We start from the raw sequence: 57671 nt of genomic DNA on the forward strand, positions 1-57671 counted from the left end.
AATTAGAACTATTTATTGGAAAGCAGGTCAATATTCAAACTGAAAGTTTATACAGCCAAGAGCAGTTTGATGTGGTAATGATGTAATGAAATTTAAAGCGGCCTGTTTTTATTGTGTGCGAAAATTATGGCAAATAAGTGCTGTAATTTTAGTACTACTGGCCGTGATTGTTTCTATTTTAAAATACACCTTACCCTACGCGAACGATTATAAAGGAGATATAGAAAGCTACCTTGATGATAAGTTTGATATTAGTTTATCTATAGGTGCTATATCAGCAAGTTGGCAAGGCAGTGGTCCCGCTTTAGTACTCGAAGAATTATCATTTAAAGACAACCAAACAGCCCCTATCTCTTTAACCATAGCTAAAACCAGTTTAGAGCTAAACCTTTGGGAAAGTTTAAAGTCGCTGCAGTTTAAATCAAATTACTTTGTGATCAATGGGTTTCATACCAAGGTTAATGTCGCCAATTTATTTGCTGGTAATCAAGATGAAGTTTCATTTGAGCAAAAAGAATTAATAGAAGGACTGTTTTTAGGCGAAACCGGTCACTTTGCAATAGAAAACTCCAGCATCAGCTTTGTACTAGAAGATAACAAAGAACGTAAATTGTTATTAGAAAACATTGTATGGCAAAACCAGGATAAACAGCATCTTGGTAGTGGTAGTCTAGCGCTACCGGGTATTTCTGTGGGTAATTTTGATGCCCGTATTGCGCTCAAAGGTGAAACCTTAGAGCAAATGGTGGGCGATTTATATGTGCAGGCTAATCAGGTTGATGTGTCAAATTGGTTAGCCCAGTACATTAATACTCAAAAGCAGCAACTACATAGTGATTTAAATTTGCAAGCATGGCTTAGGCTAGAGCAAGGCTTAGTAAGTGACGTAAAAGTACAGTGGTTACCGAGTGCGGTAAATTGGCAACTCAATGAGCAAACACAAAAAGTCAGCCTAAGTGAAGGGGGATTTCATTTATACCCTGAGCAAAATAGCTGGCGGTTAAAAAGTACCGGCCTAGCGTTTAGTACCAACGAGATAACGTGGCCTAGCCTCGAATTTGAAGCTTTATTAGGCAAGCAGAATAAAATATGGCTACAACAACTCGATTTAGCCCTATTAAATGATTTAGCAGAATTAACTAATTTTACTGACTTAACCCCTTTCTTAGCTCGCCAACCCAGTGGTGAAATAAAAAACGCGTACCTAGAGTTTGCCGATGCAAAGCAATGGCAACTATGGTTTGAAGCCGATGAAATTAGCTGGCAAGAGAAAAACGCCGTACCCGCCGCTCAATCTTTAAGGGTTGATGGATTAGTTAATCAGCAATATGGGCGGATCACTATTTTTGGTGAAAACAGCCATTTAATTACAGGTGCTAGTTTTAGTAATAATATTGACTATAACCAGCTAAACATCGAATTAGATTTAGCTAAGCGCTCAGGCGATTGGCATATTAGCAGTGATAACCTGTGGCTTGATAACAATGAAGTGACCTTAAGCGCACAGATGCAATTAAGTTTAGGTAAAACGCCTCGCTTAGATTTATATGCCGAAGCATTTGCCCCCGATGCCAGTATTGCCGGTCATTATTTTCCCTTAACGTTAATGAGCCCTGAGTTAGTTAGTTATTTAAATGGCGCAATAAAATCAGGTGAAGTAACAAATGCTCAGGTGTTATTTTCTGGTCCATTATCAGGCTTTCCATTTGACGATGGTTCTGGGCAGTTTGATGTTTTAGCGCAAATAGATAATGCTACCTATCAATTCGATCCAGCTTGGCCAGCAGTCACAAATGCCAGTGTAAAGCTGCATTTTGCAAATCAGCGAATGGATATTTATAGCCAGCAAGGCCAACTGGTAAACCTTGACGTTGGCAGTAGTGTGCATGTGAGTATTGATGACTTAATGGGCGATGCGCCATTGGTGGTTAGTATTGATAAGCAAGCTGAGCTTGAAAAAATGCACGATTTTTTTGTCGCCACGCCTTTAGCAAATCCATTAGCTGATATTTTTAATGTTGTGCAAGGACAGGGGCTTGCCAGCGCAAACATTGAATTGCTAATCGGTTCACAATTTAAGGGCGGAGCGAGTGTAACTGGTAAGGTTAATTTACTCGACTCACCTCTTTATATTTCTGCTCCCGGTATTTCGCTTGAGCATTTAAAGGGTGAACTTAGCTTTAATAATCAACAAATAAACCTCACCGATGCTACGGCTACATGGCTTGGTATGCCATTAACGATTAACTACACTAGTGACGCAAACGCAGAGGATTATCGCGCTAATATAAATATAAATGCTCAGCTTGATGCACAAACACTCATAAACCATGGTCAAGGTATCTTAGATGGTTACTTAAGCGGGCAAAGTGACGTTGATATTGCTTTAGAGCTTAATTTTACCGAGCAAGGGTTTAACTATCGTGCCGAAGTTGAATCGCCACTTATTGGCTTAAATAGTTCCTTGCCAGGAGTATATACAAAAAGCAGTGAGCAAATTTGGCCTCTGAGTGCGGTTATTCAAGGTGATGATATCTCTAATCTGATCACTGCAAATATTAATGAGTTATTTTATTTCAATGCCATTCTAGACAATACTCAATCGCAGTTTACCAACGCTCATTTTATCATCGGTGAAAAAGACTTAGGGCTTAACTCACAAGATTTAGCAGTGAGTATTAATTTAGCGCAGAGTGAGTTATTACCTTGGATTGATTTAATTGATCAAATTATTAATGTGGCTAAAGCGCAGCCTGACAGTGCCTCGCCGGGCGTGATGCCGCCTTTACATGAAGTGGTTGCGAATATTAACTCTTTTAACGTGAGTGGCATGCAGTTTAATGATTTTGATATGCGTTTATCGCCCCTAAATAATAATTTGCAATTAAAGCTCAATGCCAAAGAGTTAAGAGCCGAAGTATTTATACCTAGCGGGCAATCAAGTCAGCCGATTCGAATTAATAGCGATTATTTAAGGCTTAATTTTTTAGATACAGAATCAGAGCAACCGAGCGAAAAATCAACCCCTGAACAACTTGCATGGCTTACAAAATTACCGGCTATTGAATTTGAATGTGCCGATTGTAAAGTAAGTCATTATCAGCTTGATAAGGTAAGCGCCTCATTGTTAGGCGATGGTAAAAAGCTGCTTATTTCTGAGCTAGTGGTTGATAAGGGCGACCATATATTACGGACTAAAGGGCAATGGCAGAATGGCCTAACGGCGATGAGCGGTGAACTTAAAAGTGATGATATTGGCGCCTTATTTAATGAGTTTGATATTACCACCACTATTAAAGACTCAAACGCCAATCTAAATTATCAGCTAAATTGGCAAGCGGCACCTTATGATTTAGACATTGCCAGTTTGGATGGCGAAATTAGCTGGGATTTAGGCGAAGGCCATTTAACTGAAATCAGTGATGGAGGTGCACGCGTATTCTCATTACTGAGCCTTGATTCATTAGTGCGTAAGCTAAAGCTTGATTTTAGAGATGTATTTTCTAAAGGTTTTTTTTATAACAGCATGCAAGGCACCATGCAGATAGATAAAGGCATTGCCTATACCCAAGATACTAAAATGGATGGGGTACCTGCCGATCTCTCTATAAAAGGGTATGCAAATTTAAATACTCTCGAAATTGACTACGACTTAGCCGTGGCACCACAAGTAACCTCGAGCATTCCGGTGATTGTGGCTTGGATGGTTAATCCAGTAACGGGGCTTGCAGCTTTAGCAATTGATAAAGTGATTCATTCTGCCCGAGTGATCTCAGAGATCAACTTTAAAGTAACAGGCAAAATGAACGATCCTCAGGTACAAGAGTTAGATCGTAAGAGTCGAGAGGTGACTTTACCGCAAGCAGCACAAAGTCAGCCACAAGCATCCTCAGAGTTAAAACTTAAAGATGCCGAGGTTAGCGCCACACAATGAATAAACAAGGTATAAATTCAGCTCCTAAGATTATTGCATTGCAAATGTGCTCAGGCTTAAATCCTGATGAGAATATTGCAAAATTAAAACAGGCATTGCAAAACTTACCGACAGCTCGCCCGCTGCTAGTGTGTCTACCAGAAGCGTTTTTAGTGTTTAGTAAACACGCTGGTGATACGTTGTTAGTGTCACAGCGTATTGAACAGTACAAACAGCAACTCAGTGAATTGTGCCGTAAACACAACATTTGGTTAAATGCTGGCACCATGCCAGAGCCCTATAACCAACATAAGTATTACGCTGCCTCACACTTGTTTAATAACCAAGGCGATATTGTTGCAAGCTATAACAAAATACACTTGTTTGATGTTGAGGTAGATGACCAGACCGGCAGCTACCGAGAATCCGATTTTACTCAAGCCGGCGATGAGGTTGTGGTTGTTGATTCGCCCTTTGGTAAAATTGGTTTAACAGTATGTTATGATTTGCGTTTTGCTGGTTTATTTAATGCCTTAGTTCGCAAAGGCGCCGAAATTATATTAGTACCCAGTGCGTTTACTGTTCCAACAGGTAAAGCGCATTGGCAGCCGCTACTTGCAGCACGTGCAATAGAAACGCAGTGCTATGTTATTGCTGCAGCGCAATATGGAGTGCATGAAAACAGTAGGCAAACTTATGGTCACAGCCTCATGTTATCGCCTTGGGGTGAAACATTAAGTGAAAAATCAACAGGGCTTGGTTTTATTAGTTGCACCGTAGATTTAAACCAGTTACACAAAATTAGACGAGATATGCCGCTGCAATCTCACCAACGATTTAGAGAGCCATTATTATGAATTCGGTTGAACAGCATTTATTACACGACAGCCAGCTAAATCGAGAAGAACTCGAAAAAACATTAGCTTATATTCACCAGCACAAAGTTGATTATGCCGATCTTTATTTTCAATCGAGCCATCATGAGTCTTGGGTATTAGAAGACGGCTTAGTGAAAGAAGGCTCTTATAACGTTGAGCGTGGCGTGGGGGTGCGGGCTGTAAGCGGTGAAAAAACCGGTTTTTCATATTCAGACGCAATTAATCTTGAAGCGTTAAACAAAGCAGCCACCGCTGCTCGTAGTATTGCCGATGCCGGTGAAGATAAAGCGGTTAAAGTATTTAGTGACGTGGCTGCAAAGCAGCAGTTTGCGCCGCATCAACCAATTTCTAGTATGAGCGATACCGATAAAGTTAATTTGTTACGTGAGCTTGAAAATTATATTCGCGAATTAGCCCCTGATGCTGAGCAAGTTATTAGCTCAATGTCTGCGGTATACGAAGAAGTATTAATTGCAGCCAGCGATGGCACCTTTGCTACCGATATTCGCCCACTGATCCGTTTAAACTGCTCTGTATTACTTGAAAAAAATGGTCGTCGTGAACGTGGCGGTGCTGGTGGCGGTGCGCGCCTAGATTATGGTTACTTTAAAGAGCTGGTAGATGGTAAGCCGCGTTGGATGGGTTTTGCAGAAGAAGCCGTTCGTCAAGCTAAAGTAAACTTAGAAGCTATTGATGCCCCAGCGGGTACTATGGAAGTGGTATTAGGTAATGGCTGGCCAGGCGTGTTGTTGCACGAGGCCGTAGGTCATGGCCTAGAGGGAGACTTTAACCGTAAAGGCGCGTCTGCGTTTAGCGGTAAAGTAGGTCAAAAAGTTGCTTCAGAGCTATGTACTGTGGTTGATGATGGTACTATGGCCGATCGCCGTGGTTCACTTAATGTCGATGATGAAGGTACGCCTGCAGCCTATAACGTACTTATCGAAAACGGTATTTTAAAAGGCTATATGCAAGATAAAATGAACGCGCGTTTAATGGGGGTAAACCCAACAGGTAATGCTCGTCGTGAATCATACGCGCATTTACCTATGCCACGTATGACCAACACTTACATGTTAGGCGGTGAGCATAGCCAAGCTGATATTATCAGCACGGTTAAAAAAGGCGTGTTTGCTCCCAATTTTGGTGGCGGCCAAGTGGATATCACCTCGGGTAAGTTTGTATTTAGTGCCTCAGAAGCGTATTTAATTGAAAATGGTAAAATCACCCAGCCAATTAAAGGTGCTACCTTAATTGGTAATGGCCCTGAGGTTATGCAACAAATTTCTATGGTAGGTAATGATTTAGCGCTTGATAAAGGTGTAGGTGTTTGTGGTAAAGACGGTCAAAGTGTACCAGTAGGCGTAGGCCAGCCAAGCCTGAAAATAGATAACCTAACAGTGGGTGGCACGGCTTAATTTTATTACTGCCAAATACAACAAATAAAACCTTGGAAGTGCATGCTTTCAAGGTTTTTTATTCTAAATTTCAGGTTTATTAGAATAGCTTGTTACATTTTTATTATTCACTTTACCTTTATCTCGCCCTAGAATAGGTACTTAGTTGAGTTTGGCTATCTTAGGAAAAATAATGTCTAGTCGTTACTTGTTTTTACTGTTTTTCATATTGCTATCAGGATGCTCTTCTTTGTCTCAGGATGAATGTATACAGGCCAATTGGACAAATTTAGGCTTTAGTCATGGTGAGCAAGGGTATACATTTGAACATGGCAGAGAAATCATATCTGCTTGTAGTGAATTTGGCATCACTGCAAAATTAGATGATTATCAAGCTGGTTACAAACAGGGGCTCGCAGCCTTTTGTGAGCCTGAAAATGGCTTTACCCTAGGTTTACGAGGCGATGCGTATAACGGGATTTGTAATGACACACAGTTTAGAAAAGCATGGCAAGAAGGTAATGAGCGTTATCAATTTGAAGCAAGGAAAGCCGAGATAGATGATCGACTTAATAATATTAATTGGCGGCTGCAATCTATTAGTGATGAATTAACGAGTGATAAACCGTCAAGTAGCCAAAGTAAAGAGTTACGCCGAGAGCGAGAACAGTTGGAGAGAGAGCGTCGTGATTTAAGAAAAGAAAAAGCACTTCTGCCATTACTCAACAAGCTTCCATCATGGCATTTTGAGTACGAACTATAATTTATAACGTGTTCTTTTAATGTGATTAATATGAAAGTAATGTCAATTTTAATAACATTTCTGATCCTCAGTGGGTGTGCGTCAAAAGAAATGCCAGAGGGTTATGGAGATGAAGTATTTGCAGAGCATGAGTGCTTAGGTGGTGAAGTTGAAACAGACTATAGCTACACAATTTTTAGTTCTGACGAAGATGAAAGCAATAAGAGCACGGTGAAGTCGACTTGTCATCCAGTGACGCAGTCTGAACTTGAACGAGATATAAGAACGGGTGGTTGATAGAACAAAATAAAAACCCACTATAGAGTGGGCTCTGTATTTTAAGAATTAAAGCTCAAAAGGAGCGACACCGACAGCTTGCATTGTGTAACCTACTTGGGCGATTTCGCCAGACCAAGTTTGCGTTTTAATAATACCCGTTACAACAATCGCATCGTATAAGCTACCGATAGGGACACCGCCTTTAATGGTCACATGAACCAGCTGATTTGGCGGCGGCGGGGGCACATGAATACAGGCACCAAAGTAAGGGACTAATAAAAACTCGGTGATAAGTTCGCTATCGCCTTCAAGAGGTACAACAAAACCAGGTAAGCTAACAGACTGCCCATCAAGTGCTTTAACAACTGGCGCGTCTAAATCAGGTTGCACCCAGTTTTGTTCACTGCCTTCGTGATTAGCTTGTGCTTGAGTATCTATTTGTACATGGCCCTCGGGTATGAGGTCTTCCCAAAAAATTTCCTTGGGTGGATTTGCAATGCTAGCAAAGCTAATTAGCACTGCACTTAATAGCATTAAAGAGTGTGTAGTTACTTTAAACAACGTCATGATCATCCTAAAGTTTATATTTTTATACTCATACCATCACTGAGAGAATAAAAGTAAGCGCGTGTAGCGGGGATCAAGCCAATAATAAATCCCGCAGCCATAATAACGCCAATCAAAGTGAGTTCATAGTCAGAGAACATGCTGATATTAATACTCACTCCAGCTTGGCTTTGTAAGTAACCCGCGGTCGTACCCATAAGCGCATAAAATAAAATACAGCCTACCAAGCAACCTAAAAAGGTGGTAAGCAGTGATTCCATACTGATCAGCGAAAATAATTGCCAAGGGCGGGCACCCACAGAACGCAGTATTGCCAGTTCTCTGCGGCGTTGATTAAGGTTAGCAAGTAATGTGGTTAACATACCGAGCAAGCTAATAATGACCACCACAAATGAAAATAACAGCAGTATTTTTTCTATTATTGCCAGCATTTCCCAGAGCTCTTTTAAAGTGACTGTGGGCATAATCGCTAATAGAGGCTCTTGTTTATATTGGTTAATGTTGCGCCTAATTTGTAGCGTATAAAGCGGTGAGTCGAAGCCCATTAAAAAGGCGGTAATTTGTTTTGGGTGCCCAATTAATGCATGGCTCGAGTGATCATGATGATCGTCATGATCATGATGGCCGCCACCATGGATCAGCTCAATTGCCGCCAGTGGCACATGCAAGGTTTTATCCACCGGGGTACCGGTAGGCTTTAAGATACCAACCACTTTAAAAGGGTTATCATCATGATGATGAAAGCTAGTATTGCCCATGCCATGAGAAATCACAATTTCATCACCAATTTTATAGGCCAGTTTACTTGCAACCTCACTACCTATAACAACTTCATTGATGCTAGAAAAAGCCTGTCCTTGTTCAAATGCTAAGGGCTGTTTTTTAGCAAATCGGTAGTGCTTAAAATAATCGAGTGTGGTGCCTAAGACAGCTTGACCTTTATGGCTATCGCCAAGGCTGATAGGAATGCTCCACTTAACCCCGCGCTGTTTTGTTATGTATTGATAGCTTTGCCAACTCACCCCATTGTTGGTATGGCCAATTCTAAACACCGAGGAGAGGAGTAATTGAATATCGCCAGTGCGTGCGCCAACAATTAAATCGGTACCCGAAATGGTATTACTAAAACTACTTTTAGCATCTACGCGAACTCGCTCAATACTGAGTAATAACATGACGCTAATCGCAATAGTGAGCAATGTGAGTAATACGCTGGCACGTCTATTGAGCAAACTTTTATAGGCAAGTTTAAATAAAATCATACATCACCCTGTAAACTTACTAAGTCGATTGTGCGGCTAAAGAGTGGCTTTAATGTTTCATCGTGACTGACAAAAACAAGCGTGCTGTTACTTTTTTTTGCTTGTTCAAATAGCAGCTTAATAAAGCTTTCACGATTTTGGGTATCAAGTGCTGAAGTAGGCTCATCGGCAATAATAAGTTCAGGGCTGCCTATAAATGCGCGTGCTGCAGCAACACGCTGTTGTTGCCCAATACTTAAAGTGGCAACATTTTGATTATGAAAGTGCGGCTCTAACCCCAGTGCATTGAGTAATCTGGCTGCTTCACTCTCTAAATTATCGGCTTGGCTGAGCATGTGTTGCTGACGCTTTTTCGAAAATTGGCACCCTAAACACACGTTTTCTAATGGGGTTAAATAAGGTAGTAAATTAAAGTTTTGGAAAATATAGCCAATATGATCCGCTCTAAATGCATCGCGCTGTGCGTTGGTGAGCGCACTTAGGTTTTGGTTTAAAACACAAAGTTGGCCGCTAGTGGTTACATTAATGCCTGCCAGTAGCGCTAGTAAGGTAGATTTACCACTACCGCTTGGACCATGTAAAAAAACATGTTCCCCGGCATTAATCGTAAGCTGCTTAATAGCGAGAGTCGGGGTGACTGCGCTTTTTTGCCATTTGAAAGAGACATTCTCAAGGTTGATCATAACGGCTTACCAACTCCAATAGTTAAGTCTTTTGCGCATTTTAAATTGTCTAATAAAATTAAGCGGTTTTGCTTTGAGCTTTTCATCACTATGCAACAGTTCATTGGTTGCGCAAAGTACTCGTTGGCTTGATTTACCATCTGTGTATGGGTGTAACTCTTGGCAAAAAGCTTCAATATTATCTACAAGTTCTTTTGGGTAAGTTAGTGCGTAGTCTATTGCGGCTTCAACGTTATTTTTATCCGTAATATCAAGTAAGTGTTTTTCAGGTGCTTTATTGCAAAACGTTACAACCGGTTTTCGTTGTACCAAAAACATCAGTAATATGGATGAAGTGTCGCACAGCATTACATCAGCAGATTGTAATAAAGGAATAACATTGTCTGTTTCAACAAAGGTTAGATTGTCATTACTTAACGCTTTGTATTTATCAACCCACTCTTGTGCCATTTTAGGATGAAACTGAACTAAGAGTCGCCATTTACCGCTTTCACTAAAGTGTTTTATTTGTTCATAAAGTTTAGGTGCAAGAGATAAGCGTTTTGAGAATGTAGAGCAGATCAATACTGTTGGGCGAGAGTCTGTTTCATCAATGTGGCTAGGCTTTGAGTTACCGTTAAAAAATTGATCTAGGGGAGGCCAACCTGTTTCTACTACCTTAAAATAACCCAATTTTTTTTGTAACGCCGTAAATGGAGCCGTTGTATTTGGGCCTTGTGTACAATATAAATCAAAGCAGCCCCGCACTTTAAAGTGATCGTTTTGGCCTTTTTTATTTAGCTTTCCAGCATCAAAGCCGTGAAAAACAGCCACTTTCTTTCCGGGAAAAAATGTAGGGATAGAGTTCGCTGGTGCAAAGGTTGCGTCAGGCGCCCATTGATTTATTTCATGAATAGAATTTAGTGTTTTTTCATCACTTTTCAAAAAGTCAGGATTAACATTATCACCTTCTAAAAACCATTTAACTTCCCCTCCTTGAGCTAATATTTCTGCTTGCAAAGGCCTTAAAATAGCATAGGAATAATTTTGAGAAATATACATTAAATATTTCTTATTCTTAGTGGCAGTTAAATAGTTCAAGCTAGCTCCTTAGGGCAAGTAATCATGCAAGTTTACCCCAATGCGCCAGCTAGATAAATATACTGAGATGATTTGTTTTTAGCCTAAGATTGAGCTTTGTGGTTGGCTAGATTATTATAGAGCGCCTAACCCCAATTCCATACTTTGCTCTTTGAGCATGCCAAACCCCGGAGATAGCATGACTAGCTATAAAGTTTTAGACGTAAACGATGACTTACCCATTCGTACCAAAGGTAAAGTACATAGTGGCAAAGTGCGTTCAGTTTATTGGTTAACCGATGCAGATAGCAAACGCTTAATAAATGAAAAAGGCTATAACGTTCCTGCCGATACTGAATTAGCCATTATGGTTATTTCAGACAGAATTTCTGCTTTTGATTGCATATGGCAGGGTGAAAATGGCCTAAATGGCGTTCCTGGTAAAGGGATTGCATTAAACTCAGTGGCTGCTCATTGGTTTAACATGTTTAATGAAGCCGGTTTGGCGGGTAATCATATTGTTGATATTCCTCATCCATACGTATGGATTGTTCGTAAAGCCAGTACGGTTAAAGTTGAAGCGATTGCTCGTCAATATATTACCGGCAGTATGTGGCGCGACTACGCCAAAGGCGAAAGACACTTTTGTGGTTTGCAGCTTCCCGAAGGCTTAAAAGCGAATCAAAAGCTTGAGCAAGTACTTATAACTCCCTCTACTAAAGGTATTATAGAAGGGGTTGCTGATATTCCTGCCGTTGATGATGTAAATATCACTCGTGAAAATATTACAAACAACTTAGATGTTTTTAATTTTAAATCGGCTGACGATGTCGCCAAATACGAAAAATTATTGGTAGAAGGGTTCGAGCTAATTAGTAATGAGTTAGCTAAGCTCGGGCAAATTTTCGTAGATACTAAATTTGAATTTGGTTACGTAGAAGATTTAAATGGTGCGCAGCAACTTATTTATATTGATGAAGTAGGGACACCCGATTCATCGCGTATTTGGGATGAAGCATGTTATAGAGATGGCAAGATTGTTGAAAACTCAAAGGAAGGTTTTCGTCAGCTGTTAATTAATAACGTACCAGAGAGTGATGTGTTATTAAATAAAGACCGTATGGCTGAGCGTGAGCAGTTAGCAAAAGATTATATTTTACCTGAGTCAGTAATGCTTGAAGTGTCTGACACTTATGTGGGCATCGCGAGCAAAATTATTGGTAAAGAGATTATTATACCTAATGATCCGCGCCAAGAAGTGATTGCTATTTTAGATGCTGATTACGGTTTAATCGTTAAATAACGTAGTAAGTAGACAGAAATAGCAAAGCTCATTTTAACTAATGAAAAAGTATTTATTTTAAGTTACTGAACTATAATTCTTGCAATTAGTGCTCGTCTCTAATTAACTTAACCTATGGTGAATTTTTGGGTGTGGTTATGTTAGAGCGAGCATGGCAAGTTATTGCAAAACGTCGTTATTTATTAGTACTGGGTGTATTGTTTAATGTATCGGCTTTTGGTAATAACATTAATTTGGTTATTAAAGATCAGCATGGCCAAGTATTGCCTAATGCTGTCGTAGAAATAAATCATTTACCTTCTTCAAAAACTTCGGGCAATTTACCCACAGCGGTAATGGATCAAGTTGATAAACAGTTTTCTCCAGAGTTGCTTATTGTGCACCAAGGTCAGTACGTCGACTTTCCAAATAGCGATAATATTCGCCACCATGTTTATTCTTTTTCAAAAGCTAAACCTTTTCAATTAAAGCTCTATTCTGGCCAGCCAGAAGAACCTATTAAGTTTGATAATCAAGGTGTTGTTGTTCTAGGCTGCAATATTCATGACTCCATGGTGGGCTATATATATGTCGCTAACAGTAGTCATGTGTATACCAGTAACGAGCAAGGCCTGATAAAGCTGCAAGTAGACACTTTTCCTGTGCAAGCCAGTGTTTGGCATTCACTGCAAACAGCTCCCTTGGATAATAAAAAACAGTTTAATATAGACTCAACCAGCCCGTTATCAATAACTATAAATACATCTACCCCTGCACCACGTAATACCTTTGGCAGTCAATTTAGGGAAGGCAATGGCCAATAATTTACGCAGTCGTATTACAACGCTTTGCGTTGGCTTGGTATTACTCACTACCTTGGTTAGTTTACTGAGCTTTTGGTGGTCTACCAGTAAATTTCAGGCAGAAAAAGTGCAACAAAATATAACGGTTGCGCAAAGCGTTTATAAACAATATTTAAAATCAAAAGAGAGCTTATTATTAACAGCCGCAAAGGTGTTAACCGCTGATTTTGGTTTTAAGCAAGCGGTTGCAACTCGTGATGCCGCCACTATTAGCAGTGTGCTATACAACCACAGTCAACGGATCAATGCGGATCTTATGCTGTTGCTCGATTTATCAGGGCGGTTAGTATCAGCTAATGTTAATGCACAAAATTTTGCCGATAATCTACAACCCTTGATGGATGAGTTATTAAATAACTCTGAGCAATCGAGCTTTGTAGTGTTAAATAACCAGCTGTACCAAGTGATTTTATTGCCAGTTAAAACTCCCAGAACCATAGCTTACAGTTTGGTCGGATTTAAAATAACATCTGCAGTGGCCTCTGAGCTAAAAAGCTTAACCGGAATGGAGGTTAGTTTTGTTGCGCAATTAGATGATTTTGCAACAAGCTCGCTAGTATCCCAACCAGATAACTTTCAACCAATAGCGTACTTTACCAATAAAACTACGGCTCGTTTTTTTGCCGAATACTTGGCCTATGAAAACGAACAAATAGCTTTACCCTCTTTACAATTGCATCCGATAACCTTACTGCTTAGCGCAGATTTAACCTCGAGTTATCGCGATATTGAGCAATTATTATTAACGCTGATCACACTCGCTGTTTTAACTATGTTATTTGGTGTGATCACCAGTAGTTTGTTAGCAAATAATTTAACGACTGGACTTTCACAGTTAGCGGTTATTGCCAGACAGTTTGCGAAAGGCGACTACCGTTTTAAATTTGAAGGTAAAAAGCAAAGCAGTGAAATAGAAACCCTCGTGAGCGCTTTTAATAACATGGGTAATGATATTAATAAGCGTGAGCAGCAAATAAGTTTTCAAGCACATCATGATACCTTAACGGGGTTTTATAACCGTTCTGCTATGTTAGATTTATTAGCAAAGCGGCTCACTAACGATGCGCGGTACACGCTTTTTGCTATTGATATAAAAGGCTTAAGGCATATAAACGATAAACTTGGCCCACAAGTAGGGGATGGATGTTTAATTGCAGTGGCAAACCGTATTCGTCAATTTTCTGATGAGCTAGGTGGTTTTCATGCTCGAATTGGTGGCGATGAATTCTTAACGGTTTACCCTTGTGCAGAGGTTGAGCAGGTAAAATGTGCAGTGGCTGATTTACTCAAGCAATTACAGCTAGCTTACAAGGTTAAAAATTTAAAAATAAGCTTACGTTTTAATGCTGGTATTGTGCAATACCCAGAGCAAGGGACTAAAGCAGACGATTTAATGCGACGTGTACTCATTGCTGTAGATGCAGCTACAACGAGTCAGCAAAGCTTACATTATTATCAAGACGGTGAAGATGAGGCGCATTTAGACCGTTTAATTATGCTTGATGAACTCAAACAAGCAATTGATGATGATAATGGGCAATTATTCATGACCTATCAGCCTAAGTTGAACATTAAAAGTCAGAAAATTGATAAGGTAGAGTCTCTTATTCGTTGGCAACGAAAAGATGGTGGCTGGGTGTCGCCTGAGGTCTTTATTGATTTAGCCGAGCAGTCAGGGTTAATAGTGGAGCTGACCGCTTGGGTCGTCGATACTGTGATTGCACAAATAGCCGATTGGTCAAAAAAAGATATTCATTTACAAGCCGCTATTAATGTTTCTGCCCAAGATATTGCTCATTCAGGTTTTCACGCTTCGTTGGTAGCCACCTTAAATAAATACCAAGTTAACCCAAGCTCTGTGACTATTGAATTGACAGAGCGAGATATGATTGAAAATGAGGCCCAAGGTATTAAAGCGTTAGAAGATTTAAAAAGCATTGGCGTTAAAATTTCATTGGACGATTATGGCGTAGGGCAAACATCACTAGGACGGTTAAAAATGCTACCTATTGATGAGCTTAAGCTAGATAAATGCTTTATTTTAACTCTGCACGAATCACAAAAAGATCAATACATAGTGCGCTCCTCAATCACATTGGGTCACCAATTAGGGTTTTCTGTTGTGGCTGAGGGTGTGGAAACCGCTGAATCTTTATCAATGCTTCACGAAATGCAATGCGATCATGCGCAAGGTTACTATTTAAGTCGCCCTTTAAAAGCGCAGCAATTAGAACAATGGTTAGAGGAATATCAGCGTGTACATTAAATTTTTACTGAGCATGACACTCTTACTTTGCAGTACGTTAACTGTAGCTGCAACGGGGAAGTTATTGGCAACACCTGGGGTGTCTCAAATTGAAGGCAGTGCAGGGGGAGGATTAGTTCCTTGGGCACAATTGGCAGGATATGCCAGTGAAGACGAATGGGCTGTTAATGGTTTTTGTAGTCGTGCTGATGTTACTGACTACCGTCTTGATGTCTGCGGCATGCAGCTAAACCTATTCAATCGAGTTGAGCTCAGTTATGCGGCGCAGCAGTTTGATGTGCCTGCGCTCAATACCGAAATAGAGCAGTCAATTACTGGAGCAAAAGTACGTTTATACGGTGATATTGTTTATAGTCAGTGGCCACAGCTAAGTGTGGGCGTACAGCATAAATCACTAGAGGATGGCACAGTAGCAAAGTTAGTTGGCGCAAAAAAAACCAGCGGTACAGATGTGTATATTGCAGCCAGTAAATTACATTTAGGTGCACTTGCTGGATATAACTGGTTTTGGAATGTGACTACTCGCTACAGTAAAGCCAATCAGCTAGGGCTGTTGGGATATGGTGGTGCTAATGAGGGCAGCCATATTTTGTTAGAAGCAAGTAGTGCGGTGTTTTTAAGCCGCGAATTAGCCGTTGGCATTGAGTATCGGCAAAAAGCCAATAACTTGGGACTAGGCGAGCAAGACTGGCGCGATTTATTTATAGCGTGGATACCTAATAAGCATATGAGTGTGACTGCGGCCTATTTAGATTTAGGGCGGATTGCTGGTGTTGATAATCAAACTGGCTGGTATTTATCGGTTACGGGGTATTGGTAATGAAACTGAGTGTATTTATTTTTTGTTGTTTAAACTTACTTGCAGGGTGTACAACCCAACCCAACACCTCTTTGTATCACCAGCTTGGCGAACAAGCTGGGCTTGAGAAACTAACTGATAGTTTTATTACACAAATAGGTAATGACAAACAAGTGTTTCATTACTTTGAGCACAGTAATATCAGTCATTTTCGACAAGGGTTTATTAGCCATTTATGTTCGCTGGTGGAGGGCCCTTGTGAATATAAAGGTGACTCTATGGTTGCTATTCATACAGGCATGAACATAAACGAAAAAGACTTCAATCACGTTGTCGATTTATTAATAAATGCAATGAACGAGCAAAATATCCCACATACAGTGCAAAATAAAATTTTAGCTAAAATGGCGCCATTGCGTGGCGAAATTATTAAGATTTAATTTTATAATCAAATGCATACATTTAAAAATATGCTTGGTATTACTCACTTGTAATTTTGGCAAGATCCGCAGTTTTATATCGTCTTTGCATATGAATACTCGATCTATGAATTAAATTTCTGATAAATGTACTGCGGTTTGAGTGCGAACCTGCATTAGCGCTTGTTATTTCACTAATAAAGCTTCGATCTTCGGCAACCGGGTAGGGTTTTATGCCAATCATACTTAGCCCTACTTCTGTGTGAAATTGCATATCGACATCTACGGGTCTAAAAAATGGTTTTCTTTGCAGTAGTTTTTTAGCCCCACTTAATGAAATGATGTAGCCTTGAGTGCCATTTGGTGCTTTTTTATAATTACCGACTGTTAGATTATTTTCTAATGGGGCACTGTCAATAAATGGAAAATTTCTGTTGTCAGATAATTTTATTAAATCCCAGTTTTTCAATTTAAGCGCCGCATCAACAACATCTTTAAGTGAAGCTTCAATGAAAAGGTCATCCTCTAATACAACACAAAAAGGCATGTTTTCATTAACCATTTTTTGCCAAAGGCGCATATGACTTACATAGCAACCAATTTCACCTGCAGATAGATTGCGATTGTAACGTTTTTTATTTTTTTTCGGGCAATACCACTTGAGGGTTTCTTCTTCACTAAGGTTTTTGCCAATGGTCGCTTCAAAACGTTCAGCATTTAAGTGTAGACTGGTAAGTCGCTTTAGGGTTGTTTCCCAACGGTCTTCGCAGCCTTGCATATTGATAATGTAAAAAGGGATTGGCATAATTTTATTTTACTTAGAAACCTCAAAGCAGCTATTTTAGCATTATTATAATTTGTAACCAGTCTAAATTCTGTTTATAAACAGGCTGTAATAATATATAGCTATTTCATTTCCTCAAATTTGGAAAGACGATGAAAAACATGGTCAGTGCACAATGGTTACATGCTCGCTTAGAGCAAGCTAACCTGGTTATTTTTGATGCGGGTATGTTACGTCCCTCAGCTGCGGGGGAGTACTCACCCGTTGCCATGCTTCCTAAAGCACAACGGTTTGATATCAAAAAAGAACTCGCAGATACCTCAAACCCATTGCCTAATACCTTGTGTAGTGCAGAACAATTTACTCAAGTGATGCAAAAAGCGGGAGTGAATCACGATTCACTTGTGGTGATTTATGAAGATGCAGGGTTATTCAGTGCAGCTAGAGCTTGGTGGATGTTTAAAGCCATGGGGTTTGATAACGTAAAAGTCCTCAGTGGCGGTTTAGCCAAGTGGCTTGAACTCGGGCTTCCGGTTGAATCAAACTATACACAAGCATCATTAAAAGGCGATTTTATTGCTCAATACCGGCCTGATTACTTTATTAATAAAAAACAGGTGCTAAGTGCTACTGAGGATGCCAATACAGTTATTTTAGATGCACGCGCTTATGAGCGCTTTACCGGCAAAAGTAGTGAGCCAAGAGCCGGAATGCGCAGCGGCCATATTATTAATAGCTATTCGCTACCTTTAACTAGTCTATTAGAAAATGGTGAAGCAAAATCACTCGACTTTATACAGGCAAAGTTTAGTGAATTAGTCGGTAATGCAACCCACTTACAATTTAGCTGTGGCTCTGGTGTTACTGCCTGTGCGCTTGCGCTGTTTGCCGATGAATGCGGCTATAGTAATTTAAGTGTGTACGATGGCTCGTGGAGTGAATGGGGCGCTGATAACTCACTGCCTATTGCTGTGTGTGGCTAATTTAGCTATAAGGGCAATTTTTACAACCATTTTTGCAGCAAGTACCACGCTTTAAAAAATACCACTTACTAAACACCATGTAACTATTTTGCATGGTGTAATCTAACCCTTCAATTAAATTATCATGGCTTCTAAATTGTTTAGCAAAAGCGATTTGAGCTTTTATTGGTTGGGTGTATATAGTCTCTAAATAGCTATTTATTTTAGCAAGAGAACATGATCGGCATAAGCAGCTGGTTGCTGTATCATCGAGTGGTAAAATAGCGGGTAACTGATAACACCAACATGCGGTTATATCATTAACATTACAGTTAAGCGTTGTATTACATTGGCTGCAGTTTATCTGGGTCATTTTAGGTCTTATTAACAGTAGAGCAGCAAGAATAACAAACATTATGAATATACAAAAAGCATTGGCTGAATTTATTACATTTGGGGAGCAAAGAGACGAAGCAATCTCAGTAATAGTGTCAAGCTCTGCGCACAATGCTAAGCCACTTTATAAGTTAACGACACCCGTATTGATTGATGTGCTTAAGCGCTGTGTAAGTAATGAAATAGATCTCGATGATCTCGCGCTTTGGGCCAACGTCATTGAATCAAGAGCAGATATAGATAGCGCTGAGCATGAAGGGGTTATTTATGCGCTGAGCAATAGCGAACAAATGGGCGAGTTTAGCCATACAAAGCTTGAACAATTATTAGCATTATTAAAGGACTAGATTTAGGCTAACTCAACTCTTTTAGATGCGAGCTTACTGCGGTTTTATGTAACGGATAAATAATACTAAGCCGCATTTAAGTTAAATCCGGCTTAGTATTTTCTGACAACTGACAACTTGTTTACTTATGATAGCTCAAGCAAGTTTCTACTTCGTCTTTAGAGCCTAAAATAACCGCAACACGCTGATGGATGGCATCAGGCTGAATATCCATAATACGCTCAGTGCCTGTTGAAGCAATACCACCTGCTTGCTCTACTAGCATTGCCATTGGGTTTGCTTCATAAAGTAAACGCAGTTTATTAGGCTTATTAGGATCTTTAGTATCAGTTGGGTAAGTAAATAAGCCACCACGGCTAAGTACACGGTGTACATCGCCAACCATTGCAGCAATCCAACGCATATTGAAGTTTTGAGCACGAGGGCCTGTATCTCCCGCAAGTAAATCATTAATGTAGTTTTGCATCGCCGGTTCCCAGTGGCGCTGGTTTGAGGCATTAATTGCAAATTCATTGGTTTTAGCAGGAATAGCGGCAAAATCTTGGGTAAGTAAAAAGCTACCTTGGGTTTTATCTAAGGTAAACATGCGTGTACCTTTACCCGTTGTTAGCGCAAGCATGGTCGATGGCCCATACAGTACGTAACCTGCAGCTACTTGTTGATGCCCAGGTTGCATAAAAATCTTTTCATCAGCAGCATCAGAGCCCACCGGCGCTTTCATAATAGAAAATATAGTGCCTACTAGCGAGTTAATATCGGTGTTTGACGAGCCATCAAGTGGATCAAATGCAACAATGTACTCGGCATCTGGGTTACCGGCAACAGTATAATCTTCTTCTTCAGAGGCGATCGCTTTAACTGTGCCTGACTCCAGCAATATATCTTTTAATAACTGATTAGACAGTACATCGAGTTTCTTTTGTGTTTCGCCTTGAATGTTTTCATCGAGGGTTGAGCCTAATACGCCCGATAATTCACCTTGACCGACGCGAAATGAAATTTCTTTACATGCCGCTAAAATAGTACGAATTAACGACAAAAGTTCTCTTGAACAGCCATCTTCTAGTAATACTGGTGGGAGTCTACGCATTCTTTTTTCCTGATAACGTGTTAAAACTAATCATAATGTGAGAGAGATTAGTTTAGAGCGCTGAAATTCGTCTTAAATAACTGTATTGTATAAATAACCCCCTATAATGGGATACCTACATCGCATTTAAAACGCTAATAACAAAGATAAGATTATGCAAAAAATATCACGATTAAGTTACATACTCTTTACTGTGTTGCTCTGTATGATAACTCAAGCGCACGCAGCAATTAAGTCTATTGACGAATTTACTGAAAAAATGAACCATTTCCCGGGTTATTTTTCTTTCTTTTACGATACGCAAAACGGCAATGTGTATTTAAAGGTTGATAAACTTGAACAACAATTTTTATTACAACACAGCTTACCTTATGGAGTAGGGTCTAACGATATTGGTTTAGATAGAGGCCAATTAGGCGGTACTTATTTGGTACAGTTTGAGCGCTTTGGCAATAAGGTTATGTTGCGCGCTGTAAATACTTACTACCGTGCAAACACAAGTAATCTAGCAGAGCAGCAAAGCGTTAAAGAAGCGTTTGCATCCAGTATTTTGGCGGGTTTTAAAGTTGTCGCGCAAGATGACAATGCTGCATTAATTGATTACACCCCCTATTTACTAAGCGATGTACATGGCGTAAGCCGTACTTTAGCTGCGCGCAAGCAAGGGCAGTTTAGCCTTGATGAGTCACGCAGTGCGGTATTTATAAATCGCTCAAAAGCATTTTTGAAAAATACTGAACTTGAAGCCATTCTCACCTTTAAAGGGTCTAAACCAGGTGAATATGTGCGCCAAGTGAGTGCTGATCCATACGCGCTAACCGTGCATATGCACCATTCATTAATCAAATTGCCTGATGACAATTACACGCCACGTAAATTCAGCCCGCAATCGGGTTATTGGAGTGTGGAGCATAAAAATTATGCAGCAGGGCTCGATGAGTCTATGTATGTGCGTTACATTCCACGCCATCGGTTAATAAAAAAAGATCCGAGTCTGGCTGTAAGTGAACCGGTCGAACCCATTGTGTATTACTTAGACCCTGGCGTACCTGAACCAGTAAAAACGGCTTTATTAGAAGGCGGGCAATGGTGGAATGACGCTTTTAATGCAGCAGGCTATAAAAATGCATTTGAAGTTAAAGTGCTACCAGATAATGCTGATCCTATGGATGTTCGCTACAACGTTATTCAATGGGTGCATCGCGCAACTCGTGGTTGGTCTTATGGCAGTTCAATTATAGACCCACGTACAGGCGAAATTATTAAAGGCCATGTCACACTAGGATCGCTACGAGTACGCCAAGATATTTTAATTGCTGAATCACTGGCAGCGCCTTATTTAAAAGGCAATGAAGTGGCAAGCACTTTACAGGCAATGGCACTTGATCGTATTCGTCAACTCAGTGCTCACGAAATTGGTCATACACTGGGTATTGCGCACAACTTTGCTGCGTCAGTAAATAATCGAGCTTCGGTGATGGATTATCCACATCCGTTATTGCGCTTTGCAGATAATGGTCAGTTAGACGTATCTCAAGGTTATGCTAAAGGCATGGGGGCATGGGATACCCAAGTGATCAAATATGGCTACAGCGATTTTACCGGACAAGATGAAAGCGCAGCACTCGCTGCTATTTTACAGCAAAATAAAGCGCAAGGTTTGGCGTTTATTTCTGACAGTGATGCCCGTGCCAAAGGTGGGGCGCACCCTACAGCGCACCTTTGGGATAACGGCAGTAATCCAAGTGAAGAATTACTTAGAGTGCTTGATGTACGAAAGCAGGCGCTTGGGCAGTTTGGTATTAATAATATAAAAACTGGGGTTGCGCTATCGCAATTGGAAGAAAAGCTAGTACCGCTTTATTTGTTCCACCGTTATCAAGTTGAAGCGGTTGCTAAGCTTATCGCGGGCGTTGATTATGACTATGAGATACGCAGTGATGCACCCGTTAAAGGCGCTCAAGTTGTAACTAAAGATGCTCAACAACAAGCGGTTAATGCCATTTTAGCGACCCTAAAAGCAAGCAACTTAACGATTCCAGAGTCGATACTTTCCTTAATCGTACCTAAAGCGTATGGCGAGTCTAAATCACGAGAAAGTATAGTGGGTCGTACCGGCTTAACTATGGATGCACTTGCATTGCCTGAAGTGGCAGCGCAGCATAGCTTATCGCTATTACTTAATGCTCAACGATTAAATCGTTTAGCGCAGCAGCAAGTGCGAGATAACCGCTTTTATGGCTTAGATGAGCTGCTTAAACAATTATATAAGCAGGTGTTTAATGTATCAGCGCCTGCCACCATGACAGGAAAAGTAACGCAACGAGTACAGTACTTAACGGCAAAAACTATGGCTGATCTTGTCGCTAGCCAAACACTAAGTCCAGAGGTGCAAGCGCAACTGCATTTTTACCTAAATAAACTAGCGGATGAGTTTAATCAACACTCTTTACTGAGCCATCCTGAAGTAGGTGACAGCGCATTTAAAGACTATTTAGCGGCGCAAATTAATCAGTTTTTAACAACAGGCCAGTGGCCTGATAACTTTAAAGCGTTACCCATACCACCAGGCTCACCTATTTAATAGTACAAGCCAGAGGATAAAGGCGCTGTATAAACGTTACGTTTCATGGTGCCTTGTTTTTAGGGTGTTACTTTTGCTTGCATAAAGTTGGTTTTTTGTTAATCTAGCCACCCCCTATTTTAGTCTTTTTGAGGTGTTTATGGCGTTTTTATCTCGTTCGATATTGGCGTTATCAATGGCACTTTTAAGCTGCAATGCAATCGCACAAAAGCAATGTGATGTTGAACTTCGTCATGGTTTAATTATTACCGATGATGTGATCCGTATTGTTGATAAAGGCCAAACTAGGGTGCAAATTAACAATAATAATCAACTGTTTATTCGAGGCTACTGGGTCGATTTAAGTACCGACGAAAGTAAAGTGCTAGAACAATTTAGCAATGGTATTCGTCAAACGGTTCCTGAGCTAGTCGATTTAGCGACTGACGGTGTAAACCTTGGGCTTAGTGCTATTGAGCATGTTGTTGAGGGCATGTCAGATAAAGAACCCGAAGTGCTAAAAACGCAATTACAATATGTAGAGCGTGCACTTATGGATAAGTTTAAGCGTGGCGACGACTTCTTTTTTATAGCCCCTCAATCGCTTTCCCAAATTGATGATTTTTTTACTAAAGAAATTAGCCAAAAAATACACTCTGCAGTACATGGCTCTTTGGGTGCTATTTTAATGTCGCTCGGGGATGCGTTTAAATCTCGAGAAGGCAATATAGAAGACCGCATGAACGACATGGGGCAACGCATGGATATCATTACCAAAGAAATCGATAAGTCGTTGCAGAAAAAAGCCCACCAATTAGAACTTAAAGCCTCTGAATATTGTGAATGCTTAAACTCTTTAGATATTACTGAGTCTCGTCTGCAAGCGATTGTACCCGGAATGACAGACTTTGATTTAGTACAAATTAAATCGTAAGAGCAGGTTTTAGACGCCAGGTTTCAGAAAGGGCTGCGGTCAGTTTGAAGCTGTTTTCCTAATACCTAAACAACCTTACAGTTTTATCTCTGCGGCAGTTAATGGGCGGTATTCACCTGCAGCCAAATCTTCACCTAACTTTATACCCGCAATTTGTTCACGATGTAATTCAACTACCTTGTTATCTACCGCTGCTAGCATACGTTTTACTTGGTGATACTTACCCTCAGAAATAGACAAGCGTAAACCATAATTCCCTAAGCGCTCAGCAATAGCAGGGCGAGTTAAATCTTTTTCATTGTGAAGCTGCACACCGTCGCGTAATTGCTGCAGTGCATCATCGGTAATCGGCTCTTGAGTTTCAACCAAGTAGGTTTTAAATTTATTCTTTTTAGGCGAGGTAATTTTGTGTGACCAGTCGCCATCGTTAGTAATAAGCACTAGGCCAGTGGTGTCTATGTCTAAACGCCCAGCAATGTGAAAATCGGCCATGTTTGGCTCATCAAGCAAATCAAATACGGTTTTGTGTAACTCATCCGAATTAGCGCACACATAACCTACCGGCTTATTGAGCATAAAGTAGCGTTTACCTAAAAAAACTAATGGCTCGTCATAAAACAGCACGTCATCTTGTTGGCTAACTTGAAAGTCGAATGCAGTGATCACCTCACCATTTACGGTTGCCGCCTGACTTTTTATTGCCGCACGGGCTTTTGAGCGTGGTAACTCTGCTAAATGGCTAATAAATTTATCTAAACGGCAAGGAAATTTCATGTTGTTCACATTTTTAGTCGGCTACAATGGCCGCGAGTATAGCGGATAGTGAAATACCATGACAGAGCCCAGCACAGAAATTTTAAGCCTGTACCACCGCAAAGTTTCATCAGGAGAGCTTGTTTTTGATGCGGCGCAGCACCAAGCCATGAGTGCGTTACAGTCTTTGAGTGAGCAATTAAATCAGCCAACAAGCTGGTGGCAAAAAGCACGGTTAATCAAAGGGGTATATTTATACGGTCCTGTTGGCCGAGGTAAATCTATGCTAATGGATTTATTTTATAAAAACTTACCCACAGAAAAAAAGCAGCGCCTGCATTTTCATCACTTTATTGAAAAAATTCATGCTCAATTGGCCAAGTTGCAAGGGGATAAAAATCCGCTGCAAATAATTGCTAAACAGTGGGCCAAAGAGATAAAGGTACTGTGCTTTGATGAGTTTTTTGTTAGTGATATTGGTGATGCCATGATCATGGCTCGGTTATTTAACGCTTTGTTTGAACAAGGCGTGGTACTAGTCGCAACCTCTAACGCAAAACCCGAGCAACTTTATTACAACGGTTTGCAACGCTCGCGATTTTTACCAACTATCGATTTAATAAATGCGCATTGTCATGTAATTAACGTAGCGGGGATGGAAGACCACCGCTTCAGGTACAGTAGAAGCAGTCGCCATTATTTTATTAACTTGCCCCACGCGGAATTTGAGGCTGGGTTTTTATCCGCATACCCTCAAGCAACGCGTGATAATACAATGACTGTGCATGGTCGAGCACTTCCCTATTTATTAAAAACTAACGATGCACTACTGATTGATTTTATGGCACTGTGCGCAGGTCCTCGCAGCGCCAATGACTATATGTTTTTAGCGGAACAATTTCCGGTGGTTTACATCGCTAACGTGCCAATAATGGGCAAAGAGGCAACCGGTAAGGTTATTGTGCATGGTATAGAAGATAGCTATCAGCGAGAAAAGCAGCAATTGGATGAGCATACTTTCGATGATGAAGCACGGCGTTTTATTGCCTTAGTCGATGAGTTTTACGATTGCCACAAATTACTGGTAATTAATGCCCAGGCCGACATAAACGAGTTATACCAAGGTAAAAAGTTAAGTTTTGAATATGCGCGAACCCAGTCACGGATTGTAGAAATGCAAAATTGGTAAGTACAACATTAAAACACCGCATTTAATTTAAATGCGGTGTTTTAATTTTAAGCTGATAACTTAAAGAAGCCTTTATGACTTATATCCATTTGGATTATTTGATTGCCAGCGCCAAGTATCTTGCATCATGACATCAATACCACGCTCAGCTTGCCAACCTAGTTCACTAAGGGCTTTTTCTGGCGCAGCATAACAGGCTGCAATATCACCTGGGCGACGAGGTGACACCGCATAAGGGATTGCTTGGTCGCTAGCCTTAATAAACGCATTGACCATTTGTAATACTGAATAGCCGTTACCTGTACCAAGGTTATAAACAAGCGCACCGGTTTCTGCGGCTATTTTATCAAGTGCTTTTAAATGCCCTAGGGCTAAATCTACAACGTGAATGTAATCACGAACGCCAGTACCATCAACCGTATCATAATCGTCGCCAAATACAGCAAGTTGCTTTAATTTGCCAACCGCAACTTGTGAAATGAAAGGCAATAAATTATTAGGAATACCATTAGGGTCTTCACCAATCAAACCAGACTCATGTGCACCGACAGGATTAAAGTAGCGCAAAATAGCAAACGCGAAGCGCTCATCTGATTTAGCGATATCTTGCAACATCATTTCAACCATTAGTTTAGACGTACCATATGGATTGGTTGTACCGCCAACGGGGAAGTCTTCGCGTATTGGTAAGCTTGCTGGGTCGCCGTATACAGTGGCGGATGAGCTAAATACCAGTTTGAATACACCTGCATCACGCATAGCATCAACCAGTGTTAGTGTACCTTGTACATTATTTTGATAATACTCAATGGGTTTTACGACCGATTCTCCCACGGCTTTTAGGCCAGCAAAATGAATCACACTTTCAATGGTATGCTTGGCAAATACCGAGTCTAAAAAGGGTTTATCTAAAATATCACCTTGATAAAAAGTAATTGCTTTGTCAGTTATTTTTTTCACTCTTTCAAGTGACTCTTCAGAGGAGTTACTTAAGTTATCAATCACGATAACGTCGCTGCCTTGCTGTAAAAGTTCTAAAACGGTGTGTGAGCCAATATAGCCTGCGCCACCGGTTACTAAAATTGCCATGAATGCTCCTTGGAAACCTCTGTTCAATTAAGTTAATTTCACCATAAATACTGAGCTTTTACATGTATTATTTTGTTTGTTTTGCAATCGTAACATCGCAAGCTGTACTTTTGATTACATTTTGTGCAATTTTAATAACACCGCAGTAGAAAGATTAAGTTATAGTTCATATGTAATTGCTAAAGTAAGGTATAGCAATTTGTAAAATATTTAGTTGATTATAATGATCAGCATACTCGTTGGAGAAACGTATGAACTCAGTTAAAAAAATAGCAATGTTGATATTTATTGCACTACCGAGTGTTGTTTGCGCGGGTGAGGCACAAGTTAAATGGCATGACTTTAATGATTATCGCGATGTACGCCCATCAAACCAAACTAAAGGCTCATACCATAAGCAAATTGCCAAAAATATTGATGAGCACTTTGCAAAGCTCAGTGAGCAGCTTCCTAAAAATTATAGTTTAAAAATTGAAGTAACCGATTTAGATTTAGCTGGTGACGTGCGCTATGGCGGTGTTAACGAAATTCGGGTGGTTAAACCCATTCACTTTCCACGGATTGAATTTAACTATGTGCTTAGTAATGAAAGTGGTGTTGTTGCACAAGAAGACAACGTGAGCTTAAAAGATATGGGCTTTATGGATAAAATTAAAATGGGTCGAGACGAAGCATTTTACTATGAAAAACGCTTATTAACAGAGTGGTTTGGTGAGCAAATTTTACCGCGTATCTAGCTAATAATGCAAAGCATCTACTTTGGTAGATGCTTTGCAAAGAAGTCGCTAATTTTTATTTAAAGGTCGCTAACAGCGTTAGTAAGTTTTGTAGTTTAATAACCGCTTGTTTTAGCTTTTCTTCATCAAAACCGTCGCTCGATAAGCTTTCTACATCAGCGGCAACGTCTAACACGTAAGGCTTAAAACGTTTAGCTTCGAAACTAAATCCAGCGTCCTCGGCAAATAAGGCTTTAAATTTTCCGTGACCTTGCTGTTGTAACTCATCGAGTTTTTTGTCAGCGTCAAGTGCCTGACGGTAAACAATTTTTAAGTTGGCGTTGAGTTGTTCAATTATAGAATCCATGGTTTTCCTAAAGCTTAGTGCAATGTTGCCGATAAATACTTAAGTGGGTTGGTAAAGTAATTTACCAATTCAGCGACTATAATACGTGTATTACAGTTAAAAGTCAGGTGTGAGTTATGAATATATCAGGTGGAAATCTACCTACAATGCCTGGTGCAGGCCAAGGCGCAGAAGTATTAACTGCTGCTTTATCTAAAAAGCAACAGCAAGCTGATGGTGCCGCTGCACTGGCACTTATTGAAGGTGCTACACAATCTTCAAGTGCGCAAACACCGGCTAAGTCGGTCACTGCAACACTTGGGAATAATGTAAACGTTTATGTTTAAACTAATTTGAGGTCGATAGGGGTTTTACTTTTTTGACCTCCTATTTCCCGAACTAGTTTAGGCACCAAAAATCCAGGCAGGGCTTTTAGTAGCTCGGCCTGAATTTTTATTGCTTGTTGTTCGTCAATATCAAAATGACTTGCGCCTTCTACCTTATCCAGTAAGTGTAAATAATAAGGCAGTACGTCCGCATCAAATAACGCTTCACTTAAGTTTATTTGCGCATCAACTGTATCGTTCACATCTTTTAAAATAACCGCCTGGTTTAACAGTAGCACATCTGCTTTTTTGAGCATGTTCATGGCGTTTTTAAAGTCATTATCTATTTCGTTTGCATGGTTAATATGATTAACGAATATAATTTTTAATGGTGACTTTGCAAATCTTTCACATAATTGTTCAGTAATACGTGCAGGAATAACCACAGGCAAGCGGCTGTGTATGCGCATGCGTTTAATTTGTGGTATTTGCTCAAGCTCATCTAAAAACCAGCTAATAGCATCGTCTTTGGCCATTAGTGGATCGCCACCACTTAAAATCACTTCGTTAATATTTTTATCCGATTTTATATAGCTCAATGCATCAATAAGACTACGTTTATTCAGTTGGTTTTCTTGATAAGGAAAATGGCGTCTAAAGCAGTAGCGGCAATTTACAGCACAACCGGTTTTAAACATGACTAAAACACGAGATTTATATTTATGTAACAGACCCGGTTGATTGTTATCTTGCTCAAGTAACGGGTCTTTATTAAACCCCGATTTAGTTAAAAACTCTTGATGGCGGGGCATAACTTGCAGCAATAAAGGGTCATTTGCATCGCCGTGACGAATTTTTTTTATAAAAGGCAATGGCACACGAACAGGGAACAAGCTACGAGCTTTTATGTCGTTTTCATGGACTTGGCTCGATAAACCAACCATTTCTAGCAACACTTTTGGGCAGGTAACTACATTTGCTAATTCTTTTTGCCAGTTTTTATGCAAATTTGCTTCATTTCTTTGTATCATTGGCACGTAGATTACTCGAAAAATATAAATAGAGGAAACGATGGCGAATTATAGCACCAACGAGTTCAAGGGCGGCCTAAAAATTATGATGGACGGCGAACCTTGCAGTATCTTAGAAAATGAAATGGTAAAACCGGGTAAAGGCCAAGCGTTTAACCGTGTTCGTATCCGTAAGCTTATCTCTGGCAAGGTACTTGAAAAAACCTTTAAATCGGGTGAATCGGTTGAAGGTGCTGATGTAATGGATACCGATTTAGCGTACCTATATACAGACGGTGAATTTTGGCATTTCATGAACAATGAAACATTTGAACAAATCGCTGCTGACGAAAAAGCACTGGGCGATGCTGGAAAATGGTTAGTTGAAAACGATGTATGTACTATTACATTATGGAACGGCAGCCCAATTGCTGTAACTCCACCAAACTTTGTTGAGCTTGAGATTACTGAAACTGATCCGGGCCTTAAAGGTGATACAGCAGGCACGGGTGGTAAACCAGCAACGCTTAGCACAGGTGCTGTAGTACGTGTTCCATTATTCGTACAAATTGGCGAAGTAATTAAAGTAGACACTCGCAATGGTGAATACGTAAGCCGTGTTAAGTAAGCTGTAACACGCCTTATTAATTAAATCCCGGCTTAAGCTGGGATTTTTTTTGGAGAAAATATGTCAGCAGATCTTTGGGCGCCGAGTGCCAGCATAGATACACTCAAGCAACGAGCAGCGATTATGCGCAGCATTCGTGAATTCTTTTATGCTCGTAATGTAATGGAAGTCGAAACACCAAGTTTAAGTGCTGCCAGTGTAACCGATGTGCATTTAGCCAGCTTTGATACTACATTTGTGGGCCCAGGTCATGCTGGTGGGCTTCCCCTGTTTTTGCAAACATCTCCAGAGTTTGCGATGAAACGCTTGTTAGCGGCCGGCTCAGGCGCTATTTTCCAGCTTTGTAAGGCATTTAGAAATGAAGAAGCGGGCAGTCATCACAACCCTGAATTTACAATGCTCGAATGGTATCGTCCTGGGTTTGACGAATTTGCTTTAATGGATGAAATAGATGAGTTGATGCAGCTTATTCTTGAGGTTGCGCCTGCAGAGCGGATTACCTACCAACACGCATTTAAACGCACGCTAGGGCTTGATCCATTAACTGCCTCTATCACGCAGCTACAACAACTCGCATGCGAACATGGCTTTGCTGATATTGCTAAAAACGAGACTCATAAAGATACCTTACTGCAATTATTATTTTGTATGAAAGTAGAGCCGACTATTGGTCAAGACATCCCCTGTTTTGTGTATCACTTTCCCGCATCGCAAGCGGCACTTGCACAAATCTGTGAGCACGATCAGCGAGTTGCAGGGCGCTTTGAGCTTTATTATAAAAATATGGAGTTAGCCAACGGCTTTAATGAACTCACCAATGCCAAAGAGCAAGCAAAAAGGTTTAACCAAGATAACGCCTACCGCGCTGCTAGTGGCTTAAAACAAGTACCTATGGATACGCGTTTAATTGCCGCATTAGAGCATGGTTTAGAGCAATGTGCGGGGGTTGCATTGGGAATTGATAGATTAGTGATGCTAGCAACCAATAAGCAAAAAATAAAAGAGGTGATTGCGTTTGATGTGGCCAGAGCTTAAAGCAGCTAATAGCTTAAAGCGGTCAGCTATCAGATAAAAAAACACCGCGTTTGCATTAAACGCGGTGTTTTTTATTCTCGAACTGACAACTGGTCGCAGTATTACAAATTAAGCGTAAACGTAACACCGGCTACGCGAGGCTCGCCTAATTGTGTGTAAGTTTGGGTTGCGTAACCATCTAACGGGTTGTTGCCAAATTCAAAACCGCGAGTTGGAACGGTTTCATCAAACACATTACGTGCCCATGCGCGTACAGCCCACATATCGGCTTCGTAACCAAGGCTCGCATTTACTAAGTTTGTGTTTGGAGCTTGTGCATTATGGCTATCGGAGAAGTAATAATCATCTTTACCTTCAACACCTAACATAGCATATAACTCATCAGTAACATTGTAGCGTGCACTAAATGCATATTGATATTTAGGCGCTTGTGCTTGCTCACGACCGTCTTGATTTAAACCAGATTTAGTAACAAAGTCATTAATTTTAGTGTCTAAGTATCCGGCACTTCCGGTAATAAATAAGTTTGGTGTTAGTTGATAGCTGCCTTCAATTTCAAGGCCATAGTTACTGCCAGAGCTGGCATTGGCGACATAACCGGTAAATTGTTGGTCTGATACTTGCCACGACTTTAATTGAATATTGTCACGGTGCATATAAAATGCAGCTAAACGCAGGGTAAACTTATCATCCAATGAGCTGCCTTTAACACCAAACTCACCACTCCATAAGTACTCTGGATCAAAGCTAGTATGCTGTTTGAAAAAATCAGCATCTAAACTTAACCCTTCATCCTTTGCTTTTGCTAGCGCTTCTGAATTAATCCCACCGGCTTTGTAACCGCGCGTGATACTGGTATAAATCATGGTGCGGTCAATAACTTGGTATTCAAGTGCAACCTTGCCACCGAGCATAATATCGTCAGTTTCTTCAATAAAACCGTTACTATCTGTGTAATCACCTTGATATTGCTCAACACGTAAACCGGTAATAAGCGTAGTTTTTGGGCCTATTGCTGTGGCTAATTGGCCATAAGCTGCCATGTTATTGGTTTCATAGGTTGAGGCAAATGGATTGGCTAACCATGTATATTGACGCTCAAGGTCAACATCGCGGTTTTGATAGTAAATACCCGCCACCCAATTACCTGTTTTGCCATTAAACTGCAGATCGAGCGCTTGATCATCACGATCGCGGCTATAAATATCTGTTGAACTATAACCATCTGGGTGCAGACCGGCAGCACATAATTGCGGCTTACTTGTATCGTTACATACCCAGTCTTCATCAAAACTATAAAAAAGCTCAGTATCAATGGCTGAAAGGTTTAAGCTCATATCAAAGGCGTCAAAACCGGTGTAAGTATTATTAAGGCCAACAGCATAGCTTTGTTGGTTATCTTCGCCCGGTTGATCAGCAAGACTGTTGCGGGAATTATCAAGGGTAAATGCATCATAACCGTTATTGATATCGATATAGTGCAGGTTTAGCTCTGAATTTAAATGAGCTGTGAGTTGGCTATTTAATTTAAAGCGGGCAACTTGTTCATCTTGGTTTTGTGTTTCATCATTTAAATAGAGGTTGTTTACGTAACCGTCAGATTTTCTGCGAAAGTAGCTAACGCGTGCACTGGTATCATCGGTTAAACCTGTGCTAGCAGCAACGCCTGCTTCATGGCTGTTATAAGTGCCAGCACCTAAATGTAATTTTAAACTAGGATCGCTGGTTGCATTAGCTGATTGCATTTGAATCATACCCGCCATGCCATCGGCGCCAAAACGTGTACCTTGTGGACCACGGTAAATTTCTACTTGGTCAATATCAAATAATAATGAGCTGCCACCAAGGCCAGAATAATTTATACCGTCAATCACTAAACCGACAGATGGGTTAATTGGGTCGACGAATTGTGAACGAAGTCCCACACCTCTAATTTGAATATAACGTCCGCGCGAGGCGCCTGAAGCAAAATTCACATTTGCAGCGCTTGCTAGCATTTCATCTAAATAAGTAGCCCCTCTGAGATTTACTTCATCCTCAGAAAATAAACTTGCGCTGGCACTTAACGTTTGAATGCTTTCTTTTTGAAAGTCACCAGTAACAATGATTTTCTCTAGGTCGGTGTCATCTGCATTGGCGTAGATTGGGGCACCGAATAGTGGTAATAACGTGGCTGTAATTAAAGACAAACGTAAATTCATTAGGTTACTTAACTCCATTTTAGGGACTTGTATGGTAGCAATTATTTCAACACTTGTGCTATAAACGCGGCAATTATACGTTAAATAATTTGGATTACTAATATGACCTTTAAAGTAGACTTTAAAGTGCGTGACTACGAGTGTGACCTACAAGGTATTGTAAATAATAGTGTTTATTTTAATTATCTGGAGCACGCTCGTCATGAGTTTTTATACGCACAGGGTGTTGATTTTGCACAACTTGCCAAAGATAAAATTAACTTAGTGGTACTTCGCAGTGAAATGGATTACAAGCAGTCTTTAAAGCCCGCGGATGAATTTTATGTAGCAGTAGAGCCTGTACGCATTAGTCGCCTTAAATTTGCGTTTAAACAAACGGTAGTTCGCAAATTAGACGAAAAAGTGATGCTCAATGCCTTAGTAATAGGTACGTCGGTTAACGAGAAAGGTCGTCCATTTTTACCACCACAGATAGATAACTTATTCCAAGCAATTGCTTAATTCCAAATAGCACTGCTTTTAAACTAGCTTAGAACAAAAATTTACATTTAAAACATGCATTTTTAACGGATAAACCTGACAAATATTGATACTATTACACTAATTAGACAATAAGTTAGTAATAACATGAAATTAGCAGCAATACCGATGCTTGTAATCGGTTTATGTGTTGGTTGCGCATCAACAGGGACAGTTACCACTGAGCAGCTAAAATATACACAATGGCAATTATCAAAGGTTGATGGTTTGGCCATTCCCGCATCTTTTAAAGCATCAATGAGCTTTATAGAAGCGCTACAAATAAATGGCTTTGCCGGATGCAATAAGTTTTTTGGTGAAGGTTCGCTTGAAGATAGCAGCTTGAGCGTAAGTAAATTAGGTATGACACGCAAATCATGCGGCCCTGAACTGGATGAGTTTGAACAGCAGTTCTTACAAGCGCTTAAGCAAGGTGCCGAGCTTAACCTGCAAGACCAAAAATTGGTGATGCAAGGCGAGCAAAAATTTGTGTTTATCCCTAAGTAAATTTTACACATTTTGAAAAACAGCCCCTTGCGGGGAATTTTCAACTGGCGTACACTCATAGCAGATTTGATTAAAACATTATCAAATCAACGAACAATTTAACTACTTGTCGGAGTGCCTAAGTTTTATTTAGGCTGAGATCGCGAAAGCGGGATCCGTGAACCTGATCAGGTTAATACCTGCGTAGGGAACAAGCTGCCTAAACGGGACGCTTGTGCGTCTTTTTTTATGCGTACAACAACATCAAACCCGTCAATTTAGGCTGCAAAGTGGCATAAAGCTACTTTACGATCTTTCTCTATTCCATCGGAATATCTGGCAAGACAACCCTTGAGCAATGAGGTAAGTCATGTCAAACACTACAAACAAATCGTCGCGCCGCGAAACCCGTGCTGCTGCATCTGACTATATTTATAACCTAACGGGTCAACCATTTCCAAGCTCTCATAAAGTGTATGTTGAAGGAAGCCAGCAAGGCGTGCGTGTTGGTATGCGCGAAATAACATTAAGCGATACATTCATAGGTGGCACAGATGAAAACCCTGTGTATGAGTCAAATGAGCCGCTGCGTGTTTACGATACATCAGGCCCGTATACCGATCCTAATTTTGAATTAGATGTACGTAAAGGGCTTGATAAATACCGTGAGCAGTGGATTGAAAGCCGTGGTGATACTGAAGTACTTGAGTCAGTTACCTCACAGTTTGCGCAGCAGCGTATGGCTGACGATGGGCTTGATCATATTCGCTTTGAGCATTTACCAAAAATTCGCCGTGCAAAAGCGGGTAAAAACGTAACGCAAATGCATTATGCCCGCCAAGGGATAGTTACCCCAGAAATGGAATATGTAGCGATACGTGAAAACATGGGGCGTGCGCAAATACGTGAAGAGTTACTAGCTGCGCAGCATAAAGGGGAGTCGTTTGGCGCGAGTATTCCTGAGTTTATTACTCCTGAATTTGTGCGTGCTGAAATAGCGCGTGGTCGCGCTATTTTACCTAACAATATTAATCACCCAGAAACCGAGCCTATGATTGTTGGTCGTAACTTTTTAGTTAAAGTTAACGCCAATATAGGTAATTCATCAGTGGGTTCATCTATTGAGGAAGAAGTTGAAAAAATGGTGTGGTCAACCCGTTGGGGCGCCGACACCGTAATGGATTTATCAACTGGGCGTTACATTCACGAAACCCGTGAATGGCTAGTGCGTAATTCGCCAGTCCCTATTGGTACCGTACCTATTTATCAAGCACTTGAAAAAGTAAACGGTGTAGCGGAAGACTTAACGTGGGAAATATTCCGCGATACTTTAATTGAACAAGCAGAGCAGGGAGTTGACTACTTTACTATTCATGCCGGCGTGCTTTTACGCTATGTCCCTATGACAGCAAAACGCGTAACCGGTATTGTGTCGCGTGGCGGCTCTATTATGGCCAAATGGTGTTTAGCGCACCATAAAGAGAACTTTTTATACACCCACTTTGAAGATATTTGTGAAATTTTAAAACAATACGATGTGTGTTTTTCATTAGGCGATGGCCTTCGCCCAGGCTCTATTGCTGATGCTAACGATGAAGCGCAATTTAGTGAGCTTCGTACCTTAGGCGAACTGACTAAAATAGCTTGGAAGCATGATGTACAAGTGTTCATAGAAGGCCCTGGGCATGTGCCTATGCATATGATCAAAGCCAATATGGAAGAGCAACTTAAACATTGTGACGAAGCGCCCTTTTATACCTTAGGCCCACTCACCACAGATATTGCACCAGGGTATGACCATATAACCTCAGGGATTGGGGCTGCGCAAATAGCTTGGTATGGCTGTGCCATGCTGTGTTATGTAACACCGAAAGAACATTTAGGTTTGCCAAATAAAGAAGACGTTAAAGAAGGCCTTATCACCTATAAAATTGCCGCTCATGCCGCCGATTTAGCCAAAGGTCACCCCGGTGCACAAGAGCGAGACAATGCTTTATCAAAAGCACGCTTTGAATTTAGGTGGCACGACCAATTCAACATTGGTTTAGACCCTGTTCGCGCTCGTGAATACCATGATGAAACACTGCCGCAAGAATCAGGAAAAGTAGCCCACTTTTGCTCCATGTGTGGTCCTAAATTTTGTTCGATGAAAATAACCCAAGAAGTACGTGACTACGCCAAAGATCTAGAAGCGCGCGGTATTGATCCTAATAACGTGGGTGATGCCATTGAAATCAAAATGGTTGATGTAGAGGCCGAGATGAAAGCTAAATCTGAAGAGTTTAAACAAACAGGCTCAGAGATTTACCATAAAGCAATATAAAATAGGTTGCGAGTTGCGAGCATCGAGTAGCGAAATGTTTATCTTAGCATCTTGTTGCTCGAAGCCAGAGACCCGCAGCTCGCAGCTAAATGTAGGAGTGTTTATGTTTTATAACATTGCTGTGGTGGGCTTTGGTTTAGCAGGGCGGTTGGCCGCGCTTGAGTTAAGTAAGCAACATCGTGTTACCGTATTTGAAGCCGATGATGAACATACTCAGAACAGTGCCGGTAAAGTGGCAGCAGCGATGCTAGCCCCCCTAGCTGAGTCTGTTATGTGCGAACGTGAATTGGCTTTAATGGGAGTAGATTCTATTACTCGATGGCCTGCTATTTTAGAACAACTAAATAGCGAGGTATTTTTTCAACAGCAAGGTACCCTAGTGGTTGCTCATCCGCAGGATAAAGGCGACTTACAAAGCTTTGCACAGCGAATCAAGCCGTTACTAAATTTTAGTGCTCAAGCAATTAATGCACAGCAAATTGAGCAACTAGAACCTGAACTGGCTGGTCGATTTAGCCAAGGCCTATTTTTGCCCGGTGAAGCGCAGATAGATAACCAAGCCTTTTACAACGCCAGTTTTAGGTTGCTAAATAAGCGTAAAGTAAAGTTTGTATTTAATCAGCGCGCCAGTATTTTTGATAATAAAGTGAATAATCGAGAGTTTGATTACATTATTGATTGCAGAGGGCTTGGAGCTAAACAAGATCAGCCACTTCGAGGTGTGCGCGGGGAAGTGGCAAGGTTATACGCCCCTGAGGTTAACTTAACGCGGCCTGTGCGATTAATGCATCCGCGTTACCCTATTTATATTGCACCTAAACCTAATCATGAATATGTCATAGGGGCAACGGAGATCGAATCGCAAGATACAGGTCCTGCAACTGTGCGCTCAACCCTTGAACTATTATCGGCGGCCTACACTGTTCACAGTGGTTTTGCCGAAGCGCGATTATTAAATATTCAAACAGGCTTACGCCCAGCGTTTAGCGATAATCGCCCACAGGTAAAAAAAACGAGCAAGGTTATCAGTATCAATGGCTTGTATCGCCACGGCTATATGTTGGCACCCGCGCTTGTGGCACAAGCATTATCGCAAATAGAGTGAGTATTAAATGAACATTACAATTAATGGTGAGCCTTTAAATGTGACTAGCCATGCGCTGCTGGAAATAGTAAAAAACGTGGGTGCAATGGCGCCTTATGCCGTGGCTGTAAATGGAGAGTTTATTCCTCAGAGTCGCCATAGCCACGTTGTTATAAATGAAGGTGACAGTATTGAGTTATTGTCACCTATCCAAGGTGGATAGTGCTATGCAAAGCAAAGACTGTTTAACAATTTATGGTGAGCCAATCAATAGTCGCTTGCTAATTGGATCTGCGTTATATCCGTCACCAGATATAATGACGCAATCAATTAAAGCCTCAGGTGCTGAGATAGTCACCGTGTCACTTAGGCGACAACAAAACGCGGCGGCAGGGAATGATTTTTGGCAATTAATTAAAAACACCGGTTTAAAAATACTGCCTAATACTGCCGGATGCCACAGCGTCAAAGAGGCTATTAACCTAGCTAAAATGTGCCGAGAAGTATTTGCTACCGATTGGATAAAACTTGAATTAATAGGCGATGACTATAATTTACAGCCCGATCCCTTTGCATTACTTGAAGCCACAAAAATATTGATTGATGATGGGTTTAAAGTACTGCCTTATTGCACTGATGATTTAGTGCTGTGTCAGCGCTTGAATGGATTAGGCTGTGAGGTGCTAATGCCGTGGGGCGCGCCTATTGGCACCGGTAAAGGATTGTTAAATAGTTATAATTTAAAAACCATTAGAGAACGCCTGCCTAATACAACATTAATTGTTGATGCCGGGTTAGGTTTACCATCGCATGCCTGCCAAGCACTTGAATTAGGGTATGATGCGGTATTATTAAATTCAGCCATTGCAGGGGCGGGTTGCCCAGTGACTATGAGCCGTGCATTTAAAGCTGCGGTAGAGGCAGGGCGCTTTGCATACAATGCCAAAGCAATGCCCGAAAAAGACGTTGCAACCCCCTCAACCCCAACAATGGGTATGCCATTTTGGCATCAGCAGTAAGGAAATAAAAATATGACAAACGTAGTGTGGACAATTGCTGGCTCTGATTCTGGCGGCGGCGCGGGTATTCAAGCCGATATTAAGGCAATGCAAAGTTTTGGTGTACATGCTTGTACAGCAATCACCGCGCTTACCGCTCAAAATAGCTTAGGTGTAGAGGCTATTAATGCAGTGTCTACCGATATTATTGAATCTCAGTTGCTTGCACTTGAAAAAGACATGAAAGCCAAAGTGATAAAAATTGGCATGCTTGCCAATGTGCAGCAAATTCAGTTAATTAGTGAGCACATAAGCCATTACAAAGCCAAATGGCCAACCCCGCCGGTTATTGTGTATGACCCTGTGGCTATTGCCTCAAGCGGTGACTTACTAACAGAAGAAGACACCGTAAGCGCGATAAAAGAATGTTTACTACCGCTGGTGGATGTGATTACCCCAAATACCCACGAAACACAGTTATTAACGGGTGTGTATTTAATTGGCCCTGCAGCGATTAAAGAAGCGGCGAGTAAGCTGATGGCGTGGGGCGCAAAAGCGGTGGTGATTAAAGGCGGACATTGGGATTACCCAAGCGGGTATTGCATTGATTACTGCACACAAAACGGTGAAGACTATTGGCTAGGTAATGAAAAAATTCAAGTTCCTCATAGCCATGGTACAGGGTGCAGTATGGCGTCGGTAATTGCTGCGTGTCTTGCAAAAGACTACCCGCTAAAAGATGCGTTTATTTTAGCTAAAGCCTATATAAATCAAGGGTTAAAGAAATCTGTTCGCTATGGCGAGGGCATAGGGCCGGTCGCACAAACGCAGTTTCCTACCGATTTAGCGCATTACCCTCAGGTGATTGAACCGGGTAGCTGGTTAGGTGATGAGTTGGATTTTGATGTGCCGCTTGATTTTAATATGGCTGCTGATTTTGCAGCCTGTGAAAGTAAAAAGCTTGGCCTATATGGCGTGGTTGATAGCATTGAATGGCTAGAAAAGTGCTTACAGCAAGGAATTAAAACAGCTCAGCTTCGTGTTAAAAATAAAACGCAGAATGAGCTAGATGAACTGATTGCCAAAGCGGTCACCTTGGGTGAGCAGTATAATGCGCAGGTATTTATAAATGATTACTGGCAACTTGCCATCAAACATGGCGCCTATGGGGTGCATTTAGGGCAAGAAGACTTAGAGAGTGCAAACTTAGTTGCTATAAAAGAAGCAGGCCTGCGACTTGGTCTCTCTACCCATGGGTTTTATGAAATGCTACGCGCGCATAATTATCGCCCAAGCTACATGGCGTTTGGTGCTATTTACCCAACGACGACCAAAGACATGACAGGGCAAATACAAGGGCTTGAAAAGCTCAATAAATTTGCACCGCTTATGCAGAGTTACCCTACAGTCGCTATTGGCGGTATTGATTTAAGCCGCGCAACTGAAGTGGCAAATACGGGGGTTGGTAGCGTAGCTGTGGTACGTGCCATTAGTGAAGCGCCTGATCATGTTTCAGCAATTAGATCACTGCAAACCGCGATTAATACGAAACATGACTGATACGTTGCAAACGTTAAATGACAAAGAAACCTTGCGTTATAGCCGCCACATATTACTTGATGAAGTGGGGCTTGACGGGCAGTTAATGCTGAAACGTTCAACGGTTGCCGTAGTTGGTGCAGGTGGCTTAGGTAGTCCTGCGCTGCTGTATTTAGCGGCAGCTGGCATTGGGTCGCTTATTTTAATTGATGACGATGTAGTTGAACTGTCTAACTTGCAGCGCCAAGTGCTCTATAAAGTAAATCATTTGGGGCAAAACAAAGTTCGCGCGGCTGGAAAAGTGCTTGCGAGCCTTAACAATCAAATAAATATAATAACCCACACTCAAAAGCTGGATGATACCAACAGTGCGTTGCTCTTAAAAAACGCCGACATAGTGCTTGATTGCTCTGATAACTTTAGTACCCGTTATTCGGTTAATCTCTATTGCATTGCTAATAACATTCGCTTAATTACAGGGGCTGCGCTGGCAACTCAAGGGCAATTAATGGGGTTTGATTTTAGACAAAGTGACAGCCCATGTTACGGCTGTGTTTTCCCTCAAAGTAGCGATGCACCGGTTATAAACTGTAGTAATGCCGGGGTAATTAGCCCTTTACTTGGGATTGTTGGGTCAATGCAGGCACAATTAACCCTCAATATGTTGTTAGGTCATTTTAAAGGGAATGTGTTTATAACGTTTGACGCATTAAGCTTAAAGCAACAGCATTTTAAGATGACTAAGGATTTAGCGTGTAAAGAGTGTGGCGGGTATGAGTAATGAAAAGCTTGGCTTTTAACGTGAGTAAGCTCTCCGTCTACAAGAAAAGAACACCGCGGTTATTGAAAATAAACGCGGTGTTTTTTAAGCTCGAACTGACACTACCTATTAATCATCAATTTTTGCAAAGGCAGTGCCTAAACGAGTAACTACCTCTGGGAGTTGATCGTCTAATATTTCTGCTTTGTTCGCACCCCATGCGAGCACAACCGTTGAGCCTAATTTAAAGCGACCCATTTCTTCCCCTTTCTTAAGGGTGATCGCGTTTTCGCCTTTAGTTGGGTAGTTCCAGCTAAACACATCACTGCCAGCTGGTGGAGTCACTGTGCCAGCCCAAATAGTTTCTATGCTGGCAACAATGGTTGCGCCTACTAAAACCATAGCTAGCGGGCCAATTTCAGTTTCAAAAATAGCCACTACACGCTCGTTACGGGCAAATAAATTTGGTACGTTTTGAGCGGTAAGTGGGTTTACTGAAAATAAATCGCCCGGTACATAAATCATTTTGCTTAGCGTGCCATCAATTGGCATATGAATACGGTGGTAATCTTTTGGTGCCAAGTAAATAGTTGCAAATTTACCGCCTAAAAACGGGGTTGTGTCGTCTTGTGATCCACCTAACAATGCTTGTAAGCTGTAATCGTGGCCTTTAGCTTGAATAAGTTGACCATCAACAATGTCGCCTAGTTGGCTAATTGCGCCGTCTACTGGATGAATAATAATTTCTTCATCTTCAACCATAGGACGCACACCGTCTTTTAACGGACGGGTAAAAAATTCATTAAAGCTTTTGTAATGAGCCGGATCTGAATATTTAGCTTCGCTCATATCTATTTTATATTGTTTAATAAATAATTTAATTAATGTGGTTGTTAACGCACCGGCTTTTGCTGCAGCAAGTTTACCTACCACACGAGAAATAAAGTGTTTTGGCATGGCATACTGCATGGCGATTTTAAATTTATCTAAACTCACAGGTTATTCCCTTATTATACGCGGGGCGCACGAGCGCCTGCACGGCCATCGGCCATGGTTTCTAAAATACGGTGGTAGCTTTCAAAGCGTAATTTTGAAATATCGCCATCGGCTACCGCTTGTTTAATTATACAGCCCGGATCGTTTAAATGTTTACAATCTCTAAACCGGCATCCGCCTATAAATTCTCTAAATTCTTTAAAGCACCAAGTGACGCGTTCAACATCTAAATGCCATAGACCAAATTCACGAATTCCCGGTGAGTCAATTAAATTACCCCCACTCGGTAAATGATGAAGGCGCGATACCGTGGTGGTGTGCTGGCCAAGCCCGCTGTTTTCAGACACTTCTTTAGTCAAAATTTCAGCATCTGGCAGTACAGTGTTAACTAAGGTAGATTTACCCACGCCACTTTGACCAACAAAAATATTGTTTTTGCCCGCAAGTACTTCTTTTAACTCATTAATGCCTTCGCCAGTTATATTACTAACTAGCAGCACCTGATAATTAAGCTTACGGTAAATGTCGAGGATTTGTTGTATTTCGTTTAAACCCGCTTCATCAATTAAATCAATTTTATTAAGTACTAAAATGGGTTCGATACCCATGTCTTCACAGGCAATTAAATAGCGGTCAATAATGCTCGGGGTAAACTCTGGCAGTACCGCTGAAACCATTAAAATTTGATCAATGTTAGCGGCAATCACTTTAACCCCATCATAAAAATCGGGGCGCGTGAGTTGTGAACGGCGCTCTTGAGTTGCTTCAATAACACCCGCTAAATCACCTTCACTTACTTTTGCACGGCGAAACAATACTTCATCGCCGCAAACCAAGTTCGATACGGTACGACGAATATTACAACGTAATACATCACCGTTTTGTGTTTCTACATCGGCATGTTGTCCAAAGCGGCTAATAACAATCGCATTTTCCACTTGACCTAAATTATCTGTTTGCCATTCTTGCGCGCCGACTTTTGCCGGTTTTGTATCGGCATTCGATAAGCGCTTTTGATGATTAGCCTTGATCCTACGGGATTGGCCTTTACTTAATTTTTTCTGTTTTGCCACTTGAGGCCTATAACCTGAGTTAAATGCCGAGTTTGCCAAAAAAAGCTTTAGCTCGACGGTTGATGCTAATATGATATATCGAAATGCGTTGGATCTAAAGAAAAGCACCGTTTAAGGTAATTATGACTATTAATAAATCAAATTTAATTTGGCTCGATCTGGAAATGACCGGACTTGAACCAGAGACTGACAAAATACTTGAAATTGCAACTGTTGTCACTGACGCTGATCTGAATATATTAGCCGAAGGCCCAACCATTGCCATTCATCAAAGTGATGAACTACTTGATGGTATGGATGAGTGGTGTACAACTCAGCATGGCAAATCAGGGCTTACAGCGCGTTGTAAGGCAAGTACTTTCGATGAAGCTTATGCCGTTGATCAAACCCTCGCGTTTTTAAAGCAATGGGTGCCAGCGGGTGCTTCACCTATGTGTGGTAACTCGATTGGCCAAGATCGTCGTTTTATGAATAAGTATATGCGTGAGCTTGAAGACTTTTTTCATTACCGTAATTTAGATGTAAGTACCATTAAAGAACTTGCTCGTCGTTGGAAACCAGATGTATTGGCTCAAGTGAATAAAAAAGGGTCACATTTAGCGTTAGACGACATTAAAGATTCGATTATGGAATTAAAGGTTTACCGAGAAAAGTTTTTTAATTTATAAAAAATACTTGCAAAGCACCCTAATTATTGTAGAATCCTGCCCCGCTCAAGACGATAACCCCCGCGGGGTTAGTGTGTTTGAGCTTTGACTTTTGAATGCGGCACTAGCTCAGTTGCCAGAATGTTGAACGCGACCTGTCGCGCACCAACGGACAAATTACTGACTATTTTGAATGCGGCACTAGCTCAGTTGGTAGAGCGCGACCTTGCCAAGGTCGAGGTCACGAGTTCGAGCCTCGTGTGCCGCTCCAATTTCTCACCAAAGAAATTGTAGTTCAAGATGAAAAGTTAAAATTGATATAATGCGGCACTAGCTCAGTTGCCAGAATGTAGGACGCGACCTGTCGCGCACCAACGGACAAATTACTGACTATTTTGAATGCGGCACTAGCTCAGTTGCCAGAATGTAGGACGCGACCCGTCGCGCACTAACGGACGAATTACTGACTATTTTGAATGCGGCACTAGCTCAGTTGGTAGAGCGCGACCTTGCCAAGGTCGAGGTCACGAGTTCGAGCCTCGTGTGCCGCTCCAATTTCTCACCAAAAGAAATTGTAGTAGAAATAAAGATTCAAGATGAAAGGCGAAAGGAACAAGGTTTAATTTTGACAGAACCTAGGACCTAGAATCTTCATATAATGCGGTACTAGCTCAGTTGGTAGAGCGCGACCTTGCCAAGGTCGAGGTCACGAGTTCGAGCCTCGTGTACCGCTCCAATCTTATTTACTTTCCAGATATTCATTTTTAAATAGCAAACAATAATCCACACGTTAATCATTATAAATTTAATTTATATAATTTTTATTAGATTTGAAGTGCTCAATGGATGCGAACGATCTGTGTTGTAATACCAATCCGCAATAATACTCAATCATTTTGCGGGGCTAAACGTGTCGCTATCTGTGTTAAAAAATTCTCATTTAGAACAACTAAATAGCGAATTTTTTGCCTAGCTATCAACCCGTTTTTCCTGCCTCAAAATAGACCGCTTAATTAAGCGAATTGGTATAAAACCTAAAACCTAGCTCTAAAACGTTTCGCCTTGCAAAGTGGCAATAATACGCCTAGACCCACCATGGTCGCGATGTTCGCCTAAATATATTCCTTGCCAAGTCCCCAGCGCTAATTGACCATCATTAATAGGTATCGTTAACTCGCAACCTAAAGTGCTGGTTTTAATATGAGCAGGCATATCATCATCGCCCTCATAGTCATGACGATAATAAGGCTGGCGCTCAGGTACAAACTGATTGAAGTGGCTTTCCATATCCATACGCACGGTCGGATCGGCATTTTCATTAATGGTTAAGCTGGCAGAGGTGTGTTGAATAAATAAGTGTAATAACCCTATTTTTAGTTGGCTCAGCTGTGGGAGTTTAGTCAGTATGTCGTTATCAATTAAGTGAAAGCCCCGCGAGCGAGGCTTTAATGTAATCGTGGTTTGCGACCAGCTCATAGCTTATCGAAGCTCACTTCAATGTTTGCATTACCTGCATCACTGGTAAATGGCATAATAATTTTTTTGCCGTCACTTTTATGCGTAATAGTATGGTTTTTGCCAGACACAACAATGGGGGTTGCCATGGCAAAGTCATAGCCTTTTTCACCTAATAGGTTTTTAGCACCACCGGTGACCATATTGGTTATTTCGCCGACCATGTCAGTGACTTCTTCATTTACGCTGTCAGGTCGCTCACCTAACATACGTTCCATAATCGTAAGCGCTAAACTTTCGTCGAAGGTTATTGAAAATGAACCGCGAGTTTGGGGGCCAACCATACCAATTAATCCCGATACATCACCACAGGCTACTTCATCGGTTTTAATGCGAGGTTTACCTGGTTTTAACTGAGTTTGAGCCATGGTGCTCAATACATTCATCAAAGAAGATAAAAAGGGATTAATGAACTCTACATTCATATTATATATCCTTAAATTGGTACTGATAGAGGGTATACGTAAAGTATAGCTATAGTCGCTCAGCTATGCTCGACAAGCGTCACATTTACCGTGTGCTTCTATGGTTTGCCCAGAAACTACAAAGCCACTTTCGGCTGCTAAATTATTGAGCTCATGTGAAATTACTGTTGAATGCAGCTCTTTAACAAACCCACATGTATCACAAATTAGTAATTGAACAGGATGAATATGATCAAAGTGATGACACAACATGAATGCGTTAGTGCTTTCAATTTTATGAATAAAACCGAGTTCTGCTAAAAAGTCTAAAGCACGATAAATTGTCGCAGGTTTTGCGCCTGTTTCAGTGACTTTTAATTGCTCTAGCAAATCGTATGCACCCACACCACCTTGAGCGCTTGCTAATAAACGAAATACCTTTTCGCGAATAGGTGTGAATCGCGCACCACGGTTGTCGCATACTTGTTTTGCTTTACTTACGAGTGATTCTATATTCATCTTCTCTCATCCTTACTTTGCCGTGATATACTAACATACTGTATTGTAGTTGCAGCGTTTTATTAACCGCTTTTGTGAAAAGGTATTCATTAATGCATGAACTATTAGCCATATTTATTTTCTTTTTTGCAGTTATCGATCCAATCGGCACAATTCCGGTTTTTATCGCCGTAACTCGGGGTGATGACGACAAGTTTAAGCGTAAAGTAATTTTTAAAGCAGTGGGTGTATCTGCTTTAGTACTGTTATTTTTTGTGGTTGCCGGTGAGCAATTACTCAATGTGATTGAGATTCCACTATCGGCATTTCAAATAGCCGGTGGGTTGATCTTATTAATTTTTGCACTCTCCATGACGTTTGGTGAAAGTAAACCCGAAGCTGAAATTAAAAGTGTTCGCGATAGCACTGAAACCGCTATTTTTCCGCTGGCTATACCCTCAATTGCAAGCCCAGGCGCTATGTTAGGTGCTGTATTAATGACGCGTAATGAAGAATATACCTGGGTTGAACAAATGATTACCTCATCAATGATGCTGGCCGTTTTAGTGGTGGTACTTATTTTGTTATTACTTGCTACGCATGTACATAAAATAATAGGTGATAGTGGGGCAAGTATTATTAGTCGAATTATGGGGTTAATTTTAAGCTCAGTCGCAGTAACGAATATTTTAAACGGTATCGCACAATACTTTGGCTTGCAGGTGTTTGCTTAATATTGCTGCGCATGGGGCTTTTGTGTAAAATGCAGCGCCTTTTAAGCTGTGCTTAAATTATAAATTTTTGAGGACTACATTTTGGATAAACGTACTTTAAATCGACGCTTTTCTGTTGCCCCCATGCTCGATTGGACTGATCGCCATTGTCGTACGTTTCATCGTAAAATGACAAAGCACACCGTGCTCTACACTGAAATGATCACCACAGGTGCTATTTTGTTTGGCCGTGGTGACTATTTGCACTTTAATCAACATGAAGGCCCAGTAGCGCTGCAGCTGGGGGGCTCAGATCCGCAAGCGCTAGCACAGTGTGCCAAGCTTGCAGGTGAGCGCGGTTATGATGAAATAAACCTTAACGTAGGTTGTCCGTCTGATCGTGTGCAAAATGGGCGTTTTGGTGCCTGTTTAATGGCAGAGCCCGAGCTTGTGGCAGAGTGTGTTGCTGCAATGAAAAGTGAAGTCAGTATTCCTGTTACGGTAAAAACGCGCATTGGTATTGATGAGCAAGATTCCTATGAATTTTTATGTGCGCTTATTGAAGCATCGCATAAAGTAGGCTGTGATGATTTTATTATTCATGCCCGTAAGGCATGGCTAAAAGGATTGAGTCCAAAAGAAAATCGCGAAGTTCCTGAGCTTAACTACCCCCGCGTTTACCAGCTTAAAAAAGATTATCCACAACTTGATTTAAGTATTAATGGCGGTGTTAAAACCATTGAGCAAAGCCTTGAGCATTTACAGTACATAGATGGAGTGATGGTTGGGCGAGAGGCTTACAGCAATCCATTTATGCTAAATGAAGTGGATGAAAAAATATATGGTGATGCTGCTAATACTCAGTCACGTCATGATGTTGTGCGCTCTATGTATGATTACATTGAAGAAGAGATGCGTTTAGGCGCTAACTTTTGGCATGTTGCTCGCCATATGTTGGGTATTTTTCAGGGACAACCCGGTGCGCGTGGTTTTAGACGCCATTTATCTGAAAATGGCCATGGCAAGCAAGCTGATTTGAGTGTTATGGATAAAGCACTAAGTTACGTACCCGAATAACAGATCCTCTGTATAGAAAAAAGCCACCTCAGGTGGCTTTTTTTGATCCCAAATTTTGGTCAAAAGTTTACTTTATTAGCCAATTCGACTTAATTTCATTCAGTGGCGAGTCATTAATTTACCTACTTAAAATAACTTAACCACATGATATTTAATGAAAATAAAACCATTTTAAGTTATTGGCATAACTCTTGGAATCCTGTTGATGTATAAATAAAAATCATCAGGAGAATAACATGGGCATATTTAACCGCGTAAACGACGTCATTCAAGCAAATATTGTAGCTATGCTTGATAAAGCAGAAGACTCAGAAAAGTTACTCAATTTAATGCTTACTGAAATGCAAGAAGCGCTTAATGAGTGTCGTAGTACGGCAGCTGCACTTTTATGTGAAGAAAAGAGCATTAAACGTCAAATAAGTAACAAACAGCAAGCGATCGCAAATTGGCAATTAAAAGCTGAGCATGCTGTGACAAAAAAACGTGACGATTTAGCTAAATCAGCATTAGCCGAAAAACACACAGTTGAACAAAGCATAGGGTGCTTGCAAACGCAGCTTGAAACATTGCAGCAATCAATTGTAAAAATCACTGAAGACTGCGAGCGCTTACAGCAAAAAATGACGCAGGCAAAAGCAAAGCAAGCACAACTTGCAAAGCGTGAAAACGTAGTTGAGGCAAGGGCAAAAATAAATACGCAACTACAAAGCGATAAAGTGGCTTTTGCCTTATCACGATTTGAGCAAATAGAGCGCCGCGTTGAAAGTGTAGAGTCGCAAGTTGAAGCGTATGAGCTCACAGATACTGCGAGCAATACAGCTATGCAAATTGAGTCACTGGTTAAAAATGAAAAAATTGATGCAGAACTGGCTAGTTTAAAAGCAAGTTTAAATACTGCTAATAAACAAACAGCTTAAGGAGATTGTTATGAATAGTTTTAATACACACCGTCGTTGGTACAAAAATACGCTTAACAAAAAAATATCAGGCGTCTGTAGTGGGTTAGCTTACCGACTAGACTTTCCGGTATGGTCTACTCGCTTAGTGACTGTTTTATTATTTTTAAGTTTTCCGTTTGCAGTGGCGCTAGGTTATTTAATTGCTCACTGTTGCCTTGAAGAAAAAGCAGTGTAAGGAGAGCAGCATGAAAACATTCGCCGTGTGCCTAGTTATTGTTGCGTTGTTTTTAATTAATAGCGGTTCAATTATTCACTTTGATGTGTGGCAGTTTCCGCTATGGATCTCAGATATTAGCTGGACAGGTATAGAGCTCATTGGTGCATTAGTTGCTATTATCGTTGTTATTGCGATTGTTGCTTTAGTGACGATGGGGTTAGTTGGCGCGGCGATGGTGGCACTGGCTGGTACTATTTTAGCTTTTTTATTCGGATCATTGATGATTGCTTGGCCGTTATTGTTTGTAGCAGGGCTGTGTTGGTTAATCGCAGATAACAAAAAAGTCGTCTCTTGAGCTTAAATTAGCTGCCTAACATAGGGGAATTATGATAAATTTAAACTATATTTTTTTGTTTTAACAAGGATTTTACTGATGATTAAACAATGTATTTTGATAGCAAGTGCATTAATGGTGGGTGTTTTTTCGTCTTCGTTAATGGCGCACGAAGGACATGAACACGATAGTGTTGTTGCGCAGCTACAAGTAACACATGCGCAAGTAAGAGAGTTTTTGCCGGCAACCAAAGCGAGTGTGGCTTACTTTAGTATTAAAAACCACAGCAATGTACCAGCAACGTTGACTAAAGCGACAATTGATGGCCTAGGGCGTGTTGAAATTCATGAGCACGTTCACGCTGACGGTATGATGAAAATGCAAAAAGTCGAATCATTGCTTATTAAAGCTCACCAACAACTCGATTTTAAGCCAGGCAGCTATCATTTAATGGTGTTTGAACCACAAGAACCGTTAAAAGTAGGTCAAGAACGTAAACTCACGCTATATTTTGAAGACGGGAACCGAGTATTTACCAATGCAAAAGTCGTTTCGTTAGCCTCACAAGCAGAGCCGGTAAAAGCATCGAAAGATCATAGTCATCATTAGGAGGATAAATGTCACAGCATAAAGGAAAAATAATAACGGCACTGGTACTGTTATTTGTCGTGTTTTACGCCATTGCAGTGTACTGGAGTATAGAGCCTTCACGTTTTGATGTTGTGCAAAATGCTAAGCAACAAGCGCAGCAACGCAGTGAAAAACTAGTCACAGGTTATGTAACAACTTCAACACTCATCACTGTAGCTGATACGCTTTTAACTAAATCAGGCGGTTACTTATCAAATGATGTGCTACCACCGAGCGTAATAATGGACAATATGCCGGCCTGGGAGTATGGTGCGCTGGAAATGGTGCGTGATTTAGCGTTGTCTATGCGAAAAGATTTTAGCCGCTCACAATCGCAATCAACTGAACACGAAGCGCTCAAAAAAGCTCAGCCACAATTTAATATCAGCTCTGAAGCATGGGCATGGCCAAGTGCTGAGGGTGAATACCAAAAAGGAATTGATTATTTAATGGTATATCGTTCTCAAATAGCCAATCAGCATGAGCGCGATAGCCAATTTTACTCTCGTGCAGATAACCTACGCAGTTGGTTAAAAGAAGCTGAAAAGCGTTTAGGCAGCTTAAGTCAGCGTTTAAGTGCAAGCGTGGGTCAAGATAAGGTTAACACTGACCTCGCCGGTAACTCTTCAAATACACAGGCCACCTATACGCCTTTACAACAACAAATAAAAACATCATGGTGGGAAATTGATGATGTATTTTATGAGTCACGTGGTGCTACTTGGGCTTTACTGCACTTTTTACAGGCGGTTGAATATGATTTTGCCGATGTGCTTGATAAAAAGAACGCCCGTGTCAGCTTGCAACAAATTATACGCGAGCTTGAAGCAACCCAAGAAACGGTATGGAGCCCAATGATTTTAAACGGTAATGGATTTGGTTATGTCGCCAACCATTCACTTGTTATGGCAAATTATATTTCTAGAGCCAATGCGGCACTAATTGAACTTAGCGAATTATTAGCGCAAGGATAAAAAATGAAAAAGTATTGTATAGCAGCAGCCTTATCAATGGCATGTTTAGCCCCTGTAGCACAAGCCGACACTGTATTGGGTTTATATGTAGGGGTTGATGGTTGGAAAGCAGATAATGACGGTAGCTTTTCTGATAACAATAACGCCCTGCAAAACTTCAACTTTGAAGATGAAACTTTTGTAAGTTATTACGCTGCGCTTGAGCACCCAGTGCCATTAGTGCCAAACTTAAAGTTAAAATACACTGAGCTTGAATTAAACGGCTCAACAGTGCTTGAAGACACATTTAGTTTTAACGGTACTGATTATATTGTTGGCACTGATGTTAATTCAGTGACTGACTTATCGCACATTGATTATATTCTTTACTACGAGATTTTTGATAACGATTTAATCTCAATTGATTTAGGTCTTAATGCTAAGCAGTTTGATGGTGAGCTTGTTGTAACAGGTACATCACAACAAGGTGGCGCTAACTTTACTGAAATCGAAGAGTTCTCTGGTGTTGTGCCGTTAGTATATGGACGTTTTGAAGCGGGTTTACCATTTAGTGGTTTAAGTGTTTTTGCTGAAGGCAGCTTTTTAGCCATTGATGACAGTAAAGTACAAGATTACCAAATGGGTATTGCTTGGGAGTTTATTGATAACCTAGCGGTTGATGTTGCGGTTAAAGCGGGCTACCGCTCTATGGTTTTAGAACTTGATGATGTCGATGATATTAATACTGATATTGATGCATCGGGGCCGTTTGCCGGTATTCAGGTTCACTTTTAATTAAAGTATTATTTTGAGCCACCTTGTGTGGCTCTTATTTTTAAAAGCTAACACACGCTTTAGTCATCTCTGTTTGCTATTTTAAAGAATGCCAAACTAATTCAAACTCCCCTTCAAATGCTGAACCAATTAACTGTTTGTACACCTTGTTAATTGGGTAGTTCATTAATCTAAATAGTTCATCACCTGTTTGAGTAAACTTATAATAGCTAAGCACCAAATCGTTACTTTTTGCTTTTAAGGTTAGTTTTTGTGATAAAAAGGATAGGGTGAACTCTTGTCCTACTTTTAATGCCGCTGACTCTATTTCTTTACGATACAGCAAGTTTAAATCCATTAAAGTTAGTATGTCTGGAAAGCTCACGCCGCTTTTACCTATGCTTAATGACACTTTATTACCTTTACCTAGTAAATCAAATAACGAGGGTTTTTTGTAATACCCCAAGAATATTAGGTGGCTGCTATCCTTTTCGTTATACCCAGAAATAGACACGCACTTTCTTAATGAATCGGCTTCGCGCTGGGTCATGTGCTTGAGTGTTTGTAAACTTTTAATAGAAAAAGTACCAGGGCTAATGGTTTCGCCAGTAAAAATTTTTGCCCACAACACTTGCATAGATTGATTTGAGGTATCTTCACATAAGGCTATAAAGTGCTCTACCCAATCAGCATCGGGCTGTTTGGCGCAAGCAACATCAGGACAAAACTCCATTGCTAAGGCTAAAATAGTCTCAATATTTTGTTGCTGTTTAATCAGTAGTAAGTCTTGTCTTTTTTGAGCACGCGCTAAAATTGAATGCTCGCTATTAATACTATAAAGCGATTTGGCTTTACCTTGAGGATTATAGGTTTTTTCATCAATGGCAGGCGTATTACTCACTTTTGTGACCGAGTAACCTAGCAGTGACTCAATAATATTGGCAAGTTTAATCCTGGCTTGTGCGGTTTTGACTGTCATGGCTTTCCATTATTGCTTGTGCATCACTGAGTTGAGCGACCGTTTTTAAGTTATTTAGCCCTAGGGTCACTATATTACCTAATATATTTTCAGCAAATATAGCAACGTACCCAGAAATAAGCGGCATCGTTGCTTGTCCTTCTATATGCCACGTGACGATTTTTGTGTGCGGGCTAAATAGCAATTTGCTAGTGATAATATGCTCTTGATTAAATAACACACTAAATACAACTTCATTATCGCTTAATGACGATATTGTCATTTCGCCATTGCCCCATTTACCTTCCCAAGATTGGTAGGCTCCTGCGCCAGAGCTCGGTTCTCCAATATTAAACTTAATATTAGGGTCTATTTGTTGCCACGGCGACCATTTATACCACTGGGTAAAGTCCTCTACTAATGACTTTATTACGGGAGCGCGTGCGTTAATCTTTATACTTTTTTGCACATGATAATTTTGTGGTAACAATAATCCAACGACAACAAAAACCAGGAGTAAAATGATTGAAAACTGCATTATTTTTTTAAGTAGTTTAATAGGTATTCCTCATCTATTTTAATTTACAGCGTCTATCAATTATTAATAATTTAATAGTTTAACGAAGTCGCGGTTGCTTTTGATCTATTTTATCTACCTTGTATTATTCCAAAAGCAGACATTAGCCGTAATAAGTTTAGATGATTTATTAGTTTTAGTAATGCCATAAAGGTAAACAATTTTTAATCAGCGCTTTCATTTTGTGCTATATCAACGGGGATGTCGATAGGGTATAATTCGCGCCTTTTGTTATTGAACGGCCAATTTTATGAGCACATTAAAAGCTGATCGCGCCTTATTCTCATACCCCAAGTATTGGGCTGAGTGTTATGGCACAGCTCCATTTTTACCAACAACACGCGAAGAAATGGACGCGCTTGGGTGGGATAGCTGCGATATTATTATTATTAGCGGTGATGCTTATGTAGACCATCCTAGTTTTGGGATGGCCGTAATTGGCCGAGTGCTAGAAGCGCAAGGTTTTAGAGTGGGTATTATTGCTCAACCAGATTGGAACTCTAAAGATGCGTTTATGGCATTGGGTAAGCCTAACTTATTTTTTGGTATTACAGCCGGTAATATGGACTCGATGATCAATCGTTACACCGCTGAAAAACGAATGCGCCATGATGACGCATACACACCAGGAAATGTCGGCGGTAAACGCCCAGATCGCGCAGTGATCATTTATTCACAACGCTGTCGTGAAGCCTACAAAGATGTGCCATTAGTGTTAGGGGGCATTGAAGCCAGTCTGCGCCGTATTGCTCATTATGATTACTGGCAAGAAAAAGTACGTCGTAGCGTATTATTTGACGCTAAAGGCGATATTTTAATTTATGGTAATGCCGAACGCCCGTTAGTTGAAGTAGCGCATCGTATCGCTGCCGGTGAAACCATCGATACCATACAGGATGTTAGAGGCACGGCAGTTATTCGTAAAGAGCCTTTACCTGGTTGGCGTGGCAGTGACTCAACAGCCATTGATAAAATTGGTAAAATAGACCCTATTCCTAATCCTTATGGCGCGGATGATGTGGGCTGTGCTAAATCAGAATTTAAGCAAGCCGGCATCGATTTACAAGCAGAAGCTGCAAAACCAATTACCATCCAGCCTGCTTGTCCTAAGCCGTGGGAAAAAACTTACGTTAAACTGCCGGCATTTGAGCAGGTTAGCGTTAATAAGCCTTTGTATGCCCATGCATCACGTATTTTACATCAAGAAACCAACCCAGGTTGTGCAAGGGCGTTATTTCAGCGTCATGGCGATCGTTCTATTTGGGTGAATCCGCCGGCTTATCCGCTTGAAACTCAGGAAATGGATGACGTGTTTGGTTTACCTTACCAGCGTATACCACATCCAAGTTATGGCGATAATAAAATCCCTGCTTACGATATGATTAAAACGTCGGTAAATATTATGCGCGGCTGTTTTGGCGGCTGTTCGTTTTGTTCTATTACCGAGCATGAGGGGCGCATAATACAAAGCCGTTCACAAGAATCGATTATCGAAGAAATTGAACAAATTAGAGATAAAGTGCCGGGCTTTACTGGGGTTATTTCTGATTTAGGTGGGCCAACTGCAAATATGTACAAACTGCGTTGTACCAGTAAAAAAGCAGAGAGTACGTGCCGTCGCTTGTCATGTGTGTATCCTGATATTTGTAAGCATATGGATACCGATCACACACCCACTATCGACTTATATAAAAAAGCGCGTGAGGTCAAAGGGATCAAAAAGATCTTAATTGCTTCGGGCGTGCGTTATGACCTTGCAGTACGTGATCCTCGTTACGTTAAAGAGCTAGTAACCCATCATGTTGGTGGATATTTAAAAATAGCACCCGAGCACACAGAAGACGGCCCATTATCAAAAATGATGAAGCCGGGTATGGGCGCCTATGATGAATTTAAAGCGTTATTTGATAAGTACTCAAAAGAAGCGGGTAAAAAGCAGTATTTAATTCCATACTTTATTTCTGCTCACCCGGGGACTAAAGATGAAGACATGGTAAACATGGCTTTGTGGCTGAAATCGAATGATTTTAAGCTTGATCAGGTACAAAACTTTTATCCATCACCGATGGCCAACGCTACCACCATTTACCACACAGAAATGAACTCGCTACGTAATATTAAAAATAATACGGAGCAAGTACCTGTGCCTAAGGGAGCGCGCCAACGTCGTTTGCATAAAGCAATTTTACGCTATCACGATCCTGCCGGTTGGCCAATGATCCGCGAAGCCCTGCGTAACATGGGCAAAGCCAAGCTTATTGGTAAAGGACCTAACTGTTTAGTCCCTGAAGAAGGGCGAGATGAAAGACAAACCAAAGGCGGAAAAGGTAACAAGGGCGGTCGTCCTGCGCTGACTCGTCATACTGGCTTTAGCCAGTTTAAAAAAGCCAACACTAAACCTAAGGTAGGTGGTAATCGCCAGCGCGCTAAGTAGCCTTAACTTATGTAAAGTAACTATCGGCTTAAACAAAAACACCGCGTATTGATGCGGTGTTTTTGTTTATAAAAAGATTAAATCAATAACCAAGTCGCAGTACCTAAGAAGGCAAATATACCAACAATATCAGTTACCGTGGTTAGTACCACACTGCCTGCAAGTGCTGGATCTATTTTCATTTTTTTAAGCAATAGTGGGATACTAGCACCCGCAATACCTGCTGCAACTAAATTCATAAACATAGCAAACGCTAAAACACCACCGAGTTTGAAATCCCATTGCCAAAGCGCAACGACACCGGCAATTAGGATAGACCAAACCATACCGTTAATCGCGCCGATAGCGAGTTCTTTTAATAATAAAAAACGTTGGTTAGTTTGGTTGATATGGCCCACCGCGATACCGCGAATAACCAAAGTTAAGGTTTGGCTGCCTGCAACCCCACCCATTGACGGGACAATACCATTGAGCACAGCAAGAATTGGTAATATAGCTAAGGTGTTTTCAAAAAAGCTCGCCACAATTGCAGCCAGCAATGCAGTTAGTAAGTTTACACCCAGCCAAATTGAGCGCTTTTTAGAGCTTTTCAACACAGGTGCAAAGGTATCTTCTTCATCATCTAAACCCGCTAAACCCAGTAAACTGTGCTCAGCGTCTTCACGAATAACATCAACGATATCATCAATGGTGATCCGCCCAAGCAAGTGTGCGTTGTCATCAACAACCGGTGCCGATATCCAGTTATGACGCTCAAACAATTGTGCAACTTCGCTCTCATCCATTGAAATAGGAATAGACTCACAGTCTTCATCCATTAAATCATGAACAATTTTTTCAGGGGGGTTGGTTAATAAAGTGCTCAGCGATAGGGCGCCTAAAAAGCAGTTATTTTCATCAACCACATATAAGTCATCTGTACCCTCAGGTAATTCGCCGCGTAAGCGAATATAACGCAGTACCACATCTAGAGTCACATCGGGGCGAATAGTAACGGTATCTATATTCATCAATGCGCCAGCAGAGCGCTCTTGATACGATAAAGCCTGCGTTGCACGTTCTCTATCTTGAATATCCATAGCGCTAACAACATCTTTATAAACGGTGTCAGGTAGGCTACGTAGTACTTCCCCTAAGTCATCATGGCCCATGTCTTCGGTTGCGGCAGCAATGTGCTCGGGTGCCATTTGCGCAATAATGCCCAAACGTACATCTTCAGACAGCTCTTCAAGCACATCACCTTGTACATCAGGATCAACAAGCTGCCAGAGCATACGGCGAATTTTATGCGGGGATGATTCTAAAAGAAGTGCGGTATCACAAGGCGCCGTTTTTGCCAGCATGCGTCTAACTTGAACAAATTGACCACTATTTAGTGACTTAGTCACCTGTTTTAGTTGTTGTAGTGGAATATCTTGTTCTAAAGCTTCAGGCATTGGCGTCCTTAATTAAATTGTATTACATGCTGGAAGGGTATAAATGCTATTCAATTTTAGTTTATCTTACTTTATGTGAGCAAACTACCTCAACCACTATTAACCTAAGCTTAGGATGATGAGTTAATAATGAACTTTTTTATTCTTGCTCATTAAATCGTTGGTCGATGAGTTCACCTATTGCGCTAAGTGCAGGCTCAGCGTCGGGGCCTTCGCATACCACCTTAACTTCTTTGCCTTGGCTGCTTTCGAGTAACATAAGTGCCAGCACGCTATCGCCAGCGGCTTGTTTGTCATCTTGAAATAAAGTGATTGTGGCATCAAATTGCACAGAAAGCTGAGCTAATACTGTCGCCGCTCTAGCGTGTAATCCTAATTTGTTTTTTATTAAAAATGTATTTTCTAAGCGCATGACATGTTCTCGCAAGCTTTGATTTTATTCTTGTTCTCGGTGGCGAATTTTTACATTAGGATGACTCATTGCAAAGCTTTCGCCAATGGTTTGCGCTAAATAAACAGAGCGGTGTTGCCCACCGGTACAGCCAATTGCAATGGTTAAGTAGCTGCGGTTATTTCGTTCTAAATGCGGCAGCCATGTTTGCACAAATGTTTGAATTTGCCATGTAAATTTTTGCACTATGCTGTGACTTGCTAGGTAGTCTTTTACTGGTTGATCCAGCCCCGTAAGTGGCTTAAGTTCAGGCTCCCAATGCGGGTTTGGTAAAAAACGGGCATCGAATACGTAATCTGCTTCTTTAGGGATGCCGTGTTTAAAACCAAATGACTCAAAGGTAATGATCAGTTGTTTATCTTTTTTTCCGAGTATTTTTTCACGAATAGATTCAGCAAGCTGATGCACACTTAAATCCGTGGTATCAATCATATAATCAGCACGGTTAATCAATACATCAAGTAGTTGTTTTTCTTTTTTTATGGCTAAATCAAGCGGCAAAGAATCAATAGATAAAGGGTGGAGACGTCGCGTTTCTGAAAAACGTTTTATTAATGTTTGATCGTCACTGTCTAAATAAAATACCGTTGGTTTAGTAAAA

Annotated in this window: 60 protein-coding genes, 3 tRNA genes and 1 riboswitch (2 of these 64 running past the window's edge); of the genes, 41 read left to right on the plus strand and 22 right to left on the minus strand. The window is 40.9% G+C overall.

Annotated features, from left to right (window positions below):
* The 6 genes from rng to PISS_RS01810 form a co-directional block, all read left to right on the plus strand.
* On the plus strand, positions 1–86 hold the end of the coding sequence (gene rng / locus PISS_RS01785; RefSeq protein WP_013463925.1) for a ribonuclease G. It extends 1387 nt beyond the left edge of the window; the window shows 86 of its 1473 coding nt (coding positions 1388–1473); its start codon lies off the left edge, out of view; its stop codon occupies positions 84–86.
* Entirely contained in the window at positions 86–3934 is a 3849-nt protein-coding gene (locus PISS_RS01790; RefSeq protein ID WP_013463926.1) for a YhdP family protein, read from the plus strand. Before rng ends, PISS_RS01790 begins: the two co-directional genes overlap by 1 nt.
* Positions 3931–4770 carry a carbon-nitrogen hydrolase family protein gene (locus tag PISS_RS01795; RefSeq protein WP_058154097.1) on the plus strand — a complete coding sequence of 280 codons (840 nt, stop codon included), beginning with the start codon at positions 3931–3933 and terminating at the stop codon, positions 4768–4770. Before PISS_RS01790 ends, PISS_RS01795 begins: the two co-directional genes overlap by 4 nt.
* On the plus strand, positions 4767–6206 hold the full coding sequence (tldD, locus tag PISS_RS01800) for a metalloprotease TldD (RefSeq protein WP_013463928.1): 1440 nt from the start codon (positions 4767–4769) through the stop codon (positions 6204–6206). Before PISS_RS01795 ends, tldD begins: the two co-directional genes overlap by 4 nt.
* A gap of 172 nt (positions 6207–6378) precedes the next feature.
* Complete coding sequence (locus PISS_RS01805; RefSeq protein ID WP_081844594.1) at positions 6379–6948, plus strand: DUF2799 domain-containing protein; 570 nt, start codon at positions 6379–6381, stop codon at positions 6946–6948.
* A 30-nt stretch (positions 6949–6978) separates the two neighbouring features.
* Positions 6979–7224: a hypothetical protein gene (locus PISS_RS01810; RefSeq protein WP_232311332.1), complete on the plus strand. Its 246-nt coding sequence runs from the start codon at positions 6979–6981 to the stop codon at positions 7222–7224.
* 48 nt (positions 7225–7272) lie between these two features.
* Here PISS_RS01810 and PISS_RS01815 read toward each other — a convergent pair whose 3' ends face one another.
* Genes PISS_RS01815 through PISS_RS01830 form a run of 4 tightly spaced genes read right to left on the minus strand, consistent with a single transcriptional unit; the run spans position 7273 to position 10759 of the window.
* Positions 7273–7773 carry a DUF3299 domain-containing protein gene (locus tag PISS_RS01815; protein WP_058154098.1) on the minus strand — a complete coding sequence of 167 codons (501 nt, stop codon included), beginning with the start codon at positions 7771–7773 and terminating at the stop codon, positions 7273–7275.
* Between the two features lie 14 nt (positions 7774–7787).
* Positions 7788–9035 carry an ABC transporter permease gene (locus PISS_RS01820; RefSeq protein WP_058154099.1) on the minus strand — a complete coding sequence of 416 codons (1248 nt, stop codon included), beginning with the start codon at positions 9033–9035 and terminating at the stop codon, positions 7788–7790.
* Positions 9032–9718 carry an ABC transporter ATP-binding protein gene (locus tag PISS_RS01825; RefSeq protein ID WP_058154100.1) on the minus strand — a complete coding sequence of 229 codons (687 nt, stop codon included), beginning with the start codon at positions 9716–9718 and terminating at the stop codon, positions 9032–9034. Before PISS_RS01825 ends, PISS_RS01820 begins: the two co-directional genes overlap by 4 nt.
* A 6-nt stretch (positions 9719–9724) precedes the next feature.
* Positions 9725–10759, minus strand: coding sequence for a CDP-glycerol--glycerophosphate glycerophosphotransferase (locus PISS_RS01830; protein WP_013463934.1), 1035 nt, complete (start codon positions 10757–10759; stop codon positions 9725–9727).
* Positions 10760–10976: 217 nt separating this feature from the next.
* On the opposite strand from PISS_RS01830, the gene PISS_RS01835 reads away from it, so the two are divergent.
* From PISS_RS01835 to PISS_RS01855, 5 genes are all read left to right on the plus strand, one after another.
* Positions 10977–12080 (plus strand): phosphoribosylaminoimidazolesuccinocarboxamide synthase, encoded by a 1104-nt coding sequence (locus tag PISS_RS01835; protein ID WP_058155449.1) that lies wholly within the window; start codon positions 10977–10979, stop codon positions 12078–12080.
* Positions 12081–12217: 137 nt separating this feature from the next.
* Entirely contained in the window at positions 12218–12883 is a 666-nt protein-coding gene (locus PISS_RS01840; RefSeq protein WP_058154101.1) for a methylamine utilization protein, read from the plus strand.
* A complete protein-coding gene (locus tag PISS_RS01845) occupies positions 12873–15188 on the plus strand; it encodes a bifunctional diguanylate cyclase/phosphodiesterase (RefSeq protein WP_058154102.1) in 2316 nt (771 codons plus the stop codon). The genes PISS_RS01840 and PISS_RS01845 overlap by 11 nt, the downstream gene beginning before the upstream one ends.
* Positions 15189–15201: 13 nt before the next feature.
* Positions 15202–16008 carry a DUF3034 family protein gene (locus PISS_RS01850; protein WP_418054963.1) on the plus strand — a complete coding sequence of 269 codons (807 nt, stop codon included), beginning with the start codon at positions 15202–15204 and terminating at the stop codon, positions 16006–16008.
* Positions 16008–16427: a group I truncated hemoglobin gene (locus PISS_RS01855; protein WP_013463939.1), complete on the plus strand. Its 420-nt coding sequence runs from the start codon at positions 16008–16010 to the stop codon at positions 16425–16427. Before PISS_RS01850 ends, PISS_RS01855 begins: the two co-directional genes overlap by 1 nt.
* 40 nt (positions 16428–16467) lie before the next feature.
* On the opposite strand, the gene PISS_RS01860 is transcribed toward PISS_RS01855, so the two are convergent.
* Entirely contained in the window at positions 16468–17211 is a 744-nt protein-coding gene (locus PISS_RS01860; protein ID WP_036955812.1) for a glycosyltransferase family 25 protein, read from the minus strand.
* Positions 17212–17342: 131 nt separating this feature from the next.
* Here PISS_RS01860 and PISS_RS01865 point away from each other — a divergent pair, with 131 nt between their 5' ends.
* Positions 17343–18173, plus strand: a complete 831-nt coding sequence (locus PISS_RS01865) for a sulfurtransferase (protein ID WP_036955815.1) — start codon at positions 17343–17345, stop codon at positions 18171–18173.
* Position 18174: 1 nt separating this feature from the next.
* Here PISS_RS01865 and PISS_RS01870 read toward each other — a convergent pair whose 3' ends face one another.
* Entirely contained in the window at positions 18175–18525 is a 351-nt protein-coding gene (locus tag PISS_RS01870) for a DUF5522 domain-containing protein (RefSeq protein ID WP_036955954.1), read from the minus strand.
* Positions 18526–18568: 43 nt separating this feature from the next.
* Between PISS_RS01870 and PISS_RS01875 the strand changes: the two genes are divergently transcribed.
* On the plus strand, positions 18569–18895 hold the full coding sequence (locus tag PISS_RS01875) for a hypothetical protein (protein ID WP_036955823.1): 327 nt from the start codon (positions 18569–18571) through the stop codon (positions 18893–18895).
* A gap of 121 nt (positions 18896–19016) precedes the next feature.
* On the opposite strand, the gene PISS_RS01880 is transcribed toward PISS_RS01875, so the two are convergent.
* Positions 19017–19985: a class 1 fructose-bisphosphatase gene (locus PISS_RS01880; protein WP_008115459.1), complete on the minus strand. Its 969-nt coding sequence runs from the start codon at positions 19983–19985 to the stop codon at positions 19017–19019.
* A 154-nt stretch (positions 19986–20139) separates the two neighbouring features.
* On the opposite strand from PISS_RS01880, the gene PISS_RS01885 reads away from it, so the two are divergent.
* Both PISS_RS01885 and PISS_RS01890 read left to right on the plus strand, forming a co-directional pair.
* Positions 20140–22569, plus strand: a complete 2430-nt coding sequence (locus tag PISS_RS01885) for a zinc-dependent metalloprotease (protein WP_058154104.1) — start codon at positions 20140–20142, stop codon at positions 22567–22569.
* A 139-nt stretch (positions 22570–22708) separates the two neighbouring features.
* Positions 22709–23482, plus strand: coding sequence for a YggN family protein (locus PISS_RS01890; protein WP_008115461.1), 774 nt, complete (start codon positions 22709–22711; stop codon positions 23480–23482).
* A gap of 75 nt (positions 23483–23557) precedes the next feature.
* Here PISS_RS01890 and rsuA read toward each other — a convergent pair whose 3' ends face one another.
* Positions 23558–24256, minus strand: coding sequence for a 16S rRNA pseudouridine(516) synthase RsuA (rsuA, locus tag PISS_RS01895; RefSeq protein WP_058154105.1), 699 nt, complete (start codon positions 24254–24256; stop codon positions 23558–23560).
* A gap of 58 nt (positions 24257–24314) precedes the next feature.
* Between rsuA and zapE the strand changes: the two genes are divergently transcribed.
* Positions 24315–25424: a cell division protein ZapE gene (gene zapE / locus PISS_RS01900; RefSeq protein ID WP_058154106.1), complete on the plus strand. Its 1110-nt coding sequence runs from the start codon at positions 24315–24317 to the stop codon at positions 25422–25424.
* 72 nt (positions 25425–25496) lie between these two features.
* On the opposite strand, the gene galE is transcribed toward zapE, so the two are convergent.
* Positions 25497–26513 (minus strand): UDP-glucose 4-epimerase GalE, encoded by a 1017-nt coding sequence (galE, locus tag PISS_RS01905; RefSeq protein WP_013463948.1) that lies wholly within the window; start codon positions 26511–26513, stop codon positions 25497–25499.
* Positions 26514–26764: 251 nt separating this feature from the next.
* Between galE and PISS_RS01910 the strand changes: the two genes are divergently transcribed.
* Positions 26765–27250, plus strand: a complete 486-nt coding sequence (locus PISS_RS01910) for a DUF3016 domain-containing protein (RefSeq protein ID WP_028834522.1) — start codon at positions 26765–26767, stop codon at positions 27248–27250.
* Between the two features lie 55 nt (positions 27251–27305).
* Here PISS_RS01910 and PISS_RS01915 read toward each other — a convergent pair whose 3' ends face one another.
* The gene (locus tag PISS_RS01915) at positions 27306–27596 is read right to left on the minus strand and encodes a hypothetical protein (protein WP_008115466.1); all 291 of its coding nucleotides are present in this window, start codon (positions 27594–27596) and stop codon (positions 27306–27308) included.
* A 116-nt stretch (positions 27597–27712) separates the two neighbouring features.
* On the opposite strand from PISS_RS01915, the gene PISS_RS01920 reads away from it, so the two are divergent.
* Positions 27713–27922 carry a hypothetical protein gene (locus PISS_RS01920; protein ID WP_024601670.1) on the plus strand — a complete coding sequence of 70 codons (210 nt, stop codon included), beginning with the start codon at positions 27713–27715 and terminating at the stop codon, positions 27920–27922.
* Here PISS_RS01920 and epmB read toward each other — a convergent pair.
* Positions 27919–28932, minus strand: a complete 1014-nt coding sequence (gene epmB / locus PISS_RS01925) for an EF-P beta-lysylation protein EpmB (RefSeq protein ID WP_058155451.1) — start codon at positions 28930–28932, stop codon at positions 27919–27921. The two genes, PISS_RS01920 and epmB, sit on opposite strands and share 4 nt — an antisense overlap.
* A gap of 40 nt (positions 28933–28972) precedes the next feature.
* Between epmB and efp the strand changes: the two genes are divergently transcribed.
* Positions 28973–29539: an elongation factor P gene (efp, locus tag PISS_RS01930; protein ID WP_010390517.1), complete on the plus strand. Its 567-nt coding sequence runs from the start codon at positions 28973–28975 to the stop codon at positions 29537–29539.
* Positions 29540–29599: 60 nt separating this feature from the next.
* Positions 29600–30574 (plus strand): elongation factor P--(R)-beta-lysine ligase, encoded by a 975-nt coding sequence (gene epmA, locus PISS_RS01935; protein ID WP_058154107.1) that lies wholly within the window; start codon positions 29600–29602, stop codon positions 30572–30574.
* Positions 30575–30675: 101 nt separating this feature from the next.
* On the opposite strand, the gene PISS_RS01940 is transcribed toward epmA, so the two are convergent.
* Positions 30676–32775: a TonB-dependent receptor gene (locus tag PISS_RS01940; RefSeq protein WP_058154108.1), complete on the minus strand. Its 2100-nt coding sequence runs from the start codon at positions 32773–32775 to the stop codon at positions 30676–30678.
* A gap of 102 nt (positions 32776–32877) precedes the next feature.
* Here PISS_RS01940 and PISS_RS01945 point away from each other — a divergent pair, with 102 nt between their 5' ends.
* The 8 genes from PISS_RS01945 to PISS_RS01980 all read left to right on the plus strand — a co-directional run bounded on the left by PISS_RS01945 (position 32878) and on the right by PISS_RS01980 (position 40505).
* Entirely contained in the window at positions 32878–33276 is a 399-nt protein-coding gene (locus tag PISS_RS01945) for an acyl-CoA thioesterase (protein ID WP_008465083.1), read from the plus strand.
* A gap of 126 nt (positions 33277–33402) precedes the next feature.
* A complete protein-coding gene (locus PISS_RS01950) occupies positions 33403–33801 on the plus strand; it encodes an META domain-containing protein (RefSeq protein ID WP_013463956.1) in 399 nt (132 codons plus the stop codon).
* 100 nt (positions 33802–33901) lie between these two features.
* A riboswitch (TPP riboswitch) is annotated at positions 33902–34008 on the plus strand.
* Positions 34009–34150: 142 nt separating this feature from the next.
* A complete protein-coding gene (gene thiC, locus PISS_RS01955; RefSeq protein ID WP_058154109.1) occupies positions 34151–36103 on the plus strand; it encodes a phosphomethylpyrimidine synthase ThiC in 1953 nt (650 codons plus the stop codon).
* A gap of 103 nt (positions 36104–36206) precedes the next feature.
* Positions 36207–37208 (plus strand): FAD-dependent oxidoreductase, encoded by a 1002-nt coding sequence (locus tag PISS_RS01960; RefSeq protein WP_058154110.1) that lies wholly within the window; start codon positions 36207–36209, stop codon positions 37206–37208.
* Positions 37209–37215: 7 nt separating this feature from the next.
* Positions 37216–37410, plus strand: coding sequence for a sulfur carrier protein ThiS (gene thiS / locus PISS_RS01965; protein WP_013463959.1), 195 nt, complete (start codon positions 37216–37218; stop codon positions 37408–37410).
* Between the two features lie 4 nt (positions 37411–37414).
* On the plus strand, positions 37415–38206 hold the full coding sequence (locus tag PISS_RS01970) for a thiazole synthase (RefSeq protein WP_013463960.1): 792 nt from the start codon (positions 37415–37417) through the stop codon (positions 38204–38206).
* A gap of 12 nt (positions 38207–38218) precedes the next feature.
* Positions 38219–39745, plus strand: a complete 1527-nt coding sequence (gene thiE / locus PISS_RS01975) for a thiamine phosphate synthase (protein ID WP_058154111.1) — start codon at positions 38219–38221, stop codon at positions 39743–39745.
* A gap of 4 nt (positions 39746–39749) precedes the next feature.
* Positions 39750–40505, plus strand: a complete 756-nt coding sequence (locus PISS_RS01980) for a HesA/MoeB/ThiF family protein (RefSeq protein WP_198147826.1) — start codon at positions 39750–39752, stop codon at positions 40503–40505.
* Positions 40506–40613: 108 nt separating this feature from the next.
* Here PISS_RS01980 and asd read toward each other — a convergent pair whose 3' ends face one another.
* Entirely contained in the window at positions 40614–41480 is an 867-nt protein-coding gene (asd, locus tag PISS_RS01985; protein WP_024601662.1) for an archaetidylserine decarboxylase, read from the minus strand.
* Positions 41481–41494: 14 nt separating this feature from the next.
* Complete coding sequence (gene rsgA / locus PISS_RS01990) at positions 41495–42553, minus strand: small ribosomal subunit biogenesis GTPase RsgA (RefSeq protein ID WP_013463964.1); 1059 nt, start codon at positions 42551–42553, stop codon at positions 41495–41497.
* 122 nt (positions 42554–42675) lie between these two features.
* On the opposite strand from rsgA, the gene orn reads away from it, so the two are divergent.
* The 4 genes from orn to PISS_RS02010 all read left to right on the plus strand — a co-directional run bounded on the left by orn (position 42676) and on the right by PISS_RS02010 (position 43936).
* Positions 42676–43221 carry an oligoribonuclease gene (gene orn, locus PISS_RS01995; RefSeq protein ID WP_028834530.1) on the plus strand — a complete coding sequence of 182 codons (546 nt, stop codon included), beginning with the start codon at positions 42676–42678 and terminating at the stop codon, positions 43219–43221.
* A gap of 174 nt (positions 43222–43395) precedes the next feature.
* Positions 43396–43471, plus strand: a tRNA-Gly gene (locus tag PISS_RS02000).
* A 207-nt stretch (positions 43472–43678) separates the two neighbouring features.
* Positions 43679–43754, plus strand: a tRNA-Gly gene (locus PISS_RS02005).
* Between the two features lie 106 nt (positions 43755–43860).
* Positions 43861–43936 (plus strand) — tRNA-Gly (locus tag PISS_RS02010).
* A 311-nt stretch (positions 43937–44247) separates the two neighbouring features.
* Here the strand turns inward: PISS_RS02010 and PISS_RS02015 are convergent.
* The 3 genes from PISS_RS02015 to PISS_RS02025 form a co-directional block, all read right to left on the minus strand.
* Positions 44248–44676 (minus strand): secondary thiamine-phosphate synthase enzyme YjbQ, encoded by a 429-nt coding sequence (locus tag PISS_RS02015; RefSeq protein WP_058154113.1) that lies wholly within the window; start codon positions 44674–44676, stop codon positions 44248–44250.
* Positions 44673–45140 carry a chemotaxis protein CheX gene (locus PISS_RS02020; protein ID WP_013463966.1) on the minus strand — a complete coding sequence of 156 codons (468 nt, stop codon included), beginning with the start codon at positions 45138–45140 and terminating at the stop codon, positions 44673–44675. Before PISS_RS02020 ends, PISS_RS02015 begins: the two co-directional genes overlap by 4 nt.
* A 63-nt stretch (positions 45141–45203) precedes the next feature.
* Positions 45204–45638, minus strand: coding sequence for a transcriptional repressor (locus PISS_RS02025; protein WP_013463967.1), 435 nt, complete (start codon positions 45636–45638; stop codon positions 45204–45206).
* Positions 45639–45730: 92 nt separating this feature from the next.
* Between PISS_RS02025 and PISS_RS02030 the strand changes: the two genes are divergently transcribed.
* The 8 genes from PISS_RS02030 (at position 45731) to PISS_RS02065 (ending at position 51235) form a co-directional block, all read left to right on the plus strand.
* The gene (locus PISS_RS02030; RefSeq protein ID WP_008115498.1) at positions 45731–46351 is read left to right on the plus strand and encodes a MarC family protein; all 621 of its coding nucleotides are present in this window, start codon (positions 45731–45733) and stop codon (positions 46349–46351) included.
* A 123-nt stretch (positions 46352–46474) separates the two neighbouring features.
* Complete coding sequence (gene dusA / locus PISS_RS02035; protein ID WP_036955956.1) at positions 46475–47407, plus strand: tRNA dihydrouridine(20/20a) synthase DusA; 933 nt, start codon at positions 46475–46477, stop codon at positions 47405–47407.
* 236 nt (positions 47408–47643) lie between these two features.
* The gene (locus PISS_RS02040) at positions 47644–48324 is read left to right on the plus strand and encodes a PspA/IM30 family protein (RefSeq protein ID WP_058154114.1); all 681 of its coding nucleotides are present in this window, start codon (positions 47644–47646) and stop codon (positions 48322–48324) included.
* Between the two features lie 10 nt (positions 48325–48334).
* A complete protein-coding gene (locus tag PISS_RS02045) occupies positions 48335–48541 on the plus strand; it encodes a PspC domain-containing protein (RefSeq protein WP_013463970.1) in 207 nt (68 codons plus the stop codon).
* Positions 48542–48551: 10 nt separating this feature from the next.
* Positions 48552–48878: a hypothetical protein gene (locus PISS_RS02050; protein ID WP_016900286.1), complete on the plus strand. Its 327-nt coding sequence runs from the start codon at positions 48552–48554 to the stop codon at positions 48876–48878.
* Positions 48879–48956: 78 nt separating this feature from the next.
* Positions 48957–49466, plus strand: coding sequence for a copper chaperone PCu(A)C (locus tag PISS_RS02055; RefSeq protein ID WP_013463972.1), 510 nt, complete (start codon positions 48957–48959; stop codon positions 49464–49466).
* A gap of 8 nt (positions 49467–49474) precedes the next feature.
* The gene (locus tag PISS_RS02060) at positions 49475–50461 is read left to right on the plus strand and encodes a DUF2333 family protein (RefSeq protein ID WP_013463973.1); all 987 of its coding nucleotides are present in this window, start codon (positions 49475–49477) and stop codon (positions 50459–50461) included.
* Between the two features lie 3 nt (positions 50462–50464).
* Complete coding sequence (locus PISS_RS02065; protein ID WP_013463974.1) at positions 50465–51235, plus strand: TIGR04219 family outer membrane beta-barrel protein; 771 nt, start codon at positions 50465–50467, stop codon at positions 51233–51235.
* A gap of 76 nt (positions 51236–51311) precedes the next feature.
* Here PISS_RS02065 and PISS_RS02070 read toward each other — a convergent pair whose 3' ends face one another.
* Both PISS_RS02070 and PISS_RS02075 read right to left on the minus strand, forming a co-directional pair.
* Positions 51312–52193 (minus strand): TIGR03899 family protein, encoded by an 882-nt coding sequence (locus PISS_RS02070; RefSeq protein WP_058154115.1) that lies wholly within the window; start codon positions 52191–52193, stop codon positions 51312–51314.
* Positions 52162–52710 (minus strand): SRPBCC family protein, encoded by a 549-nt coding sequence (locus PISS_RS02075; protein WP_058154116.1) that lies wholly within the window; start codon positions 52708–52710, stop codon positions 52162–52164. The genes PISS_RS02070 and PISS_RS02075 overlap by 32 nt, the downstream gene beginning before the upstream one ends.
* 289 nt (positions 52711–52999) lie before the next feature.
* Between PISS_RS02075 and PISS_RS02080 the strand changes: the two genes are divergently transcribed.
* A complete protein-coding gene (locus tag PISS_RS02080) occupies positions 53000–55183 on the plus strand; it encodes a YgiQ family radical SAM protein (RefSeq protein ID WP_058154117.1) in 2184 nt (727 codons plus the stop codon).
* 77 nt (positions 55184–55260) lie between these two features.
* On the opposite strand, the gene mgtE is transcribed toward PISS_RS02080, so the two are convergent.
* From mgtE to rapZ, 3 genes are all read right to left on the minus strand, one after another.
* Positions 55261–56619, minus strand: a complete 1359-nt coding sequence (gene mgtE / locus PISS_RS02085; protein WP_024601347.1) for a magnesium transporter — start codon at positions 56617–56619, stop codon at positions 55261–55263.
* A gap of 139 nt (positions 56620–56758) precedes the next feature.
* Complete coding sequence (locus PISS_RS02090; RefSeq protein WP_013463979.1) at positions 56759–57031, minus strand: HPr family phosphocarrier protein; 273 nt, start codon at positions 57029–57031, stop codon at positions 56759–56761.
* 24 nt (positions 57032–57055) lie between these two features.
* Positions 57056–57671 carry the 3' portion of an RNase adapter RapZ gene (gene rapZ / locus PISS_RS02095; RefSeq protein WP_010390558.1) on the minus strand. The gene runs 227 nt beyond the window's last position, so 616 of the gene's 843 nt are visible here — the last part of the coding sequence; its start codon lies beyond the right edge, outside the window — the gene reads right to left on this strand; the stop codon is at positions 57056–57058.

It is taken from the genome of Pseudoalteromonas issachenkonii (assembly GCF_002310795.1).
Lineage (GTDB): Bacteria > Pseudomonadota > Gammaproteobacteria > Enterobacterales > Alteromonadaceae > Pseudoalteromonas > Pseudoalteromonas tetraodonis.

Coding starts and splice junctions, on each gene's coding strand:
- PISS_RS01790 (WP_013463926.1), top strand. CDS start 86: ATGAAATTTAAAGCGGCCTGTTTTTATTGTGTGCGAAAATTATGGCAA.
- PISS_RS01795 (WP_058154097.1), top strand. CDS start 3,931: ATGAATAAACAAGGTATAAATTCAGCTCCTAAGATTATTGCATTGCAA.
- tldD (WP_013463928.1), top strand. CDS start 4,767: ATGAATTCGGTTGAACAGCATTTATTACACGACAGCCAGCTAAATCGA.
- PISS_RS01805 (WP_081844594.1), top strand. CDS start 6,379: ATGTCTAGTCGTTACTTGTTTTTACTGTTTTTCATATTGCTATCAGGA.
- PISS_RS01810 (WP_232311332.1), top strand. CDS start 6,979: ATGAAAGTAATGTCAATTTTAATAACATTTCTGATCCTCAGTGGGTGT.
- PISS_RS01815 (WP_058154098.1), bottom strand. CDS start 7,773: ATGACGTTGTTTAAAGTAACTACACACTCTTTAATGCTATTAAGTGCA.
- PISS_RS01820 (WP_058154099.1), bottom strand. CDS start 9,035: ATGATTTTATTTAAACTTGCCTATAAAAGTTTGCTCAATAGACGTGCC.
- PISS_RS01825 (WP_058154100.1), bottom strand. CDS start 9,718: ATGATCAACCTTGAGAATGTCTCTTTCAAATGGCAAAAAAGCGCAGTC.
- PISS_RS01830 (WP_013463934.1), bottom strand. CDS start 10,759: ATGTATATTTCTCAAAATTATTCCTATGCTATTTTAAGGCCTTTGCAA.
- PISS_RS01835 (WP_058155449.1), top strand. CDS start 10,977: ATGACTAGCTATAAAGTTTTAGACGTAAACGATGACTTACCCATTCGT.
- PISS_RS01840 (WP_058154101.1), top strand. CDS start 12,218: ATGTTAGAGCGAGCATGGCAAGTTATTGCAAAACGTCGTTATTTATTA.
- PISS_RS01845 (WP_058154102.1), top strand. CDS start 12,873: ATGGCCAATAATTTACGCAGTCGTATTACAACGCTTTGCGTTGGCTTG.
- PISS_RS01850 (WP_418054963.1), top strand. CDS start 15,202: ATGACACTCTTACTTTGCAGTACGTTAACTGTAGCTGCAACGGGGAAG.
- PISS_RS01855 (WP_013463939.1), top strand. CDS start 16,008: ATGAAACTGAGTGTATTTATTTTTTGTTGTTTAAACTTACTTGCAGGG.
- PISS_RS01860 (WP_036955812.1), bottom strand. CDS start 17,211: ATGCCAATCCCTTTTTACATTATCAATATGCAAGGCTGCGAAGACCGT.
- PISS_RS01865 (WP_036955815.1), top strand. CDS start 17,343: ATGAAAAACATGGTCAGTGCACAATGGTTACATGCTCGCTTAGAGCAA.
- PISS_RS01870 (WP_036955954.1), bottom strand. CDS start 18,525: ATGACCCAGATAAACTGCAGCCAATGTAATACAACGCTTAACTGTAAT.
- PISS_RS01875 (WP_036955823.1), top strand. CDS start 18,569: ATGAATATACAAAAAGCATTGGCTGAATTTATTACATTTGGGGAGCAA.
- PISS_RS01880 (WP_008115459.1), bottom strand. CDS start 19,985: ATGCGTAGACTCCCACCAGTATTACTAGAAGATGGCTGTTCAAGAGAA.
- PISS_RS01885 (WP_058154104.1), top strand. CDS start 20,140: ATGCAAAAAATATCACGATTAAGTTACATACTCTTTACTGTGTTGCTC.
- PISS_RS01890 (WP_008115461.1), top strand. CDS start 22,709: ATGGCGTTTTTATCTCGTTCGATATTGGCGTTATCAATGGCACTTTTA.
- rsuA (WP_058154105.1), bottom strand. CDS start 24,256: ATGAAATTTCCTTGCCGTTTAGATAAATTTATTAGCCATTTAGCAGAG.
- zapE (WP_058154106.1), top strand. CDS start 24,315: ATGACAGAGCCCAGCACAGAAATTTTAAGCCTGTACCACCGCAAAGTT.
- galE (WP_013463948.1), bottom strand. CDS start 26,513: ATGGCAATTTTAGTAACCGGTGGCGCAGGCTATATTGGCTCACACACC.
- PISS_RS01910 (WP_028834522.1), top strand. CDS start 26,765: ATGAACTCAGTTAAAAAAATAGCAATGTTGATATTTATTGCACTACCG.
- PISS_RS01915 (WP_008115466.1), bottom strand. CDS start 27,596: ATGGATTCTATAATTGAACAACTCAACGCCAACTTAAAAATTGTTTAC.
- PISS_RS01920 (WP_024601670.1), top strand. CDS start 27,713: ATGAATATATCAGGTGGAAATCTACCTACAATGCCTGGTGCAGGCCAA.
- epmB (WP_058155451.1), bottom strand. CDS start 28,932: ATGATACAAAGAAATGAAGCAAATTTGCATAAAAACTGGCAAAAAGAA.
- efp (WP_010390517.1), top strand. CDS start 28,973: ATGGCGAATTATAGCACCAACGAGTTCAAGGGCGGCCTAAAAATTATG.
- epmA (WP_058154107.1), top strand. CDS start 29,600: ATGTCAGCAGATCTTTGGGCGCCGAGTGCCAGCATAGATACACTCAAG.
- PISS_RS01940 (WP_058154108.1), bottom strand. CDS start 32,775: ATGAATTTACGTTTGTCTTTAATTACAGCCACGTTATTACCACTATTC.
- PISS_RS01945 (WP_008465083.1), top strand. CDS start 32,878: ATGACCTTTAAAGTAGACTTTAAAGTGCGTGACTACGAGTGTGACCTA.
- PISS_RS01950 (WP_013463956.1), top strand. CDS start 33,403: ATGAAATTAGCAGCAATACCGATGCTTGTAATCGGTTTATGTGTTGGT.
- thiC (WP_058154109.1), top strand. CDS start 34,151: ATGTCAAACACTACAAACAAATCGTCGCGCCGCGAAACCCGTGCTGCT.
- PISS_RS01960 (WP_058154110.1), top strand. CDS start 36,207: ATGTTTTATAACATTGCTGTGGTGGGCTTTGGTTTAGCAGGGCGGTTG.
- thiS (WP_013463959.1), top strand. CDS start 37,216: ATGAACATTACAATTAATGGTGAGCCTTTAAATGTGACTAGCCATGCG.
- PISS_RS01970 (WP_013463960.1), top strand. CDS start 37,415: ATGCAAAGCAAAGACTGTTTAACAATTTATGGTGAGCCAATCAATAGT.
- thiE (WP_058154111.1), top strand. CDS start 38,219: ATGACAAACGTAGTGTGGACAATTGCTGGCTCTGATTCTGGCGGCGGC.
- orn (WP_028834530.1), top strand. CDS start 42,676: ATGACTATTAATAAATCAAATTTAATTTGGCTCGATCTGGAAATGACC.
- PISS_RS02015 (WP_058154113.1), bottom strand. CDS start 44,676: ATGAGCTGGTCGCAAACCACGATTACATTAAAGCCTCGCTCGCGGGGC.
- PISS_RS02020 (WP_013463966.1), bottom strand. CDS start 45,140: ATGAATGTAGAGTTCATTAATCCCTTTTTATCTTCTTTGATGAATGTA.
- PISS_RS02025 (WP_013463967.1), bottom strand. CDS start 45,638: ATGAATATAGAATCACTCGTAAGTAAAGCAAAACAAGTATGCGACAAC.
- PISS_RS02030 (WP_008115498.1), top strand. CDS start 45,731: ATGCATGAACTATTAGCCATATTTATTTTCTTTTTTGCAGTTATCGAT.
- dusA (WP_036955956.1), top strand. CDS start 46,475: ATGCTCGATTGGACTGATCGCCATTGTCGTACGTTTCATCGTAAAATG.
- PISS_RS02040 (WP_058154114.1), top strand. CDS start 47,644: ATGGGCATATTTAACCGCGTAAACGACGTCATTCAAGCAAATATTGTA.
- PISS_RS02045 (WP_013463970.1), top strand. CDS start 48,335: ATGAATAGTTTTAATACACACCGTCGTTGGTACAAAAATACGCTTAAC.
- PISS_RS02050 (WP_016900286.1), top strand. CDS start 48,552: ATGAAAACATTCGCCGTGTGCCTAGTTATTGTTGCGTTGTTTTTAATT.
- PISS_RS02055 (WP_013463972.1), top strand. CDS start 48,957: ATGATTAAACAATGTATTTTGATAGCAAGTGCATTAATGGTGGGTGTT.
- PISS_RS02060 (WP_013463973.1), top strand. CDS start 49,475: ATGTCACAGCATAAAGGAAAAATAATAACGGCACTGGTACTGTTATTT.
- PISS_RS02065 (WP_013463974.1), top strand. CDS start 50,465: ATGAAAAAGTATTGTATAGCAGCAGCCTTATCAATGGCATGTTTAGCC.
- PISS_RS02070 (WP_058154115.1), bottom strand. CDS start 52,193: ATGACAGTCAAAACCGCACAAGCCAGGATTAAACTTGCCAATATTATT.
- PISS_RS02075 (WP_058154116.1), bottom strand. CDS start 52,710: ATGCAGTTTTCAATCATTTTACTCCTGGTTTTTGTTGTCGTTGGATTA.
- PISS_RS02080 (WP_058154117.1), top strand. CDS start 53,000: ATGAGCACATTAAAAGCTGATCGCGCCTTATTCTCATACCCCAAGTAT.
- mgtE (WP_024601347.1), bottom strand. CDS start 56,619: ATGCCTGAAGCTTTAGAACAAGATATTCCACTACAACAACTAAAACAG.
- PISS_RS02090 (WP_013463979.1), bottom strand. CDS start 57,031: ATGCGCTTAGAAAATACATTTTTAATAAAAAACAAATTAGGATTACAC.